The following is a 57,671-nucleotide window of genomic DNA, read 5'->3' as shown; positions in this document are numbered from 1 at the left end:
GTGAAGCCGTTCGGCTCCACCTCAGGGCCGCCAGGCGTCGCGACTGGAGGGCGTAGGCGTCGTGGTCTGGCTCCGGGCAAGCGCGACTCAAATGCAGGACGGTACAGCTCTTGCCGCGAGGCAACTTGATTCAACTTCCACCAGCACGGCTCAGGTCACAGTGAGCGCGAGTCAGACGCTGGCCGGTACGGCTCGGTCGCAGGACACCGCGAGTTGCGCAGACGCCGGCACAGCTGGGGTCGCAGGACACCGCGAGTTGCGCAGACGCCGGCACAGCTGGGGTCGCAGGACACCGCGAGTTGCCCAGACGCCGGCACAGCTGGGGTCGCAGGACACCGCGAGTTGCCCAGACGCCAGCACAGCTGGGGTCGCAGGACACCGCGAGTTGCGCAAACGCTGGCACGGCTCGGGTCGCAGGGCACCGCGAATGTGCAACGTCGGCACGGCTTGGGACGCAGGGGACCACGAGTGTGCACCGCCAACGCCGCTCGGGTCGCAGGGCACCGTAAATGTGCAACGCCGTAACCGCTCGGGTCGCAGGGCACCGCGATGCACCGCCGGCACGGCTCGGATTGCAGGCGTCGCGAGTTGCGCAGACGCCCGCCCGGTACGGGTCGCATAGGGAATGGTGCCTGGCACAGGCCAACACGGTTCTGATGGCACGGGAACACGAGTCGGACATAGCCACGACTCGGATCGGGTGGCAGGGCGAGGCGGGCGGGCTGGCACGGCTCGGGCCTCATCCAGCGCGAGTGGGACACGGCTTGGCACGGCTCATATTGCAAGCAGAACGAGTCGAGAGTGGCAGCGACAACGGGCGCCTGGGGCAGGAGGCAGTTCCGATATGCGCGGTCACGGCTACGAACGGTGCACGCGTTGGCTTGCCGGCAGGCACATAGTTCGGATGACGGATCGGCTGCGAAGGCCTGGCTTTGAACGCGAGTCACCGCGAGCTGCGCGGTGCCGCGTGTAGGGCAGCGGCACCTAGAAGCCGCATGCGTATTCGATCGAGAACCGGTTGGAATGCGGGTAGTTGTTGTACCGACGCGGCGCCATCTTGGAGTTGCCCTAAGGCATACAGCCTCGGACGCTGCACTCGCACGCTTCGGGTCTCTAGGGCTGGGATCGGGAAAACCCGTTTCACGTGAAACAGGATCGGTCGACCCCTACAGTTCGGTCTGCGCGCGCGTGGTGATGCTCGGAGGTGATGGCACCAAAGCGCAGGAAGCGAGGCTATGGATGAACGATCTAATAAAGATGTCGTACAACCTCCTTCGGGCGCCTGGCTGTCAAGTGCAGGGCCGCGGAATCAGCCGACGGCCTAACGGTCGAGTCATCTCAGCGACAGGTGGGCCAGGGGGTGGCGGTGCAGGCCGTATCTTTGGACGACGTGGCGTGTGGCCCATTGGAGCGCGGGCCCTGCACGCCAAGAGCACGACGCAACAAGACCCGACTTAGAGCATGGCAGGGTTGAGCCTTCTCTTGAGGGCCCTACACCTTCCGCCCGTCTTGTTCGGCGCCTGAAGTCGCTCATGGTTGTACAGCTTCTCAGCGGGCCGATCGAGACCATGGCGAAGACCGCAGGCCAACCACCTCGCTCCGTTCACGGTGCTTAGTTCGCGTGCCACGATGAGCAGGCGACCACCCCAACGGATTTGTAACGCCGTTTCACGTGAAACGGCGCAGGGGCCTACTCACAAAATTCTGCGTGGGAACTCAGCACGGCGAGCGATTGCGGGCTTGGCATGGCCTGAAACCCAGGTCGCCACGAAGTCGGCCATCAGCTCGCTCGGGACGCGTAGGTGCCATAGCGGGGCATGGGACAGCGTCGATCGTGGGCAGCGCGAGCGCGTAGCGGGGTTCCGGCCACGACCGGCATGACGCTAAGAGCGCCGTTTCACGTGAAACACTACTGCCGCAGTGACGTTGAAAGCCGTGCCAGCCAAGGAGGGATGGGGCTCGGCCAACACGGAGAATCGGAGAACATGCTGAGCGCTTGCCGATTGCCGGGACAGCGTTGGCCTTGAGGGCGGTCACCGCCGAACGGGCACACTCTTTCCCGTAAGGAGCAGCGATAGACAGCCACGCAACAAACTCCGCTAGTCGCGCTGAAGACAGGTGCGGTACACGAACTTAGTCCTGGCGGCTTCGGGTCCGGAGGCGGCACGCAGGCCCATTCGTCGCGGCTAGCCACGCGGTAGAGCTAAACAGCAACACGGGTCTGGTTAGCCGATATGTCCGGCCAGTCCTGCGGATCGACCGAGCAAGTTTCGGCCGCTAAGGTCCGCCGGTCACAGTGAACAGTTCAGCCAAATGCGCGTCGATCGAGCCGCATGGAGGCGCCCGACGCCGATCCAGGGCGCGTCACAGCGAGATTCGGCCGGCGATCCGGCCGAGCCTACAAAGGATTCCTAGCTCAATGCCGAGACACCGCGAGGCGTCCACGCAATCGTGTCTTCCGGTGGGCTCGTCCAAAGAACACGGATGGGCACTCGCTAAGTCCAAGTCTGGCGCATGACGACGGGTGCATCAGGCGAGCCAGCCGTGAGGGACTCGGAGACCCATCGGCACGCTATCTACCATGCCGACCCAGCATAGTAATATACCTACATTGACACCGAGCTTGGTGCTTCGGCCACAGGCGGAGCCAGTGCAACGATCTTGGTCAATAGCCTCTGAGCAATATTCGCAAAGGGGGCGTCTAAAACGGTGCTTCGGCGAAAAACCTGGCTGGCTCAAATCCCAGGAGAATGGCTCTGACAGAACTGCTTTGGGCACTTATAGAGCAGCATTCAGGTTCGTGAGTGTCGAAATCATCGCCATAAGCGATGGGGCACGCGATCAGTAATCGCGTGCCCCATGATGCTTGCGGATCAGCGACGGCTACTCCTCTCCGCCGGCACCTTCCTCGTCGACGCCGATCATGCCGACTATCCTCTCGAGGTCGTCCACCGTGGCGAACTCGATCGTGATCTTGCCTTTGTTGCGTCCTATGTCGACCTTGACTCGAGTGTCGAAGCGGTCGGACAAACGCTCGGCCAGATCGTTGAGAGCGGGCGCGTGAACCTTCGCTCGTCGGCTGGGGGCAGCCTTCTTGGCGGGCCCGTCCGAGACCTTCAGGGAAACGATCTCTTCGGTGGACCGCACAGACAGACCTTCGGCGACGATCCGCTTAGCCAGTTCCTCCTGGGCCTCGGTGTCATCCAGACCGAGCAGCGCCCGCGCGTGGCCGGCCGACAGGACACCCGCGGCGACGCGGTTCTGGACCTTCGGCGACAGGTTCAGCAGCCGAATAGTGTTGGAGATCTGCGGGCGACTGCGACCGATCCGCTTGGCCAGCTCCTCGTGCGTGGCGCCGAATTCCTCGAGCAGTTGCTGATACGCGGCCGCCTCTTCCAGCGGGTTGAGGTTCGCCCGGTGGATGTTTTCGAGCAGCGCATCCCGCAGCATGGCGTCGTCGCGGGTTTCCCGCACGATCGCGGGGATCGTCTCGCGGCCGATCGCCTGGGCGGCCCGCCACCGGCGCTCACCCATGACGAGCTCGTAGCGACCCTCGCTGATCTCCCGGACCACGATCGGCTGGAGGAAGCCGACCTCCCGGATTGAGGTCTTGAGCTCGTCGAGCGCCTCCTCCTCGAAGACGTGACGAGGCTGCTTGGAGTTCGGCTCGATCGCCGTCACCGAGATCTCGGCGAAACGCGCTCCCGGGACCGGCGCCAGGTCGTCGACCCGTTCGGCAGCCGGCGGCGCCGCGGGAGTCGCGACGTGCGCGGCGGGCTCAGGGGTGGGCTGAGGCTGCGTAGGCGCCGGTGCCTCCGCGGTGGCAGCAGCGGCCGGCGCGGCAGCGGGAGCGGTGGGGATCAGAGCGCCCAGGCCGCGGCCCAGGCCGCCCCGTGGACGGTTCTTCATGCGTTGCCTCCCGTGTTGACGCCACGCATCGCGATCTCCAGGGCGGCCTCGAAGTAGCTGGTCGCGCCCCGTGAACCCGGATCGTAGGTCATCACGGACTGCCCGTAGCTAGGAGCCTCCGACACCCGCACGTTACGGGGGATGACGGCGTTCAGAACCTTGCTGCCGAAATGGTTGCGCACGTCCTGCTCGACCGCGTCGGCCAGGCGCGTACGCCGGTCGTACATGGTCAGAAGGATCGTGGAAACGTCCAGCGTCGGGTTGAGGTGCTGGCGTACCAGGTTGATGTTGTTGATCAGTTGGTTCAGGCCTTCCAGCGCGTAGTACTCGCACTGGATCGGAATGAGGACCTCTTGCGCGGCGCACAACGCGTTGACCGTCAGCAGGCCGAGCGAGGGCGGGCAGTCGATGAACACGTAGTCGAACTGCTCGGGGTGCGCCGCAATGGCCCGCGCGAGCCGCGACTCGCGAGCGACGACCGAGACCAGCTCAATCTCCGCACCGGCCAAGTCGATCGTCGCTGGTACGCACCACAGGTTCGGAATGCCCTCGACCGGCTGGGCGACCTCCGACAGCGGTACGTTGTCGATCAAGCAGTCGTAGACATCCGGCACGCCGGCGTGGTGCGGCACGTTGAGCCCGGTCGACGCGTTGCCCTGTGGGTCGAGGTCAACGACGAGAACCCGGTTGCCATGCAGCGCCAGCGCTACGGCGAGGTTCACCGTCGTGGTGGTCTTACCGACGCCGCCCTTCTGGTTCGCGACGCAGAGCACCCTCGGGTGGTCCGGACGCGGCATCGTGATCTCGCCGCTCGGGTTGAGGATCTGCACAGCTCGCAACGCTTCCATGGCCAGGGGCGGATCGTCTTCATCCCGGCCCGGCGTTTCACGTGAAACGTGTTCGTCCGGCCCCAATGGGGGGTCAACCGGGGACACGGGGGTGTCCGAGACGGGGGATGCGGACACCGGAGCGGCCGACACGGGTGCAGGGATCGAGGCTGCAGCCGGCGGGCCGGAACGTGGGGCGGGAGCCGAACGGCGGGGTTCGTCGACGGCCGGAGGCTGGGCGGGCGAACCGTAGATCTGGCCACCGCCGGAGTAGTTGCTGCTCATGCGAGGCGACGGCACGCCCTGTTCGCCGGTGTTGATTGCGCCACTTTGACCGCCCACGCCCGCCCCTGACGCGCGATCGCTGTCGAGAGGTGACTTGGTTTCACGTGAAACACCGTACTCATGCACCGTTTTATCCCTGTTATTGAGGAACGGGTCGGTCGGCGACACGTGCGTTCCGGTGGCAGAAGACCGGTCCACACTATCGACGCCCGGCCAGCCTACGGCCGCCGGGCGAGCCCCGCCATGGCCGACCGCCTGATGAGGCGAGTGCATCGTAGACACTTCGCCCTCCCCAGACGACTTCAAAGCCGTGGCATCCGACACAGGTCGAGCCTCCGGGCCCGTCGTACCGGAGGAGTCCGACCAGACAACAGCTGCATGCGGCATTTCAGCGGCTTCGGAGACAGTTCCTTTTCCCGTACGCCGAAAGGCGCGCGACAGCCGCATCAGCGCAGCCCGCGCCCCTTCGCGTGGGGCAGCTGCCGGTTCACCCGGAGCGACCCGGCCCGGGTCGCGCGTGGCCCCCTTGTTAGAAGAGGGCCCGGCAGGAACGGATCCGGGGTCTGAAGTCGCGGCGCCGCTTCCCTTACCTGACAGCCCCGGAGCAGCCTCGGAACCCTCGTCGTCTAGAAGCGCCGGGCCCGAGTCCAAGAACGTAGGCACCGGAATTTGTCGCGGGGAAGCTACAGGCGAAAGCTTCCGGTTCTCATCCACCCCGGGCGTTGTGGTCGCACTGCCGCCGGACTCGCCCGACGTCTCCGAGACGAAGGCGGCGGTCGTGTGGCCACGCTTATGCTGCGCACGCTCCTGCACGTCGAATGGCGTGGGGGAGCCCGCCTGCGTCACGCGAGCCGTGCTGTGCGGGTCCATGCGGGGTAGTCGACGCGCGCTGTCGTCAGCGCTCGTTGAAGCCTGACCGTAAGACCCACCAGCCCCAGCCGCACGGGCCAGCGAGCCGACACGGTCGGGGCCGGCGGATTGATCGGGCTGCGGCGTGGCAGAGGGCTGGCTGGGCTGACTGCCACCCGGACTCCGAGAGGAACGCTCACGGTCGCGGCCGGTGGCCGTGCCGGGAGACTGCGGACCACGTCCATTCGCGATGTCGGTCCCGGGCAGCAACCGGCCTTGTACGCCCGGCTGCCGTCCCGAGGGCGACGCGTTGCCCTCAGCCGGAGCCGGACTCCCTGGTGAGCCTGGGGACGGGGTCGTGCCCTGGTCGGGACGTCTCGCTCTTGCGTTCCGTTTACGCGCGCCCCGCCTGGACATCTATCCCCTCCGCGGTCTCCCTCGCCCGGAACCGCGCTTGCCGGACCGCCCGGCCGTGTCGCGCCCCGAGCCGGCCGCCCGGGTGGACGGCTTCGGCCTCGACAGCACGACGACCTCGAGCACTGTCGTGGGTGGGTCGATCAACCCCTCGCCACACAGCCGGACCACCGGTTCGGAGCCGCCCAGGGCAGCTACCGCAGCGCGGTGCTCCGCCGCTTCCTCGGCGGCCGAGGCGCCCTTGAGCGCCAGGAGCCGACCGCCGACCCGGGCCAGCGGCAGGCACCAGCCGGCCAACCGGTCGAGCGGGGCGACCGCACGCGCCGTGACGACATCGGCGCCGGCGGGGGGTCCGTCGACGACGTCCTCGGCGCGGCCCCGGACGACCGTGACGGTCGATTCGAGGCCGAGGGCGGTCACCGCTTCCGACAGGAACGCGGTGCGTCGTGCCAGTGGCTCGACCAGGGTGATGCGTAAATCCGGTCGGGCCACTGCCAGCACGATACCGGGCAAACCGGCACCAGACCCCACGTCAACGACGGAAGCGCCGATAGGGATCATGTTGGACACTACAGCGCAATTGACCAGGTGACGTTCCCAGATTCGAGGAGCCTCCCGGGGCCCGATCAGACCACGCACGACGCCGTCGGTGACGAGCAGCCGCGCGTAGTCCACAGCCAGCCCCAGCCGGTCGCCGAAAACCTGTGCCGCTACCTCCGCGATCTCCGCCGAGGGCTCGGCATCTGCCGGCGTTCGGGCATCGTCGCCGTCGGAAAGTGCAAACTCCGTTGCCGGGGAGCGGGGCGAGGAGTGAGAGGGGGGCGCAAGGGAGGCCGGCGCGGAGGACGAAGAGGTAGGCGCGGAGGAGGAACTCGGCGCGGAGGGGGAGCTGGACGCAGACGAGGAGAGGCCCGGCGAACGATGAGCCGTCGATGGTGAAGATGCCGCCTGAGAAGACGCCGCTCGGCGGGATGAGGAAGCGGGGGGAGCCGTCGGCGACACGGGATCTGCAGCCGCCGAAGAATGCGGCGCTTCGCGTGTCGGAACAGCCGCCGGACCCGGAGGGACCGACGAAGCGGGACCGGCCGAAGACGGAACGGGAGCGGCTGACGGAGCGGAACCGGACGGCGCAGAAGGAGGAGCGGGCGCTTGCGGAGGCGAAACTGCCGAGGCCGCGGAGGAACGATCGCCGCCTGAAGGCTTGCTGCCGGAGCGGGTCTTTCCTGGGAAGGCGATCGGCCGCCGTGCGGGTCGACGGCTCGGGAAAGACTGCGGCCCGGGCGATTCCTCACCCGGGCCGGTGTCTCCCGCGCCGAAGCGTGGGTCTGTCATGTCAGTCCGCCACGCGCACCACGATGCGGCGGTTGGGCTCGACACCCTCGGACTCGCTCTGCACGCCGCTGATCGCGTTGACCACGTCGTGCACGCACTTGCGCTCGAACGCCGACATGGCCTCGAGGCGTACGGGGTCGCCGTGCTCCTTGACCTTCTCGACCGCGTTGCGGGCCACGGCGGCCAGTTCCTTGCGGCGCGAAGCCCTGTACCCACCGATATCGAGCAGCAGGCGCGACGGCGAACCGGTCTGCCGGAAGATCGCCAGGCGGGTCAGTTCCTGCAGCGCCTCCAGCGTGGCGCCGCGCTGGCCGACCAGTGGCTGCAGCCGGCCGCCGACGACCTCCACCATGGGCCGGCCCGCCGACACGAGCTCGTCGATGTCGCCGTCGTAGTCGAGGATGTCGAGCAGGCCCTCGATGTAGTCAGCGGCGATCTCGCTCTGCCGGAACAGGTCGCCGTCGGATGCGACGCTCTCGGACGCCTTCGCCTCTTCGGGCGCGGCCGTTGCCTCGGCGGAGACTGACGATTCGGGCGTGCTGGTGTCGGTCACGGTCTCATCTCCGTACTAATCGGGCCGGACCTGCGCGGTCCGCTGTTTCCCTCGGCGCCGGGAGCGGTGTGCCGGGCCGCGGGGAGGTATAGGCAAGGGGAGCGCTCGGGCGCCGGGAAAGACGCCCGAGCCGCGATCATCCCTTGGGTTTGCTCGCCGGTCGGCCGCCCCGCTTGGGATTCACCGGTTTGGCACCGGGCTTGGGGGCGAGCGCCTTGGTGTCGACCACCGGCTTCTCCGGCTCGGGGGCCGGCTTGTTGCGTCCGAACAGACCACCGCTGCGGCCGGGCTGCACCGGGCTCTGCGGGGCTTTGCCGCCGGCGGCGGGCTTCTTGGCGGGCGGGCCGGAGGGGCGCGCCGTCGAGGACGAGCCGCTCTTGCCGGCCATCGGCGGCGGCGGGAACTTGCGGAGCACCCACTGCTGCTGGGCCAGGGTGAACAGGTTGTTCGTGACCCAGTAGATGATCACGCCGATGGGGAAGAGCGCGCCGGAGATGAGCAGCGAGGCCGGGATGCCGTAGAGCATCAGTCGCTGGATCATCTTCTGCTGCGGGTCCTCGGCCCAGCCGGTCTTGAGGATCATCTGGCGGCTGGTCAGGTAGGTCGTCGCCATCATGATGAGCACCAGGATGCCGGCGATGATCTTTACCGTGGTGCCGTTGGCCTGCAGGGCGTTGAGCTCTTCGGCGGTGGAGCCGAACTTGCCCGCCAGCGGCGCGGTGAACAGCGACGCGTGGGTGGCGCTCTCGAACTGCTCGACGGTCCACCCGTACAGGGTCTTGCCCTGGTTGTCGGGGTTGAGGCGGCGCAGCGTGTGGAAAAGCCCGAGGAAGACGGGGATCTGCAGGAACATCGGAAGGCAGCCCATCAGCGGGTTCGCCTTCTCCGTCCGGTACAGCTCCATCATTTCTTTCTGGAGCGTCTCCCGGTCACCCTTGTGCTTCTCCTGCAGCTCCTTGACCTTGGGCTGCAGCGCCTGCATGGCCCGCTGGCTCTTGATCTGCTTGACGAAGACGGGGAAGAGGATGACCCGGACCGTCACCACGAGGAAGACGATCGCCAGGATCCAGGACCAGTTCGAGCCGATGAACCGGCCGTCGGGCACGCCGATGAAGTCCCAGAGGGCATGCCAGCGCAGGAGGATCCACGAAATGGCGTAGTAGATCCAGTCGAGACTCAATTCAGGCTCCAGTCACATCGGCAGGACGGTGACGGATCGGGTCAGGTACCGGGTCGTACCCGCCAGGGTGGAAGGGGTGGCAGCGCAGGAGCCGCCAGACCGTCAGACCTGTCCCTTTCACCGCGCCGTGTCGCGCCAGTGCCTCCTGGCTGTACGCACTGCACGAGGGATAGAACCGACAGCGAGCCGGCAGCACCGGACTCACATAACGACGGTACGCGACCACTAACGCGGTCAGCACGCGGGCAAGCAGGCTCATCGCGTCCGCCGCGGCTTGCGGGCCGCCGTCACCGCGGCCGACAGGTCGGAGCCGAGAGTGGCGTACGAGGCGTGGGCCGAGGCCGGGAGGGCCCGGACGACCAGCATCGAACCGCCGGGCAACTCGTCGAGCACCGGGCGCACCAGGTGCCGCAGACGACGCTTGACCTTGTTACGGGTCACGGCGTTGCCCACGGCTTTGGATACGACGAAGCCGGCGCGCGCCGCAGAGGCTTGCACCGGCTCCTCGAGAAGCAGATGAACGACAACCGTGCCCCGGCCGACTCGGCGGCCACCGCGAATGGCTGCGGCGAAGTCGGCACCACGCCGCAGTCGCTGAGCCGCGGCCAGCACGACTACCTGGGCATTCCGGCCCGACAGCAGTCGGCTCAGGCCGACAGCTTGTCGCGGCCCTTGGAACGGCGGGACGCCAGAATGGCGCGACCGGCACGGGTGCGCATGCGCAGCCGGAAGCCGTGGGTCTTGGCACGCCGGCGGTTGTTCGGCTGGTAGGTGCGCTTGCTCACGTCAAAACTCCGTCTTCGTACAACATCCAGGGGGCATCAAAGCTGCAAGACGCCACTTTAGCAGAACGCGGCGGAGCAACCGCTCGACCCTACGCAGGGCGGCCACGCCGGTCAACCATATCCTCTTCCGGCACGCCGTTGCGGTGATCACCCGGGTGGCCGGGGCAGTCTTTCTCCACAGGTAGTGAATCTTTTCCCGCGGTCGGGCGCTTGTCGGCCCGGGGCGGAGTTGATGGTGCAGCGAGATCGCTGTTAGCGTGCCGGTTTGCTGGTCATAAGCACTGCACACATACCACGACCAGTCGGCCAAAACCAGACAAGCAGGTGAATCGTTCGCCTCGGTGAACCTCGGGAATCTCGATGGGGTCCGCACCTCGGTGTGGCCGTGACGAGGCCTGGGGCAGGCGGTGTGCCTGTTCGACCGCGCCGATTCAGGCTCCGGAACGTCTGCCGACCATCCGGCCGGGGAGCGTCAGTCAAGCGGTGCACAGGTTGTGGATAACCTGTGGACAGCCGGTGGCGCCGAACGTCTTCAGCACGTTAAATGTGGTGCTGGGTTGGGGGAGCTGTCGAACGCCGGGAGGGCGACGACGGGCAAGGCGATGAGCCGGACAAAGGTCCACCGGGGGTCGGTGGCGATGGGGGTGGCGCGGCGGTGGCCGATCAGGTCGACCTGGGCGGTGTGTGGAAGGCGACGCTGGATGAACTGGCCGACGAGATCGCGTCGCGTCAGCAGCGTGCCTATCTGCAGCTGACAAAGCTCCGCGCCATCGTCGAGGACACCGCGCTGCTGGCCGTGCCCGACGCCTTCACCCGCGACGTCATCGAGTCGCGCCTGCGCCCCGCGATCACCGAGGCGCTGAGCCGCCGGCTGAACCGCCCGATACAGGTCGCGGTGACGGTCAAGCCCCCGGAGGACGGCACCGGTCTGCCCGGCACGGTGTACGGCACGCCCGTCGAGCCTCCGGTCGAGCAGGAGCCCGAGGCGCAGCCCCGGCACTATGCGGAGGCTCCGCGCCAGCCCGAACCGCCGGCGTACGACTCCTTCCCGCCCGGCTCGGCGCAGCGCCCCGCGTACCCGCGCGGAGTGCCCGTGGCCCGGGGCGGCCAGGAGGCACTTTTCGGCGACCCGACGCCCGCACCGCCGGCCCCGATGAGCCGCGGCGGCGTCCCAGTGGCGCATGTCACTGAGAAGGCTGAATCCAACGATGCGCCAGCCCACCGGATGGCGTCGGATCCGTCCCAGTTGCGGGACAACGGACGCCGGCCCGACGAGCACCAGCAGCCTTATGGCGGCGGCAGCGATCCCCGCGACGACACGTTGCAGATGCGCGGTGGCGACAACGGCCCCGGCCGTGACCACCGTGACCTGCGCCCGTCGAGCAATCCACGCGGCACCAACGACGGCAACCGGCTCAACCCGAAGTACATGTTCGAGACGTTCGTCATCGGCTCGTCCAACCGCTTCGCGCACGCGGCTGCCGTCGCCGTCGCCGAGTCGCCCGCCAAGGCGTACAACCCGCTGTTCATCTACGGCAGCTCCGGTCTGGGCAAGACCCACCTGCTGCACGCGATCGGCCACTACGCGACGACCCTCGGTCATGCCCGAAGCGTCCGCTATGTGTCCACCGAGGAATTCACCAACGACTTCATCAACAGCCTGCGCGACGACAAGACGCAGGCTTTCCAGCGGCGTTACCGCGACGTCGACATCCTGCTGATCGACGACATCCAGTTCCTGGAGAACCGCGAGCGGACGCAGGAGGAGTTCTTCCACACCTTCAACACGCTGCACAACGCGAACAAGCAGATCGTGATCAGCTCGGACCGTTCGCCCCGCCAGCTGGCCACGCTGGAAGACCGCATGCGTACCCGCTTCGAGTGGGGTCTGCTGGCCGACATCCAGCCGCCCGACCTCGAGACGCGCATCGCGATCCTGCAGAAGAAGGCCGCCCAGGAACGCATGTATGCGCCCGACGACGTTCTCGAGTTCATCGCGTCGCGCGTCTCCAACTCGATCCGCGAACTGGAGGGCGCCCTCATCCGGGTCACCGCGTTCGCCAGCCTCACCCGGTCCCCGGTCCAGCTCTCCCTGGCCGAGGAAGTGCTGCGTGACTTCATGCCCGACGGCGCCGGCCCCGAGATCACTGCCGACCAGATCATGGTCTCCACTGCCGACTACTTCGGTGTCAGCCTGGAGGACCTGCGCGGTCACTCCCGCTCCCGGGTGCTCGTGAACGCACGCCAGGTCGCCATGTATCTCTGCCGCGAGCTGACGGAACTCTCCCTCCCACGCATCGGTCAGGCCTTCGGCGGCCGCGACCACACCACGGTCATGCACGCCGACCGCAAGATCCGCCAGCACATGGCCGAGCGGCGGTCGCTCTACAACCAGATCGCCGAGCTGACCAACCGCATCAAACAAAACACCTAGAACCTTTTCCAGTACGCGGGTGCGCGGCAGACAACCGCACCACCGCCGTACCCGCCGCTGCGCCCTGGGCCACGGGTCTCCACGGTGGCGGCCTGCGCGACGCGGCCGAGCCGGTCCCTCCAGGGCGGTCCACCGCTCCGGCACCGCCACGAACCGGTGCTTCAGCCATCCGGCGGCCCCGTCCACAGCCGGCGCACGAGGCCGATCGCGTGCGGGCCGCACTGGGGATTGTGGGAGCCGCGCCTGTGCACAACCCGGGACGGGCGGCCCGGATGTCCAGGCCGCGCACGCACGAGGCGGATTTGGGGCCTCAAGGCTGTGCACAACCCTGGAGAGTCGCTCCTGAGCTGCGCACTTCGCTCCTCGTGACCGAAATTGCGCTGAGCGTTGTCCCCAGGCTGACGCGGTTATCCACAGGGTTGTGCGTCGCCCGCAAGGGTTAATTATCCGAATTCCTCAGCATTTGTCCACAGGTTGTGGACAAGGAATGCTGCCTCGCGCGGCAGTTCTCCACAGGCGTGCCCCGTCGATGGCTGCGGAAAGCCGGCTCCACAGCCGCGGACGCCATTCATCCTTAAGCGGAGTTGTCAACGCCGGAACGAAACCGTTTCGTGCCAACGTTATCCACACTAATTCACAGGCGTTCACAGGGGTTTATCCCCAGCAGTGGATAACTGGTCGGCCCGCTGCCCACAGATGTGGACAAGTCCTGGGGAAATCGATGTGGACAGACACGGAGAGTCACTCAGGTTTCCACCGCCTGTGGAAGCGTGTGGATTTCCTGTTGAAGAAACTGGGGACGACGAGCCGACGGCGTACCGACGTTGTCCACAGACCTGGGTACAAAACCCGTGGATATCCGGTGGATAGCCGGTGGACAACGGTGGACAACCGCCCGTCGGCTCTCCGACTGTGGACACAGACCGGGGTTTGTACCCTGGTTGCCCACATGTGAATCACCGGTGGATAACCTCGTGAGCTGCGGAAACGCAAGTTCTCCACACTATGCACAGGCCCGATGAAGACGACTAGTTATCTCTCTAAGACAACAAAAAGCAATCATCAGCGTTGTGGAACTTGTGGATCGCTTGCCTGACGGCTCGCCAGGGGACCGGCTCCTCAAAAGCTCACCGAGGCCCAGAGGTGCTCGATGCAGAAGAAGAGCCAACCGCCGGGCGGTCCGCACGACAGACGTACGGGAACATCGACACGGCAGCCCGCACACCCCGGAGCCACCGGGGCGGGTCGGCAGCGGTCACCATGGTGGACGACACTGATTAGGCCCTGATCGGCTCGACGAATAAGGTTCGTGGGGGTCGACGACGCCCCCGACAGGAAGCGACGCGGAGGACAGCATGAAGTTCCGGGTGGAGCGAGACGCACTCGCCGACGCCGTGGCGTGGACGGCGAAGAGCCTGCCCAGCCGGCCGTCGGTGCCGGTGCTCGCCGGCGTCATGCTGCGCGTCACCGACAGCCGACTCCAGGTCTCCGGCTTCGACTACGAGGTCTCCAGCCAGGTCACCGTGGATGTGCAGGCCGACGCCGACGGTGCGGCGCTCGTCTCCGGGCGGCTGCTCGCCGAGATCACCAAGGCGCTGCCGGCCAAGCCGGTCGACATCGCGGCCGTGGGCGCGCACCTCGAGCTGGTCTGCGGCAGCGCCCGCTTCACCCTGCCGACAATGCCCGTTGAGGACTACCCCAGCCTGCCCGAGATGCCGTCGAGCGCCGGCACGGTCGACGCGGCTGCCTTCGCCGCTGCTGTGGCCCAGGTGGCCATCGCCGCCGGTCGTGACGAGACGCTGCCGATGATGACCGGCGTGCGCATCGAGCTGAACGGGTCGAACATGGCCATGCTGGCTACCGACCGCTACCGCCTGGCCATGCGCGAGATGGAGTGGGACCCGGACGACCCCGAGATCAGCCTCAACGCGCTCGTCCCGGCCAAGACGCTGAACGACACGGCGAAGACCCTGGGCCCGCTCGGTGGCTCGGTGGTGCTGGCGCTCGCGCAGGGCAACGCGGGCGAGGGCATGATCGGTTTCGCCGGTGGCACCCGCCGCACGACGAGCCGCCTGCTCGACGGGGCCAACTACCCGCCGGTCCGCTCGCTCTTCCCGGCCAGCAGCAACGCGCAGGCCCAGATCGGTGTGGCCGCGCTCGTCGAGGTCGTCCGCCGCGTCGCGCTGGTCGCCGAGCGCACCACCCCGGTGCTGCTGAGCTTCAGTGAGGACGGACTGGTCGTGGAGGCCGGTGGGACGGAGGAGGCGCGGGCCAGCGAGGCCATGGAGGCCACGTTCACCGGCGAGCCGCTGACCATCGGCTTCAACCCGCAGTATCTGATCGACGGTCTGCAGAACCTGGGCGCGCCCAACGCGATCTTCTCGTTCGTCGACGCATTCAAGCCCGCTGTGATCTCCCCCGCATCCGAAAACGGCGAAATCGTGCCCGGTTACCGCTATCTGATCATGCCGATCCGGGTAACCCGCTGATACTGGGCACGTAAGCAACGCTCAATTAGGGGGAACACCATGCAGCTCGGCCTCATCGGTCTCGGCCGAATGGGTGGGAACATGCGCGACCGGATCCGCGCAGCCGGACACGAGGTGGTCGGCTACGACCACCACCCGGAGAACAGCGACGTGGCCAACCTGGCCGAACTGGTCTCGAAGCTCACGGCGCCGCGGGCCATCTGGACCATGGTCCCGGCCGGCAAGATCACCGAGGACGCCATCAACGAGCTCGCCGGGCTGCTCGAGCCGGGCGACATCATCATCGACGGCGGCAACTCCAAGTTCACCGACGACGGCCCGCGGGCCGAGCGTCTCAAGCCCAAGGGCATCAAGTACCTCGACGTCGGCGTTTCCGGTGGCATCTGGGGCAAGGAGAACGGGTACGCCCTCATGGTCGGGGGCGACGCCGAGGACGTGGCGCGCGTTCAGCCGATCTTCGACGCGCTCAAGCCGGCCGGCGAGTTCGGCTTCGCGCACGCCGGCACGCACGGCGCCGGTCACTACGCCAAGATGATCCACAACGGCATCGAGTACGGGATGATGCAGGCGTACGGCGAGGGTTACGAGATCCTCATCGCGTCCGAGCTCGTCCACAACGTGCCCGCCGTGATCAAGAGCTGGCGTGAGGGCTCCGTCGTCAAGTCGTGGCTGCTCGACCTGCTCGACCGGGCGCTCGACGAGGACCCGACGCTCTCCGGCCTCAAGGGTTACGTCGACGACACCGGCGAGGGCCGCTGGACGGTCGACGAGGCCATCCGCCTCGCCGTGCCGGCCCACGTCCTGGCGGCGTCGATCTTCAACCGGTTCGAGTCCCGTCAGGACGACTCGCCCGCGATGAAGGCTGTGGCGGCTCTGCGTCAGCAGTTCGGCGGCCACGCCGTCAAGCGCTGAGGCTCACGTGTACGTACGCCGGGTCGAGCTGACCGACTTCCGTTCCTACGAGCGAGTGGCGGTTGATCTCGACCCCGGCGTGTCCGTGCTGGTCGGCCAGAACGGCATGGGCAAGACCAACCTGATCGAAGCACTGGGCTATGTGGCCACTCTGGACAGTCACCGGGTGGCCACCGACGCTCCGCTCGTCCGGGCCGGCGCGAACTCGGCGGTCATCCGGTGCGCGATCGTCCACGAGGGACGTGAGCTGCTGGTCGAGCTGGAGATCGTGCCCGGCAAGGCGAACCGGGCCCGGCTCAACCGCTCGCCGGTGCGGCGTCCGCGTGAGGTGCTGGGCGCGCTGCGCATGGTGCTGTTCGCTCCGGAAGATCTCGAACTGGTCCGCGGCGACCCCTCCGAACGGCGCCGCTACCTCGACGATCTGCTGGTCGCGCGCCAGCCCCGCTTCGCCGGGGTGCGCTCCGACTACGACCGCGTCGTCAAGCAGCGCAACGCCCTGCTGCGTACGGCATATCTGACCCGCAAGGTCGGCGGGAACCGGGGGCAGGATCTCTCCACGCTGGCCGTGTGGGATCAACATCTCGCCCACCACGGCGCCGAGCTGCTGGCCGGCCGGCTGGAGCTGGCCGCGGCGCTCGGGCCGCATCTGACCAAGGCCTACGACGCGGTCGCGGCCGGGCGCTCCTCGGCGACCATCGCGTACGCGTCCCGGCTGGGCGACAGCCTCACCTCCGACCGCCCCGCCCTCGAACAGGCCCTGCTCGACTCGCTGCAGGAACGGCGCCCGGCCGAGATCGAACGCGGCACCACCCTGGTCGGCCCGCACCGCGACGACCTGACCCTCAACCTGGGCGACCTGCCGGCCAAGGGGTACGCCAGCCACGGCGAGTCCTGGTCGTTCGCGCTGGCCCTGCGCCTGGCCGCGTACGACCTGCTGCGCTCGGACGGCATCGAGCCGGTGCTGGTCCTCGACGACGTCTTCGCCGAACTGGACGGCGGCCGCCGCGACCGGCTGGCCGCCCTGGTCCGGGACGCCGCCCAGCTGCTGGTGACCTGCGCTGTGCCCGAGGACGTGCCCGAAGCCCTGCGCGGCGCCCGCCTCGACGTGACGACGGGATCGGTGACCCGTGCCTGAGTCGTGCCCAGCGAAGACGCGCCGACGGGATCGGTGACCCGTGCCTGAGTCGTCCTCCTCGAAGACGCGCCGACGGAAGTGGTGAGCGGTGCCCAACGACAATGATCGCGAGCGCCACGACGACCTGGTCCGCGAGCGCCACCAGGGCCTGGCCCGGGAACGCCACGCCGACCTGTCCCGCGGCCTGCGCGACGACCTCGTGCGCGAGCAGCGCCCGCCCCGGGCCCGCGGTGACCGCCCCGACGCGCCGTCCACAGCGGAACGGTTTTATCCACAGGCCGACCCCGACGGTGTGGCCCGCCAGGAGCTGGGTGCGGCCGACGACGGCTGGTACGCCGCTGAGGGTGCTCGTGATCGCGACGAGAGGCCCGCAGCGGCTCCTCCGGGGGTCGACCATGGTCGGGGAGGGGTCAGGGACCCTTCGGAAGCGCACGAGAGCTCTCAGGGCGCTGCCGGGTTCCAGGGGTCCGAGGGCGCCGGGAGATCATCGGGCCCGGAGGATGCCGCGGGATCACCGGGCACCGAGGGCGCGGCCGGGCCGCAGCTGGCGCGGGCCGTGCTCGACGCCGCGCTGGCCAAGCGCCGGGAGGCTGCACGCAACCCGCGGCGGCGCGGCGGCGGTCCGGGGGAGGGATCGGGCAAGCGGCTACGCGGTTACTCAGGTCCCGGGCCCGACCCGCGCGACCCCGCACTCTTCGGCGACGTGCTGCAGCGCCTGATGAAGGCCCGCGGCTGGGAGCGACCCAAGGCCGAGGCCACGGTCTTCGGCGCGTGGGAAAAAGTCGTCGGTCCGGACATCGCCAAGCACAGCCGCCCGGTCAAGCTCGACGCCGGCGTGCTGACGGTCGAGGCCGAATCCACCGCCTGGGCCACCCAGCTGCGCCTGCTCGCGGCCACCCTGCTGCGCAACATCGCCAAAGAGGTCGGCCACAACGTGGTCACCAAACTCAACATCCACGGCCCGGCCGCCCCGTCGTGGAGCAAGGGCCCTCGGCGCGTGCAGGGACGCGGTCCCCGCGACACCTACGGCTGAGGCCGTCTGTTCGGGGCGCAACCATTCACGCACGTCGCCCGGGTGGGTTTCGTGTTTTGGACGCGTCAGCGGCCAGCGAATCCCGCCCGGGTCCCCGCGGGAGCGACGGCCAGCACCCACCACCCCGCCGGGACATCGAGATCTTGATGCGAAGCGTCAGTAATCCGCGAAAACCGCGTATCCCCGTTCGGCGCAACGGCGGTAGAAACCCGCCAGGATCGCCAGCTCGGAGCGGGCGAAACTCCAGTGCGGGGCGTTGCCGGCGTCGTCCCGCAGGGCGGACAGGCGCTGGTCGAGCCACCGCAGCTGCTGCTCGGCAAGGCGGCCGGCCGCGACCGCGTTCCGCATGACCCGGGCCACCGTGTCAAAGGTGACCAGGTCTCCGTGCGGCTCGTGGCCCTCGACGAAGCGCTCGAGGCCGCCCGCGATCCAGGCGCAGCCGTCGGGGTCGATCACCGGGTCCTCGTCCTCGGCCGCGGCGTCGGTGGCGTAGAGGACGCCGTCGAGACCCAGCAGAAGGTCGACCAATTCCGTGTACGCCGTGGCGCGCACCGTGCCGGTCTTGGCGATGTGCAGCGCCAGGGCGCCGGTGGGCGCGGCGATGTCGGGCGCGTCGGCGATCGCTCCGAAGTCGACGAACTCGGCGGGAGCCACCGGGTCGTAGTACTGATTCGTGCGCGGCCAGTGCACCGCGACGTTGTCCAGCCCCTTGTCGTGCGCCATGTGGGGCCACCCCTCCTCGACCAGCGTCGCGGCTTTCCGGCCACTACCGGCCCGCGCGGGCAGAGGTTACGACACAAACCCCCGCCGTTGGGAGGCAGTGTCGCAGTGCGTGGCGGCGACCCGCGGAAGGCGCGCCCCAACGACGGGCCGCCGGATCACTTGCCGTTGCGCGGGGCCCCCGCTCCGTGTAGGGGGAGACTCGGGGACGGCCCTCGACGCGTCTGCGGCAATCTCAGGCACCCGGAAGGGGTGCCGCACCCCCGCGAACTCGATTCGGCGGAGTAGAATCGATGGAGACCGGGAAAACCTCGGCATGACGATCACGGTTCGGTCCTCTCGGCGAACTTCTGAGGACGAAACGGACTCGCGTCGTCACGCTACGCGGTTTTTCCAGCCGATCACGATCCGCGGGCCTGCCGCGGCGACCGGCGTGCACGGTTCCACCGGTGGTCCGCTCGCTCCTCCCCGCGGGTTGTCGCCTGTGGCTCACCCTGCGTGCCGCCGCCCGCCGCGCGCCCGCTTACCCCGTGCGGGGCTCGTCAGGGCCTCATCACGAGAAAGTGGCCGAGGGTGGCAGAGAACAAGGAATACGGTGCTGATTCGATCACCGTGCTGGAGGGCCTGGAGGCGGTACGCAAGCGTCCGGGCATGTACATCGGCTCCACCGGCGAACGCGGTCTGCACCACCTCGTCTGGGAGGTCGTCGACAACGCGGTCGACGAGGCGCTGGCCGGTTTCTGCGACACGATCGACGTGGTTCTGCTGTCCGACGGTGGTGTCTCGGTCACCGACAACGGCCGTGGCTTCCCGGTCGACCTGCACCCTAAGCTCAAGAAGCCGGGCGTCGAGGTCGCGCTGACCGTGCTGCACGCCGGCGGCAAGTTCGACGGTAAGGCGTACGCGGTCTCCGGTGGTCTGCACGGTGTCGGCGTGTCGGTCGTGAACGCGCTCTCCAGCAAGATGTTCGTGGAGATCAACAAGTCCGGCAACGTCTACCGGCAGCACTACACGGCCTCCAAGCCCGGCCCGCTCGAGAAGGGCGAGGCCACCGACACCACCGGCTCCATGGTGCAGTTCTGGCCCGACCCGACCGTCTTCGAGACGGTCGAGTTCGACTGGCAGACGATCTATCGCCGCCTGCAGGAGATGGCGTTCCTCAACCGGGGCCTGACCATCAACCTGACCGACCAGCGGGCCGAGTCGGCCGGCGACGACGGCGAGGCGCGCCAGGTCACGTTCATGTACGCGGGGGGCATCGCCGACTTCGTGCGGCACCTCAACGCGACGAAGAGCGCCATCCACAAGACCGTGATCGAGTTCCAGGCCGAGGACAACGAGGCCCGCATGGCGGTCGAGATCGCGATGCAGTGGAACGAGTCCTACGGCGAGTCGGTCTACACCTTCGCCAACCGCATCAACACGCACGAGGGTGGCACCCACGAGGAGGGCTTCCGGGCCGCGCTGACCGGTGTCGTCAACCGCTACGGCAAGGACAAGAAGCTGCTCAAGGGCGACCAGAACCTCTCCGGTGAGGACATCCGCGAGGGCTTGGCCGCGATCATCTCCGTCACCCTGGCCAACCCGCAGTTCGAGGGCCAGACCAAGACGAAGCTCGGCAACACGGACATGAAGAGTTTCGTTCAGAAGGTCGCGAACGAGCAGCTGGCCGACTGGTTCGACCGCAACCCGGCCGAGGCCAAGAGCATCATCACGAAGGCCGACCAGGCGGCCCGGGCCCGCATCGCCGCCCAGCAGGCGCGCAAGTTGGCCCGCCGTAAGTCGCTGCTGGAGTCGGGCTCGATGCCGGGCAAGCTGGCCGACTGCCAGTCGACCGACCCGCGCGAGTCGGAGTTGTTCATCGTCGAGGGCGACTCGGCCGGCGGCTCCGCCAAGCAGGGCCGTAACAGCCGCATCCAGGCCATCCTGCCGATTCGCGGCAAGATCCTGAACGTGGAGAAGGCCCGCATCGACCGGGTGCTGAAGAACAACGAGGTCCAGTCGCTGATCACCGCGCTCGGCACCGGCATCCACGAGGACTTCGACGTCGCCAAGCTGCGCTATCACAAGATCGTGCTGATGGCCGACGCCGACGTCGACGGCCAGCACATCCAGACGCTGCTGCTGACCCTGCTGTTCCGCTTCATGCGGCCGCTGGTCGAGATGGGTCACGTCTACCTGGCCGCCCCGCCGCTCTACAAGATCAAGTGGAACAAGCGCGGCGATGACGCGCAGTATGCGTACTCCGACCGTGAGCGTGACGGTCTGATCGCCCTGCGTCAGCAGAAGAAGGCGAACGCCAAGCCCGACGACATCCAGCGGTTCAAGGGTCTGGGCGAGATGAACTTCCACGAGCTGTGGGACACGACGATGGACCCGGCCACCCGGACGCTACGCCAGGTGACGCTCGACGACGCCGCGGTGGCCGACGAGCTCTTCAGCGTGCTGATGGGTGAGGACGTCGAGGCGCGGCGCTCGTTCATCCAGCGCAACGCCAAGGACGTGCGGTTCCTCGACATCTAGATGGCCGCCCGGGGCCGCTGTATCCACAGCGTCCCCGGGCTTTCCACAACGTTATCCACAGCAGGATGCGTAGTTTTCGCCGTACATGTCTGGTTTTACCTTGAGTAAGGGTTAACAGTGACTGACACTCCCGAAGCGCCCGACGGCGACGAGGCCCCGGACACCGGCGGCGTGGCCCAGCGGGTCGAGCCCGTCGGCCTCGAGGTCGAGATGCAGCGTTCCTACCTCGACTACGCGATGAGCGTGATCGTGGGCCGCGCGCTGCCCGACGTCCGCGACGGTCTCAAGCCCGTACACCGCAAGATCCTCTACGCGATGTACGACTCGGGCTTCCGGCCCGACCGCGGCTACGTCAAGTGCGCCCGCGTCGTCGGCGACGTGATGGGCAACTACCACCCGCACGGCGACTCGTCGATCTACGACGCTCTCGTCCGCATGGGTCAGCCCTGGTCGCTGCGCTACCCGCTGATCGACGGCAACGGCAACTTCGGCTCGCCGGGTAACGACCCGCCGGCGGCCATGCGCTACACCGAGTCGAAGCTCTCGCCTCTCGCCATGGAGATGCTGCGGGACATCGACGAGGACACCGTCGACATGCAGGACAACTACGACGGGCGTACGCAGGAACCGACGATCCTGCCCGCGCGCTTCCCCAACCTGCTGGTCAACGGCTCCGAGGGCATCGCGGTCGGCATGGCCACCAAGATCCCGCCGCACAACCTGCGCGAGATCGCGGGCGCCGTGCAGTGGGTGCTCGACCACCCCGAGGCTGAGGAGCCGGAGACGCTCGAGGCGCTGCTCGAGATCGTCAAGGGTCCCGACTTCCCGACCCACGGGCTCATCGTGGGTCAGCAGGCCATTCAGGACGCGTACCGCACGGGCCGCGGCTCGATCCGCATGCGCGCAGTGGTCGAGATGGAGGAGGACCCGCGCGGCCGGCCGCAGCTGGTCGTCACCGAACTGCCGTACCAGGTCAACCCGGACAACCTCGCCGAGCGCGTGGCCGAGCTGGTCAAGGAGGGCAAGCTCACCGGCATCGCCGACATCAAGGACGAGTCGTCCGGGCGTACGGGAATGCGGTTGATCATCGTCCTCAAGCGGGACGCGGTCGCCAAGGTCGTGCTGAACAACCTCTACAAGCACACCCAGCTGCAGGAGACGTTCGGCGCGAACATGCTGGCGCTGGTCGACGGCGTGCCCCGCACGCTCAACCTGGCCCAGTTCATCCGTTACTACGTCGACCACCAGATCGACGTCATCCGCCGGCGTACGGCCTACCGCCTGCGCAAGGCCGAGGAGCGCGCACACATCCTGCGCGGCCTGGTCAAGGCGCTCGACATGCTGGACGAGGTCATCGCCCTGATCCGGCGATCGCCCACCGTCGAGGACTCCCGCCAGGGCCTGATGCAGCTGCTCGACGTGGACGAGGTGCAGGCCACCGCGATCCTCGACATGCAGCTGCGCCGGTTGGCCGCCCTCGAACGCCAGCGCATCATCGACGAGCTGGCCAAGATCGAGGTCGAGATCGCGGACCTCAAGGACATCCTGGCCAAGCCGGAGCGGCAGCGGGCGATCGTCTCCGAGGAACTCGGCGAGATCGTGCAGAAGTACGGCGACGAGCGTCGTACGCAAATCATCCCGTTCGATGGCGAGGTCTCGATGGAGGACCTCATCACGCGCGAGGACGTTGTGGTGACCATCACACGTACGGGATATGCCAAGCGCACGAAGGTCGATCTGTACCGCTCCCAGAAGCGCGGCGGCAAGGGTGTCAGCGGTGCCACGCTGCGGCAGGACGACATCGTGTCGCACTTCTTCGTGATCTCGACCCACGACTGGATCCTGTTCTTCACGAACAAGGGCCGGGTCTACCGGGCCAAGACGTACGAACTGCCTGAGGCGGCCCGCGTGGCCAAGGGACAGCACGTCGCGAACCTGCTCGCGTTCCAGCCCGACGAGCACATCGCCCAGGTCATCCAGATCCCGAACTACCAGGTGGAGCCCTACCTTGTGCTCGCCACCAAGAATGGTCTCGTGAAGAAGACCCGGCTCGAGGAATTTGACTCCAACCGCAGCGGTGGCATCATCGCCATCAACCTGCGGGAGGACGACGAGTTGGTGGGCGCGACCCTGGCGGCGCCGGAGAACGATCTCCTGCTCGTCTCCAAAAATGCACAGGCGATCCGGTTCAACGCCACCGACGAGGCGCTGCGTCCTATGGGTAGGGCCACCTCGGGCGTCATCGGCATGCGCTTCAGCGGCAGCGACGAGCTCCTGGCCATGGAAGTGGTGCGGGAGGGCATGGATGTGTTGGTCGCCACCAACGGTGGGTATGCGAAACGGACACCGATCGAGGAGTATCCCGTGCAGGGCCGGGGCGGCAAGGGCGTCCTCACCGCGAAGATCACGGAACGTCGTGGTGGACTGGTGGGCGCGCTCGTGATCGACCCGGAGGATGAACTATTTGCCATCACCAGCAATGGTGGTGTCATCCGGACTCCCGTGAAGCCTGTACGGCGCACGCGGGATCGGAACACAATGGGGGTCAAGCTGATGGACCTCCCAGAAGGTGTAACCATCGTGGCGCTTGCTCGCAATGCCGACGAGCCTGACGAACAGGACTAGTTGATGCCGGAGACACAGGCGAAGTCGGGGGCCACGGGAGGCTCGGCGACTCCGAACGAGGCGGCCAAGAAAGACGGCGCCGCCCCGAACGGACGCGACGCCGCGGGCCGCGCGGCTGCCCCCGCCGATGCCCCGGCCACGCCGAAGTTCACCCGGGCGCCGGGCATGGCCCCGCCCCCGGGTGAGCCGCCCGCCGACCAGGACGGCGCCGACTCCAAGCGGCCCGGCGGGGCCGTGAAGGGTTCGGCCAGCGTGCCGACCGTCACCAAGGGCAAAGGCGCGGCCCCCGGCAGCAGCTCGGGCCGGGTCAGCGTGCCGCCGGCGGGCAACAAACCCGGCACCGCGACCGGACCGCAGCAGCGGCCCGGCGGTGACAGCGCCAAAGCGGCGGCCCGTCCGGCCGGCGCGGCCCCCGGCCAGGCCACCGGCTCGGCCGCGGTCGGTGCGGCCCGGGTCACCGAGGCGGTGCGGTCGGCACGGTCCACGGTCACCGGGGCGGCCGCGCGCGGCCCCCGGCGGGCCCGGCTCAACCTCAAGCGGATCGATCCCTGGTCCGTGATGAAGTTCTCGTTCGCCGTGTCTGTGGTGCTCTTCATCGTCGTGGTCGTGGCCACCTCGGTGCTCTACCTCGCGCTCGACGCCATGGGTGTCTGGACCGAGGTCAACACCAGCCTCAAGGAACTGGTGACCGCCACCGGAAGCGAGAACTCGGGCTCCAGCGGCGGCTTCCAGATCACCGCGTGGGGCGTGATCGGCACGTCGATGCTGATCGGGGCGGTCAACGTGGTGCTGTTCACCGCGCTGGCGACCCTCGGGGCGTTCATCTACAACGTCTGCGCCGACCTGGTCGGCGGGGTCGAACTGACCCTGGCCGAGCGCGACTGAGCTTCGCGCGCGGGTCGGGAGCCACCCCCGTTTTGGTGGCTCCCGACCCTGTGCGGTAACCTTCGGTGTCGCACTTGAGGGGCTATAGCTCAGTCGGTTAGAGCGCAGAGCTGATAACTCTGAGGTCGCTGGTTCGATTCCAGCTAGCCCCACGAGCAGCGGGGGCCCTTGCCCGCGTCTGAGTTCGCGAGAGCTCAGGCGGGCTTGGGCCGCTCGTCTATGCTGACTCGGGGGGCCGAGCCCCCTGAACCCCACGTTACGGTGCCCACCCTTTGCGTTTGCATACGGGCCGTAGCTCGTGGCCTGGGGCCCCATCGAAGTTGCGCTCTGGGAGAAGATCTGATGCTCAAGAAGCTTCTGGTTGTCGCTGGTGTTGTGGGGGCGGCTGCGCTTATCTTCAAGAAGGTCAAGGCGTCCAGCGATGAGCGGGCGTTGTGGCACGAGGCCACTACTGCTCCTGACCTGCGTTAGATCTCGCTTGGTTTGGGGGCCCTAGCTCAACTGGCAGAGCACCGCCTTTGCAAGGCGGGGGTTAGGGGTTCAAGTCCCCTGGGCTCCACATACTGATCCCTCCGGGTTACCGGGGGGATTTTTTGTGCTCGCTGCTGCTGGTCGTGTTCGGCGGGCCGTCTGTGTGCGGCACCAGAGGAATGGGACCGGGGTCACAGGGGTGGGGGCCGTTTGATGTACTGGCGCCGTGCGTCGGCGGGTGATGTTGAGTCTGGTGGCTGCGGGGCTGGTGGCGGGGTGTGGGTCGCGAAGCGGCACGCCGTCGGGGCCGGCGTCGGCGTCTTCGGTGCCGTCCGGCGGGCCGTCGATGACGCCGTCGGAAGTGGCGGCTGCCCGGGAAGCGGTGGCTGCCGACTATGCGTGGTTCGAGGGTGTGGCGGACCTACGTAAAGGGTTCTGCTTCGTGTGGGTGCGGGACGTACGGCCGGCGCAGGTGCTCAAGCGAATGGGGGCCAAGGAACTCGAGCGCATCGGGTGGCAGCAGATGGTGGGGGCGGGGGACGGGCAGCGCGGGGCTATCGAGAAGTACTACTTCGGGGTTTCGCGGCTCGATGACGACTGGTCGCTGGTGATCGAGGACAACGGCACGCTCGGCCGGGCGGACGACCTGCTGCGGCCGCTGTCGGAGGGGACGACCCTCGTGTGCCTCTATCGGGCGACCGACGGAAGTGGGAGGTTCCTGCTGCTGGAAGACGGGGCCGCCCAGCTCGAGTTCGACCCGGCGGCGCCGGCTCGCCGCGACGGGGCGCGGGCGGAGTCGCTGGCCCCGGAGATCTCAGCAGCGGGAATCGGTGCTGGTGGCGACGCCACGGCGGGGGCGTTCGCGTTGGCTGAGCGGCTTACCGGCGTGGGGCTGAGCCTGGAGTTGTTGCAGGAACGGACGTATCTGTTCAGTGAGGTCCCAACCGGTCAGCGAAAGAGTCAATAGCCGTTCGGTTGTTGCACAGCGAACGTTGTCGGGCCAACATCCACGTGTGACGATGCGCACGGGCGATCTGCTCACCATCGGTGAAGCCGCGATCCTGCTGAGGTTCTCGCGCCGGCGAGTGCTGGACCTCTGCGCGCGCGGGCTGCTCCCGTACGTCAATATCGGCTCGCATCGACGAGTGCGCCGGGCCGACGTGGAGGCGCTGATTCACCCGGTGCTGACCCGGGACGAACTCGAACAATTGTGGCTGCATCAGGCGATCGCCGCGCGGCTCACCGCCCAGCCGGCCGCGGTACTGGCCACCGCTGAGATCAACATTCGCCGGCTGCGGCGCCTGCACCCGGGCGGCAGCGCATGGGAGTGGCTCGACCGGTGGGAGGTGCTGCTGTCCGGGGAACCGTCGGCGGTGCTGGACGCGCTCACCTCACCCGCCCAGTACGCGGTGCGGCTGCGGTCCGCGTCCCCCTTTGCCGGCGTGCTGTCCGAAAGGGAGCGTCAGGCCGTGCTCGACGCGCTGGCCGAAAGTCGTCGCGATCAGGCCCGGCCCATGCAGCTGGCCAACCTGGAGCGGGTCATGCGAGCGGTCTGACCAGGGGATCTGGCTCATACTTCACGGCTCGTGTCTCGTCGATCACAAACTAGAAAAGAGGCTTATCAAATTCGCCATGGCGGGCGGATAGTGAATCGGTTCCACGTTCGGTCGCGCGATGTTGCGCCCGGGAGGTACCGATGGCAACCACGATCCCCCACTTCACTACGACTGCGGGCAAGCTCCAGGGCGTCCTCGAGGCGCTGTTGCAAACCCCTCTTCCCGTACGGGTGCGAGCCTGGGACGGCTCGACGGCCGGCCCCGCCGAGGCGCCCGTCCTCGTGATCCGTCACCGCCGAGCCCTGCGCCGGCTGATGTGGCAGCCCAACGAACTCGGGCTCGCTCGCGCGTACGTGGCCGGCGAGATCGACGTCGAGGGTGATCTCTACGACGCGCTGACCCGGCTGGCCGCGCTCATCTGGCGGTCGCCCGACATCAAGGACGTCCCGATCCGGTCGGTCGCCGGTGATCTCGTACGCCTCGGCGTGCTCGGCACCCAGCCCAAGCCGCCGCCGGAAGAGATGGTCGTCACCGGCGCCCGGCACAGCAAGCGCCGCGACCGGCAGGCAATCAGCCACCACTACGACGTCGGCAACGACTTCTATCGCCTCGTGCTCGGACCGAGCATGGTGTATTCCTGCGCATATTGGACAGACGACTATGACCTGGCCGATGCCCAGCGCGACAAGCTCGACCTGATCTGCCGCAAACTCGGCCTGCGGCCCGGGCAGCGGCTGCTCGACGTCGGGTGCGGCTGGGGCAGTCTCGCGATCCACGCCGCCCGCGAGTACGGCGTTCAGGTCGTCGGCATCACGCTCTCGACCGAGCAGGCCGAATACGCCCGCAAGCAGGTGGCCGAGGCGGGACTCACCGGGCAGGTCGAGATCCGGGTCGAGGACTATCGGGACCTGGAAGACGGGCCGTACGACGCGATCTCCAGCGTGGGCATGGCCGAGCACGTCGGCACGGCTGTCTACGCCGACTACGCGGCCATCCTGTACGCGCAGCTCAAGCCCGGTGGGCGGCTGCTCAACCACCAGATCTCGCGACTGCATCTGCCACCCGAGCAGCCCCACCGGCAGCGCAGCTTCATTGACGCGTACGTCTTCCCGGACGGTGAACTGGCGCCGGTCGGCACTACGGTCACGCTTCTGGAACAGGCCGGATTCGAGGTCCGCGACGTGCACGCGCTGCGCGAACACTACGGCCGTACGCTGCGGGCCTGGGTTGCGAACCTGGAAGCCTCGTGGCCGGAAGCGGTGCGGCTGACCTCGCCCGGACGGGCCCGGGTGTGGCGGCTCTACATGGCGGCGTCGGCGCTGGCCTTCGAGCAGTCGCGGATCGGCGTCAACCAGGTGCTGGCCGTACGGGATCACCGTGACGGAGCAAGTGACATGCCGCACACGCGGAGTGACTACGCGGTCTGATCCGAATCGGTCTGCCGACCCGACGGTCCTCATCGGTCGGTGTCGCATCCGTTACGGGGGAACGAATGTGGACGTTATCCACAGACGTCGAAGTTGTCATGCGTAACGGGTGCGGCGCCGGTTAGCCTGCGTTGCGTGAGCGAACGAAAACGGGCCGCTGCCGTGATCGTCCGGGACGGCCGCGTACTGATGGTGCATGAGCGCAGTCGGCGATCCGGTGGCGGTGAGTGGTGGACCTTGCCGGGCGGCGGTCTCGAACCGGGGGAGACTGCGGAAGAGGCCGTCCGGCGGGAGGTCTTCGAGGAGACTGGCTTGGTGGTCAGCGATGCCCGCCACGTGCTTGAGATGCCGTACCCGTCGGGCATGACGTCGGTGTTCGCAGTAACGGTGGCCGACGGTGAACCACGCATCGGCTCCGATGACGGCTTCGGGCCGGAACTGCTGGGGTTGGACTGGCTGCCGGCGCCCGAACTACCCATGGAAACGTCGGGCGGCGTTCCCGTGCCGCCGATGATCGTGGTCCTGCCGAGCTGAGCGCGCTTCGGCCTGGGCATTGTCATGGCGTCGGCCTTCCCGAACAGCGGTTCCGAAGGTGACCTCGTCAGGGCGTGGCTGAGGTGTTGGGGCGCCGGCCCCTCGGGGTTGGCGGCGTCCGGGCCTTCGCCTGTGCCGATTGCGCCAGTGCCGACTTGGGAGGTGCGCCATCCGGCTTGGCGGCTGGCGTCTCTGGGATGCGTTCGCTCGCCTGCAGGTGTAAGAAGACCCTCTGAACTGGGGAAAGACGGCCGCCTGTGGATAACTCAGGGCCGCCTGTGGATGGCCGACGACGGATGTCAGACGACGTTGGTAGCTTCTGCGGTGTCGGAGACGCCCGCCAGGATGTGGGAGGCAGGGGCGTGCGCCACCGGCCGATCGTGACCGACGGGGAGGGCCGTCGCTGAGCGATCGTGAGCGGTCAGCGGTTCCGGGGCCTGGTGGCTGTGGACGGTGTGGCTGCGGGAGGCCGGGCGGCCGTGCGTGGCCTGGCCGGGGGAGACCGGACGAGTGTGGCTGCCCGGGGTGCGGGCCGAGGTCGCTGAACGCGTGCCGGTGCCGGTGGTGGCTGCGGCGTGCGTGACGGTTTGGGCGTGCGCCGTCGTGCCGGTGGCGGTTGCCGCGTGCGTGGTGGTCATGGCGTGCGTTGCGGGACCGCTAGTGGGCGCCGCGGTGCCGGTGGCGGATGCGGCGTGCGTGGTGGTCATGGCGTGCGTTGCGGGACCGCTAGTGGGCGCCGCGGTGCCGGTGGCGGATGCGGCGTGCGTGGTGGTCATGGCGTGCGTTGCGGGACCGCTAGTGGGCGCCGCGGTGCCGGTGGCGGATGCGGCGTGCGTGGTGGTCATGGCGTGCGTTGCGGGACCGGTGGTGGGTGCCGCGGTGCCGCTGGTCGCTGCCGCGTGCGGAGCCGTGGTGGTCGCGGCGTGCGTGGTGGTCATGTCGTGGGTTGCGGGACCACTGATGGGTGCGGCGGTGCTGGGAGCCGCTCCCGCGTGCGCAGCGGTGGTGGTTGCGTGCGGGGCGCTGGTGGTTGCGGCGTGCGTTGTGGACACGGCGTGCGTTGCCGGACCGCTGGTGGGTGCGGCGGTGCCGGAGGCTGCTGCCGCGTGCGAGGCGGTGGCAGTTGTGGCGTGCGGAGCGGTGGCAGTTGTGGCATGTGGAGCGGTGGGGATCGCGGTATGTGAAGCGGTGGAGGTTGCGGCGTGCGTGGCGGTTAGGGCGTGCGCGGCCGTGATTGTGGTGGTTTTTGCAGTGGTCTTGGTGGCTGTGGACGCTGCGGTGCGGGGCGGCGTGGCCTGCGGGTCGGTGGGGGCGTGCCGTTCGTGGTGGGCTGCGGCGGACAGTTGCGTGGGGAGGACGTGCGCGGCCGTGGGGGCGTGGCCGATGCCTGCGGGGTGAGGCCGGTGCACGACTGTGCCGACGGCTCGGACGGCGTCGGCTGTGCGGGAAGGCGTGTGCGGGCCGCGGTCCGGTTGGCCCGAATCGCTGAAAACGGCGGTGGAGGTGGGGGAGGGCGGGGAGATCACGCCGAGTTCTGCTGCCGTGGGCAGGTGCTCGTCGGCGGCCGTATGAGCACTTGGGGCGTTCGTGCCGGAGGGCACGGTGCCTCCGTCAGCGACGTCGCTGTTCGCGCTGGATGCGTCGGTGCCTGCGGCGGACGGCGCGGCGTTCCCGTCAGCTGACTCCCCGTCAGTAACCGCCGACTCGGCGCCCAAGATCGGGGCTGCGGCCGGGACGACTTCCGCAGTCGGGACGGCAGCCACCACGGCCGGGACAACCTCGGCGGTGGCGGTCGCGCGCGCCGTCGAGGCGGCGCCGGCGCTTGCGCCACCCCTCGCAGTGACATCCGTGGTCGCAACGGCGGGAGACGCGGCCGCGATGAAGCGGCGCCGTTCGGTAACGAAGTAGCCGCAAGCGGCGGCGTAGGACACGGCCAGAACCAACCCCACGGCCCGAGTAGCCGGCGTGTTCAGGACCAGAATGCTGGCCAGCAAAGCAAGCTCGGCCCATACCCCCAGCAGCACGGCGTTGGTGGTGTCGGAACGGGACCAGCCGGCCGACGACACCCGGCGGGCCTGGCGTTTGATTTCGTCGAGCAGTGAGTGCCCCAGCCCGAGCGCGAGCGCACCCAGCAGCAGGGTCGCCGGCAGGGACTGGTGGTCGCCGCCGACTGTGGCGGCCAGGGCCGTACCGCCGGCCAGTAATGCCAGCCCACTGACGGTTCCGACCCGTCCTGCGCGACGCTCCTTCACACCCTTCGACGGTCGGCAGCGATTGCCAGTTTCTGAGGAAGTGGGCGGGCACCGTCACGACTTCTTGCGCCGGGTCGTCCCTGAGCTCATGACGACGACTCTGGTGACCGGGGCGAGTGGCACCCTCGGATCGGTTCTTGTGCCGCGGCTGAGGGTGGGCGGGCATCATGTCCAACCGGTGAGCCGGCGCGCGAGGGCGGGGTGGGTGACGGCTGACCTGCGTACCGGGGAAGGGTTGGCCGGCGCAGTGGGGCGCCGGGACATTTCCGGTACGTAGCGGCTCGTCGCAGCCGTGCGGGGTCAAAGCCCGGCACTTGCTCTACGTGTCGATCATCGGTGTGGACCGGGTTCCGTTGAAGCACTACCGGGCCAAGCTGGCCACCGAGAAGATCGTGGAGGGCTCGGGAATCCCGTACACGATCTTGCGGGTGTCGCAGTTTTATCCCTTCGCGGTGACGCTGCTGGAGAGGTCGTCGCGGCTGGGGCCGGTGGTCGTCGATCCGGCGTTCCTGGCCCAGCCGGTGGACGTGGCGGATGTGGCGGGTCGGATCGCCGGGCTTCTCGATGAGGGGCCGGCGCGCGGGACGCTGGAGTTCGCCGGGCCGCGGATCATGAACTTCGGTGAGGCGGCGGCGACGTGGCTGGCGGCGCGGGGTGACCGGCGGCGGGTGGTGCGGCTGCGGGTGCCCGGCAAGGTGGCGCGGGCGATGCGGGACGGTGAGCTGACCACGACGGCGACTCCGACCGGGACCCGTACGTGGGAGGACTACCTGGCGGCCCGGTATTGAGCAAGGATGGCGAGCGTGATGGGAACCCTGAAGCTCGAGCCCGCCCAGTCCCGCGTCGACCTGCTGGGCACACCGGTCGCCAAGGCCTTGACCGTCTGGCCGGAGGATGCGCCGATCGACGCGGACCAGGTGCTGGTGGCCCCGATCGACGCCGAGCTGGCCGACACCGCAGCGTTCTGCGAGGCGTACGACGTGGCGTTGGACGTCTCGGCGAACTGCGTGATCGTGGCGGGCAAGCGGGACGGCGAGACCCGGTACGCCGCATGCATCGTGCTGGCCACCACGCGGGCCGACGTGAACGGGGTGGTGCGGCGGCGCCTGGATGTTCGCAAGGCCAGCTTCGCGCCGATGGACGATGCGGTGCGGCTGACCGGCATGGAGTACGGCGGCATCACGCCGATCGGGCTGCCCGCCGACTGGCCCATCCTGGTCGACGCCCGAGTGGCCGCGGCGCCGCACGTGATCGTGGGTTCCGGCGTACGGCACAGCAAGATTGCCATTGCCGGGCCTGCACTGGGTGCCCTGCCGGGAGCCGAGGTCGTCGAGGATCTGGCCAAGCCGATCGGCTGAGAGCTACACCGGTCGATCCCGTTCCACGTGAAACATCATCGACCGGCGTCGACCGCCTCGCGGCGAGCGATCTCCGTGAAGGCCTCGATCAGCGTGGCCGGCTCCTGTGCGCCCTGGACGGCGTACTTCCCGTCGATCATCAGGAACGGGACGCTGGTGATGCTGAGCTCGCGGGCCTCGGCCAGGTCGGCGTGTACGGCACCGGTGCCGGCGTCGGATGCGAGATAGGCGGCGGGGTCCGGGGCGGCCTGCCCGGTGATCGAGCGGGCGACCGCGGCCAGGACCGTACGGGAGCCGATGTCGAGGCCGTCAATGAAGTGAGCCCGCTGCAACGCCTCCAGCATGTCGACCTGACGCCCCTGGCCCGCGGCCCACGCAATCAACCGGTGGGCATCGAACGTGTTGGCCGCGATCGCCCGTTCGTAGTCGATGGCCAACCCGTCACCGGCGGCGATCGACGTGACGTGGGCGACCATCTGCTCGGCGCGGGCGCGATCACCGAACGTCGCGGCCAGCGCGTCCCTGATCGGCAGGCCGCTCGGCACCGGCGACGGGTCGAGCTGGAACGCCCGGAACGTCACGGACACCGGCTCGCCGAGGTGAGCGATCGCACGTTCGAGGCGGCGCTTGCCGATGTAGCACCAGGGGCAGACGATATCGGACCAGACTTGAATGTCCACGAGGGCTCCGGCGCCGGTCAGGATGCGGTGGCGAGCTGGCGCTTGAGGCGGCTGAGGATGGCCGTTCCGCCGCGGATGCGCAGGGGACTGATCGCCTGAGCCAGGCCCATCCGGGCGTACAGGTCGTCCGGCACAGCCAGGATCTCGGCAGTCGAGGCGCCCTGCAACCCCTCGGCCAGGATGCCGGCGAAGGCCCGCGTGGTCGGCGCTTCGGGCGGGCAGTCGAAGAACACCTCGACCGTGTCGTCGGGGCGGACGGTCGCCTTGAGGAAGAACTGGGTCTGGCACTCGGGCACCTGTTCCATGCCCTCGTGCCCGGCCAGGTCGGCCGGCAGCGGGGGCATGGCGTCGGCGAACTCGAGCAGCATCTCCAGCACCACGTCGCGGGGCGCCGAGGCGAACTCGTCCACGATCTCGGCGAGTTTCGGGGGCATGTCGGTCACGGATCCGACCCTAACGCGCAGAGAAGCCACAGACCCGACCCCGAGCGGGCCCACTCAAGCCGGCCCGAGCCCCAGCCGCCCCCAAGCGGGCAGGCGCCGCGCTGGACTAAGCCGAGGTGGGCATCAGAGCCACGTCGCTCAGGCTGAGAATGCCGACGACCTTGCGATCCGCGTCGCAGACCAGCAGCCGCCGCACCCCACGTTCGCGCATGGCGTGCACGGCTTCCTCCACCGTGGCCGACTGCTCAACCATGATCAGTTCGTGGGCGGTGATGTCGCCGAGCGAGGTCGTCTTGGGTGGCAGGTTCTCCGCGATCGCCCGCACCACGATGTCGCGGTCGGTGACCACGCCGATCATGGTCGGGCCCCGGGTCACCACCACGTCGCCGATGCTGCGGTCGCGCATGACCTGCGCGGCCTCGTCGAGCATCGTCGCCTCGGGCAGATAGACGACCTGCCGGGTCATCACCTCGGCGACCGACGTGAGCGTTCTGACCATGCGCATACACCTCCCGTTGGTAGTGGAGTTACCCGAGTGAAGTAGCGATTACACGTGGTATGTCCGTCACCGCCACGTCGTTCCGTTCGCCTGTGCGGCGATCACGAAATTCGACGAATCCCTCGCCGAGCCTGCGTCCCACCACGACCGTGCGGGCAACGCCGATCAGCTCGGCGTCGGTGAACTTCACCCCGGCCGACAGGTTGGCCCGATCGTCCACCAGCACCCGCACCCCGTGCCCGACCAGCGTCTCCGCAAGCTCCAGAGAGAATGCGATCTGCCCGTCCTTGCCCGCGGCGACGATGTGCACGTCGGCCGGCGCCACCTCGTCGGGCCACAGCAACCCGCGCTCGTCGTGATGCTGCTCGGCGATCGCAGCCACGGCCCGGGACACCCCGATCCCGTACGACCCCATGGTCGGCCGCACCGGCTTGCCGTCCACCCCGAGCACATCGACCCGGAACGCGTCGGTGTAGCGCCGGCCCAGCTGGAAGATGTGGCCGATCTCGATGCCGCGCCGGATGGTCAACTCTCCCGAGCCGCAGGCGGGGCAGGGATCGCCCGCGCGCACTTCGGCCGCCTCGATCGTGCCGTCGATCGCGAAGTCACGGCCGGCCACCACGTTGATCGCGTGCCGTCCGGGCTCGTTGGCGCCGGTCAGCCAGGCCGTGCCGGGTGCGACCCGCGGGTCGGCCAGGTAGCGCGCCTTGACGGCCTGCGGCCCGATGTAACCCTTGACCAGGTCGGGCCGTGCGGCGAAGTCGTCGAACAGGGTGGCCGTGGCCGGCGCGAGTGCCGCGTCGAGCCGTTTGAGGTCGACCTCGCGGTCGCCGGGCACGCCGATCACCAGCACTTCGTCGTCGGCGCCGGGCCGGTGCACGGTGACCACCACGTTCTTCAGGGTGTCGGCCGCTGTCCAGTCCGTACGGCCGCCGAGCGCCCGGGCGTTGGCCAGGTCGACCAGCGAGGCGATCGTGGGGGTGCCGGGGGTGTCGTGCACCTCCAGCGCCGGGGCGGCCATGGGCAGGGCCTGCGGCGGGACAGTCACGACGGCCTCGGTGTTGGCGGCGTAGGAACACCGCGTGCAGCCGACGAACGTGTCCTCACCCACCTCGGACGTGGCGAGGAACTCCTCGGACGCGGACCCGCCCATAGCGCCCGACATGGCCGAAACGATCGTGTGGGCCAGCCCCAGCCGAGCGAAGACTCGCTGGTAGGCCGCGCGGAGTGCCGCATAGGCGTCCACCAGATCCGACTCCGAGAGGCCGAACGAGTAGGCGTCCTTCATCAGGAACTCGCGCCCCCGCAGCAGCCCGCCCCGGGGCCGGGCCTCGTCGCGATACTTAGTCTGGATTTGGAACAGCAGCAGCGGGAAGTCTCGATACGAGCTGGTCATGTCCTGCACCAGCAGCGTGAACATCTCCTCGTGGGTCGGCGCCAGCAGATAGTCACCACCGCGCCTGTCCTGCAGCGTGAAGATGTCGTCGCCGTACTCCGTCCAGCGCTTGCTCACGTCGTACGGCTCGCGCGGCAGCAACGCCGGGAACGACACCTCCTGGCCGCCCACGGCCGTCATCTCGTCGCGCAGCACCGCCGAGACGCGGTCGAGCACGAGCTTGCCGAGCGGGAGCCAGGTGTAGCCACCCGGCGCGGCGCGACGGATGAAACCGGCGCGCAGCAGCAGCCGATGACTCGGCACCTCCGCGTCCGCCGGCTCCTCGCGCAGGGTTTTGAGGAGCAAGGTGGACATTCGCAACAGCATGCCGAGCAGCGTAGGGAAGTCGACCCACCGTCGGCATTCCCTTTACGGGGTGTCGCCATCGTCACGCTACCCAGCCTCTTGATCGAGTGGAAACGTGTTCCCCACGAGAAAAATTGAGGGCACGTTAAGGGGGCGGCGATGGCTTATCGAAGCTTCGTTGCTATGGGGGACAGCTTCACCGAGGGCTTGAACGACGCGTACCCGGACGGCAGCTTCCGGGGCTGGGCCGACCTGGTGGCCGCGCGGCTCGCCGTCGACTCGGGGCCCGACTTCGGCTACGCCAATCTCGCGATCCGCGGCAAGGTCATGCACGAGATCGTCGACGAACAGCTCGAACCCACTTTGGCCATGCGACCCGACCTGGTGAGCATCGCGGCCGGTGGTAACGACGCCTTGCGGCTGCGGGTCGATCCGCACGCCCTGGTGCATCAGCTCGACGGCGTGGTGCGGAGGCTGCGCGAGTCGGGTGCCGAGGTGATCCTGTTCCGGTTCGCCGACGTCACCGTCAACCTGCCGGCCATCCTGGGCCGCCGGGCGGCCGTGCTCAACGACGGCGCGAGCCGGCTGGCCGAGCGCTACGGCGCGCACCTGGTCGACCTGTTCGCCGACACCGCTTTCCACCATCCGCACATGTGGGCGCCCGACCGGCTGCACCTGTCCCCGGCCGGTCATCGCCGTACGGCGGGGCACGTGCTCCGCGCGCTCGGCGTCGGCGTGCACGAGGACTGGATGCTGGTGCCGCCCACCCCCGAGCCCACGCCGTGGCTGCTCGCCCGCGGCGCCGACCTGCGCTGGGCCCGTGAGCACCTCGCGCCGTGGGTGAGCCGGCACCTGCGTGGCCACTCGTCCGGCGAGTCGATCACAGCCAAGCGTCCGGAACTGGCTCCCTTCAGCGCAACCCAGTAGGGATAGCGTGGCAATCATGTCTGTTGCGAACGATCCATCGCCTGCGCTCCAGGCGTACGCGCATCCCGACAAGCTCGTCACCACCGAGTGGCTGGCGGCCAACCTCGGCACGCCCGGCCTCGTGGTCGTCGAGTCGGACGAGGACGTGCTGCTCTACGACACCGGGCACATCCCGGGCGCGGTCAAGGTCGACTGGCACCTCGAGCTCAACGACCAGGTCACCCGCGACTATCTCGATCCGGCCGCCTTCGCCGCGCTCTGCGAGGCCAAGGGCATCGGCCGCGACGACACGGTCGTCTTCTACGGCGACAACTTCAACTGGTGGGCCGCGTACGCGCTCTGGGTCTTCAGCCTCTTCGGCCACCGCGACGTGCGCCTGCTCGACGGCGGACGGCAGAAATGGGCGGCCGAGGGTCGCGAGCTGACCCGTGACCGCACTGAGCGACCCACCGCCGACTACCCGGTTCCCGTACGCAACGACGCCGAGATCAGGGCCTTCCGTGATCAGGTGATGGGGCACATCAGCAGCGGGCGTCCGCTGGTGGACGTGCGCTCGCCGCAGGAGTACACGGGTGAGCTGACTCACATGGCGGCGTACCCGCAGGAGGGCGCGCTGCGCGGCGGCCACATCCCGGGTGCGGTGAGCAAGCCGTGGAAGTCGGCGGCGAACGAGGACGGCACGTTCAAGCCGGCCGACGAGCTCGCCAAGATCTACCGGGACGAGCTGGGCCTGGAGTCGGGCGACGACATCATCGCCTACTGCCGGATCGGCGAGCGGTCCAGCCACACCTGGTTCGCCCTGCGCTACCTGCTCGGCTATCCGCAGGTGCGCAACTACGACGGCTCGTGGACCGAGTGGGGCAACCTGGTGCGCGCCCCCATCGTCACGGGCTCGGAGCCGGGCGGCCTGAGCTAGACGGCCGGAACGGGGCGGTGGCCCACCGCCCCGTTTTTGTCGCCCGTTCGCGGTACCTTCTCCGCCGTGAGCAACACGTTCCAGGTCGATCTTCGTGGCATCGTCGATCTCCTCAGCCATCACCTGTATGCGAGCCCGCGTGTCTACGTCCGCGAGCTGCTGCAAAACGCGGTCGATGCGATCACCGCGGCCGGCTCGCCCGGCCTGGTGTCGATCACCACGGGCGCCGACGCGCTGCGGGTGAGCGACAACGGCATCGGCCTCACCGAGGCGCAGGTCCACGAGCTGCTGGCCACGATCGGCCGCAGTTCCAAGCGCGACGAGCTCGGCTTCGCCCGCCACGAGTTCCTCGGCCAATTCGGCATCGGTCTGCTCTCGTGCTTCCTGGTGGCCGACGAGATCCGCGTGCACACCAGGCGCGCCGGGGCCGAGCCCGTGCTCTGGACCGGCTATTCCGACGGGCGTTACGACGTCCGTCCGGGCGGCGACCGCGAACCGGGCACGACTGTCACGCTGGTGCCCCGCCGCGGCTCCGAGCACCTGCTGTCCGCCGCCACGGTGCGTGAGCTGGCCGGACTTTACGGTTCGTTGCTTCCCGTACGGGTGGAGGTCGACACCGTGGAGGTGACGACCGGCGAGCTTCCGTGGCCCGGTGGTGACCTCAACGCGTACGCGCAAGAGGTCTTCGGTTTCCGCCCCCTCGACGTGGTGCCGCTCGACGTGCCCGAGGCCGGCCTCACCGGGGTGGCGTTCGTGCTGCCCACCCCGGTGAACCCGGCCGCCCGGGGCGGTCACCGCGTCTATCTGAAGCGGATGCTGCTGGCCGAGAGCGTCGAGGGTCTGCTGCCCGAGTGGGCGTTCTTCGCCCGCTGCGTGGTCGACAGCACCGAGCTGCGGCCGACCGCCAGCCGCGAGGCGCTCTACGACGACGGCCTGCTCGCCGACACCCGCGAGGCGATCGCCGACCAGCTGCGGGGCTGGCTGGTCCGGCTGGCCTCGACCGATCCGCGCCGGCTGGGGGAGTTCCTCTCGATCCACCACCTCGGCGTCATGGCGCTGGCCTTGCACGACGACGAGATGCTGCGCCTGGTCGAGCAGTGGGTGCCGGTCGAGACGAACATGGGCTTCGTCACGCTGGCCGAGTTCCGCGAGCGCCACGGCGTGCTGCGTTACGCCGCCGGGCACGACGAGTTCCGGCAGCTCGCGTCGGTCGCCGCCGCGCAGGACCTCGGGGTGATCAACGGCGGCATCGTGTACCACGCCGACATCATCGAGCGGCTGGCCACTGTGGATCCCGAGGTGCGCGTCGAGCGCCTCGAGCCGTCCGACGTCGCGGCCCGGTTCACAGCCCTCGACGCCGAGACCGAGCTGCGCCTGCGCCCGTTCCTGACCGCCGCCCAGCGCCGCCTCGACCGGCTCGGCTGCGAGGTGGTGGTGCGTGGCTTCGACCCGGCCGGCGTGCCCGCCCTCTATCTGGTCAGCCGGGCCGCCGCGTTCAACGAGCAGTTCAGTCAGAGCCGCGACACCGCCGACGACCTGTGGGGCGGCGTGCTCGACGCGCTCTCGCGGGTCACGACCGTCGACCGCCCGCAGCTCGTTCTCAATCACCGCAACGCTCTTGTACGCCGGATCACCGCGATCGGCGACGCGGAGCTCGCGGGCCTCGCCGTCGAGTCGCTCTACGGCCAGGCCCTGATGCTCGGGCAGCACCCGATCCGCCCCGCCGACGCCGCGTTGCTGACCAGCTCGTTCCTGGGCCTGCTGGACAGGGCCGTCCCGGGGGAGGACAAATGAGGACCGCCGAAGAGCTCTGGGAGCTGTATCACCAGGCGTACGCGCTGCCCTACGGCGCGGCGCAGATCGCCCTGGTCGAAGAGATCGTGCGGCACGTCGACACGGTGAACGACCCCCGGCTCGCCTTCGCGGCGCGGCTGCTCGCCACCACGGCGTACACCTACGGCGGCGAGCCGGCCAAGGCGTTCGTCAGCTTCTCGTGGACGGTGGCCGACTTCGACCGCAACCCCGGCGCCCACCACGGGCCGGGCAAGCATCAACTGCTCTGGCAGTTCAAGACCATGGTCAGCTCGATGACCAAGTTCCCGCAGATCCCGCTCGAGCGCACCTACGCGGTGCTCGACGACATGGAGCGGCGCTACCGCGAGGACGGTCACGGCCAGCAGGCGGTTTACAAGCTCCGCTATCTGGTGGCCGACCACGTCGGTGCGCCCGAGGCCGCCGACTGGTTCGCCCGCTGGCAGGCCGCACCCCGCGACGACCTTTCCGACTGCATCGGCTGCGACCCGTCCGCGGTGGCCGGCTATTACAACGAGCACGAGCGGTACGACGACGTCATCGCGACCGCCGAGCCGGTGCTCTCCGGCGCGCTCGACTGCACCGAGCAGCCCCAAGGCATCCTGCGCCAGCTGATGGTGGCCTACGTGCGCACGGGCCGCCTCGACGAGGCCGCCGACGCGCACCGCCGGTCCTATCGCCTCGAACGCGGCAACCTGGCCGACCTGCGCAGCCTGGGCACCCACCTGGCGTTCTGCGCGCGCACCGGCAACGAGCACCGCGGCCTGGAGATTCTGCAGCGGCACATCGACTGGCTCGACAAGGCGCCGTCGCCCTCGGCCGACATGCACTTCTCGGCCGACGCCGCGATGCTGCTGCGCCGGCTGACCGACCTCGGCCACGGCGACACGATCATCCATCGGCGCGACCACGACGACCTGTCGGCTTCGGCGCTGGGTGTCGAGCTGGCGGCCCGCGCCACCGAGCTGGCCAAGCAGTTCGACGAGCGTAACGGCAACGACCACCAGAGCCGGTGGATCGCCGCCGACCTGGCCGCCGAGCCGTACGGGGTGGTGCTGCCCCTCTCACCGACAGCCCGTCGCGCGGGTCCGGCCACTCCGGCTGTCGCGTCTGACTCCGCGCACGCTGTCGTCTTCACCGACCAGCCGGACAAACCGAATGTGCCGGTCGACGCGAGCGCGGCCGAGCTGCTCGATCTGGCCCGGCAGCATTGGCGCGACGATCAGGACGCCGCCCTGACCGCGACGCTGGAGGCGCTCGACGCGCGCTTCCCGCACCTCGACGACCCGCTGCTCCGGGCGCGTCGCGAGGTGATGCTCGGCAACCGGATGCGTTCGGCCGGCGCCGGCGAGCACTGGTCACGGGCGGTCGACCTGTTCGCCGAGGTCGGCGGCGCAAGCAGCAGTGCTGGTGCGGGGAGCAGCGCGGGCGGCGGCGCGGACGCGGGGAGCGTCGCGGGTGCGGCCGACGCGGTTGCCGACGGCGGCTCAGTTCCGGGAAGCGGCGCGGGTGGCGCGAGCGCGAGAAGCGGGACGGGTGCCGGCGAGGCTGATGCGGCTCGGGAAGCCAGTGCGCTGCGGGCCCGGATCGCGCTCGATCGCGGATACGCCGGTGAGCCGGTCGACGAGGCGCCGGTCCGGGCCGACGTCGACTATCAGCAGCAGCACGGTGGCGCCTTCGAGCAGGCCGACGCTTGGGCCCGGCTGTCCATATTGCACCTGATGAACGGCCGTCTCGACGAGGCGAACGAGGCCAGCGACCGTGGCGACGAGCTGGCCGCCCGGACGGGTGAGCCGCGCATGGTGGCGATGCACGCGATGCTGCGCGCCCGCAACCGGATGGCCGGCCACCGGCACGACGAGGCACTGGCCGCGGCGCGTGAGGCGTGGGAGTTCTATCGCGTCCACGGGCCCGCCCGGCGCATCGCCGAGGCCGGCACGATCCTCGGGCACGCCCTAGGCGACCCGGCCGAGCAGGTCGAGGTGTTCAGCGGCGTCATCGCCACCGGCGAGCAGGCCAAGGCGCTGCCCGCCCGCCTGGGCCGGGGCACCGCCCTGATGCAGCTGGGCCGGCCCGACGAGGCGATCACCGACCTGGTCGAGGCGGTCGCCCTCTGCGCCGAAGCCGGGTTCGACGCCGCCGGTGCGCACGCCCGCTACGACCTGGCCAACGCCTACCGCCTGGCCGGCCGCCCGGTCGAAGCGGCCGAGGTGGCCGAGGAGGCGCTGGCCGGCTTCGAAACGCTCGAGGACGACGATGCGGCCGACAACGCGCGCTATCTGCTGGCCGGGCTGTATCGCCAGATCGGCGACCCCGACGGCGCCCTCACCCTTTACCGCACGCTGATCGAGCGGCTGGACGGCAACCCGGCGGGCCGGGGCCAGATCGCCGAGGACGCCGCCGGCCTGCTCTACGACATGGATCGCGACGCCGAGGCGGCCGACACTTTCCTGGCCGCGGCCTCGGCCCTGCGGGAGTCGGGTGACCTGATCGGCGAGCTGCGGGCGTTGCGCCGGGGGGTCGGCGCCTTGAGCTACGCCGACCAGCCCGACCGCGGCCTGGAGGTGATCGAACAGATCGACCGGAAGTTCGACGAGTTGCCGCCGGAGCTGGCCGCCGAGCCGAACGCGGTCTTCCAGCACGCGCTGACCGCGTACGAGGCCGGTAACCTGTTGATGTCCCGCGGGCGTTACGAGGAGGCGCTGCCGCATCTGAGTGACGCTCCCGAGCGGCTGACCTCGATCGGCGCGACCGATCAGGCCGACCGTCTGGAGGGCATGCGGGGCGAGGCGCTGCTGCGTTCGGGCCGGGCGGCCGAGGCCGAGGCGCTGCTGCGGGCACTGCTGGCGCGCATGCCCGCCGACTCGTCAAGCCGCGATGTGGCCCAGCGGGTGCACGACGAGGCGGTGGCCGCGGTGGAGGGCCGTTCCACATCCTGAACGCCCGTTAAGGCCGGGGGTTGACAGCGCGTTAAAGTGACCACGTGACAACGGTTGATCAGCAACAGCGTCAGGGCCCGCCCGCGCCCCGGCGGCGGTCGCGCCGCGACGAGATCCTCGAGATCGCGGTCGGACTTTTCGCGGCCCGTGGCTATCACGGTGTCTCGATGGACGACATCGGCTCGGCGGCCGGGGTGACCGGCCCGGCGCTCTATCACCACTTCGCCGGCAAGGAGGCGATGCTGGTCGCCGCGCTGATCCCGGTCAGCGAGAGCCTGCTGCACGGCGGCAAGGCCCGCGTCGGCCAGCACCCCGAGGACGCGAGCGCCGCGCTGGCCGACCTGATCGACTTCCACGTCGAGTTCGCGCTGAACAACCCGGCCGTCATCGCGCTGCACCTGCACGAGCTGGACCGTCTGCCCGAGGAGCCGCGCCGCCAGATCCGCCGCCTCCAGCGCCTCTACGTCGAGGAGTGGGTGGGGGTGCTGGCCACGCTGCGTCCCGAGCTCGACGCCCCCGAGGCCCGGGTGCTCGCCCACTCGGCGTTCGGTCTGATGAACTCGACCCCCTTCCTCGGCGGCGAGGTGGACCGTCGCCGCCGGGCGGCCCTGCTGCGCGAGGCCACGATGCACGCCCTGATCGGGCGGTAGGAAATGCGGGTCGCGAGCCGAGAGCGTTCGGACAAAGGCCTCATAAGGGCCTGCTGAAAGCGGAAGACAACGGCCTCACAAGGGCCTGAACAAAGAGAAGAGAAGGTCAACGATGATCGACTCGCTGCTCATCGCCAACCGGGGCGAGATCGCCCGCCGGATCATCCGCACCGCCCGCAGGCTCGGCGTCCGCACGATCGCGGTGCATTCCGACGCCGACGAGGACATGCCGTTCGTCCGCGAGGCCGACGAGGCGGTCTGTGTCGGCCCGGCCGACCCGGCCCGGAGCTATCGCAACGCCGACGCGATCCTGGCCGCCGCGAAATCCACCGGCGCCCAGGCCATCCACCCGGGTTACGGCTTCCTCAGTGAGAACGCCGGCTTCGCCCGTCTGGTCGAACAGAACGGCCTGATCTGGGTCGGCCCGGGCGCTGACGCGATCGAGGCCATGGGCGACAAGATCAACGCGCGCAACCTGATGGCCGCGGCCGGCGTCCCGGTCGCTCCGGGCACGCAGGAGCCGGTTGCCACCGAGAGCGAGGCGATCGAGGCCGCGTCCGCGATCGGCTACCCGGTGATGGTCAAGGCGGCCGCGGGCGGCGGCGGCATGGGTATGGCGGTCGCGAACGACGAGGACGCCCTGCGCCGCGAGCTCGGCAAGGTGCGTACGTTCGCCGAGCGCATGTTCGGTAGCGGCGACGTGCTGATCGAGCGCTATTTCCCCCGGGTACGCCACGTCGAGGTGCAGATCCTGGGTCTGCCCGACGGCCGCGTGATCGCCCTTTCCGAGCGCGAGTGCTCGGTGCAGCGCCGCAACCAGAAGCTGGTGGAGGAGGCCCCGAGCCCGGCCGTCGACCCCGAGCTGCGCGAACGCTTCCTGGCGGCCGCGGTCAAGGCGGGTGAAGCGGTCGGCTATCGCAACGCCGGCACGGTGGAGTGCCTGCTCGACCCGGTCACCGGCGAGTTCTTCTTCCTCGAGATGAACACCCGGCTGCAGGTCGAGCACCCGATCACCGAGCTGATCCACGGCATCGACCTGGTCGAGCAGCAGCTGCTCATCGCGGCGGGCGAAGAGGTCACCGTGAGCAGCGCGACCCGGGGCCACGCGATCGAGCTGCGGGTCAACGCCGAGGATCCGAGGCGCTTCCTGCCCGGCCCGGGCAAGGTCACCACGTGGGTCGAGCCGACCGGCGACGACATCCGGGTCGATGCGGGCTATGCCGAGGGCACCACGGTCGGCATGTCGTACGACTCCCTGATGGCCAAGCTGATCGTCTTCGGCGCCGACCGCGACGAGGCGATCGCCCGAGCCCGTACGGCGGTGGCCGGTTTTCAGATCGCCGGTCCCAAGAACAATCTGCCCTTCTTCGCCGAGCTGCTCGAGAACGAGGAGTTCCTCTCGGGCGACTACGACACCGGCATCGTCTCCCGGATGAGGTGACGGACGTGATGGTGAGCATCCGCGAGGTCGCCCCCCGCGACGGCCTGCAGAACGAGGATCCGATTCCGGCCGAGGCCAAGGTCCGGCTGATCGACGCGCTGAGCGAGACCGGTGTCCGGCGGATCGAGGCGGTCTCCTTCGTCCATCCCAAGGCGATCCCGCAGATGGCCGACGCCGACGAGGTGTGGGCCCGGGTCAACCGTCACCCCGAGATCCGTTATTCGGCGCTGATCCCCAACACCCGGGGCGCGCAGCGGGCCCTGGCCGCGGGTTTCCGCGAGATCGAGGTCGTGGTGTCCGCTTCGGACACTCACAACCGGCGCAACTTGAATCGCTCGACCGACGAGTCGCTCGACGACATCGCCTCGCTCATTCCGCTGATCCACGAGGCCGGCGCCACCGTCGAGGTGATTGTGGCGACCAGCTTCGGATGCCCGTTCGAGGGCGACATCGACCCCGATCGGGTGGCCGGCATCGTGGCGCGGGTGCGGGCCGACGGTGCCGACCGCATCGCTTTCGGCGACACCACCGGCATGGCGACCCCGCGCCGGGTGCGTGACCTTCTTTCCGCCGTACGCCCTGACCTGCTGCACTTCCACAACACGCGCGGCACGGGCCTGGCCAACATCGTGACCGCGCTCGACCTGGGGATCACCGAGTTCGACGCGAGCGTCGGCGGGATCGGCGGCTGCCCGTACGCTCCGGGCGCCTCCGGGAACGTGGCGACGGAGGAGGTCGTCCACATGCTGCACGACATGGGCATCGACACCGGAATCGACCTGGATCGCCTGATCAGCACCGCCGAGACGGCCGAGAAGCTGCTCGGTCGCACACTCCCGTCGGGTGTTCTTCGAGCCGGACCGCGGACCAGATTGGTGTGATTCTCCGCCCCTGACCGGCGATCATTTTTCCTATTTGTTCGCGTGACCCGCCCTCCGTCGTTTCGTTACCAATATCGAGTGGCCGATACCGCCGGTTCGCAGAAACACCACCGGCGAAGAAGCGGCCATCGGTTCAGCCGAAACGACGAGGGGCGGATCCATGACGGGACTGGGGGCCGGGCGCGCAGCGCGCGTGGCGTTCCTGTCGCCGTCGGTTCCGCTCGCCGGCGAACCCACGCCCTTGCCGCCTCACATCCAGGGGGCGGAGCGGCGGTCGGGGAACCGTGCGCGACACACCGGAGTCCGGTGGGGTCTGCGTGTGCTCGTCGTCGGCGGCCTGGCCGGTGCGGCCTGGCTGCTCACCGGCGCTGCGGCCCAGGCCGCGGACCGTGCCGACGGGCCGGACGGCTCGTTGCTCGGCTCCGTGACGGGCTTCGACGTCGCCTCGCCGGTCACCGATCTCCTGCAGGCGGCCGTCCAGCCGCTGGAGAACACTCGACCGGCACACCACGATCACCAGTTCGTGGCCGACATCCTCGACGTACCCCGGCCGGTTCTGACCCGGCTGGATCGGACGCGCGACGACGAGGTCCACGACGTCCCCCCGGCCACTGTGGACGTCTTCGCCGACGTCGACGCGGTGCTGGGAGAGGTCGCCGCCCCAATTCGCCTCACCGGCGAAGCGGCGCCCGACCGGCAGGACTCCGAGCGGCCGAGCTCCGACGAGCTCCCGGCCGACGAGGAGCCGCCGTACGAGGTGGAAGAACCGGCCGCTTCCCCGCCGCACGAGGAGACTCGCCCGCGGCCGGAGCAGCCGGAACAGCAAGCGATCGACCAGGCCCGGCCCGCGCCGGCCGCCGGTCACCACACCGTGGCCGCGGTCAGGCGCGGCAAGGCCTCCTCCGCACCGTCCGCCCACCGGCACCACCGCACCGCTCACGCGGTGATCGCGGCGCCGGAGACGGCGCAGGAGGACAGCACCCCCGGGAGAAACGGACCCGCGGCACCTCTGCGGCTGCACCTCGGGGACGTCAGCGGCACTCCGACCAGCGGGTCGGGGACTCCGACGGACGGTGGCTCCGCCGCCTTCCTGCCGGCCGCGATCGCCAGCAGCGCCATGGTGAGCCATGCGGCTGCGATCGCGTCCGATGTCGAGGCCCGGCGGCACGACGCCGAGGAACCGACCGTCTCACCTGACTGAGTGATGGCGTACGGCGATCCGCCCGATCGCCGGTCACCGGCACGGCACCGGCTTCGGTGTCCGCGTTCCGGCCCGATTCCCCAACCGCTTGCGAACAAGCGGCGAATCAACCACGCCTGAATCACATGCACCGCACCGAAGCGCCATGGGCGCACGTCGACAAGCGGGGTCAGGGCAGAAAGAAACCGAGCCAGGGCACCGCTGCGCCCGAATGCAGTTCCGGAACACCCACACAACTCAATAAGCAACACCACTGCCGAAACATTATTGAAAGGCATTTCTTTTCTCATGAAGACTTGGGTTCGTAAGACTCTGAGTGTCGGTGTCCTGGCCGCCGGCGCCCTGCTGTTCGCCCCGGCTGCCGCGCAGGCCGACAGCAAGCAGATCACCGGAGCCAACAACGGCATCCTGAACGGCACCCAGATCGCCGTGCCGGTCAACGTCCCGATCAACGTCGTCGGCAACTCGCTGGCGATCCTCGGCGCGGCCGACGCCCAGGGCGTCGGGTTCAACCGCACCGAGAGCGGCCGCCGCGGCAACGCCCAGGTGACCGGGGTCAACAACGGCATCGCCAACGGCACCCAGGCGTACCTGCCGGTCAGCGTCCCGGTCAACGTGGTCGGCAACTCGGCCGCGGTGCTCGGTCACGCCGGCGCGGCCGGCGTCGGCGTCAACGGCCGTAAGGCCGAGAGCAAGCGCACCACCGAGAACGGCTGGGGCGACACCCAGTACACCGGGTTCAACAACGGCATCGCGAACGGCACGCAGATCTACGCGCCGATCGACGTTCCGATCAACGTCTGCGGCAACTCGCTGGCCATCCTGGGCGGCGCGTACTCGCAGGCCATCTGCTCGAACGACACCCGCGGCGACCGGCACTTCCACCGCGGCGGCAAGTGGGGCAAGAAGGAGAGCGCCCAGGGTCACCGTGGTGGCCGTGGCGGCGCCCTCCAGGCGACCGGGGTCAACAACGGGATCCTGAACGGCACCCAGCTGTACGCGCCGATCAGCCTGCCGATCAACCTGTCGGGCAACTCGGCCGCCCTCCTGGGCAGCGCGAGCAGCCGCGCCATCTCCCGCAACGAGTCGGGCCACGACGACGACTTCGTGCAGGCCACCGGGGCCAACAACGGGATCCTGAACGGCACCCAGCTCGCGGCGCCGATCAACGTGCCGGTCAACGTCTGCGGCAACGCGCTCGGCATCCTCGGTGCGGCGCAGTCGGCCGCCGCCTGCGCGAACGGCGACGACGACTTCGGCCGCGGCGGCTGGGACCGTGACCGTGACTGGGACCGCCCGGGCCACGGCCACGGCCACGGTGACGACGACGACTTCGACGGCGACCACGGCGACGTCGACGACGACGACTACAAGGGCGACGGTGGCGAGAAGCCGGCGAGCAACGACGGCTACGGCGACGTGCAGGACGACGACGCGGGCGAGGAGCCGGCGACCGACGACAACGACGGCTACACCAAGCCGGCCGCGACCGGTTCGGACAGCGCGTCGAAGGGTGGCCGCGGTGGCGCCACCGAGGCCGCCCCGATCTCGGGCCTGACCGAGACCGTCGGTGGTATCGGCAGCCTGGGCCTGCTCAACACCCTGCGCTGAAGCGCGCTTACCCACGGGGGTTAGCGGAAGACCGGGTCGCACCGGTCCCGGGTGCGACCCGTGCGGTGCCACGAGGCGCCGAGTAACACCCGGTGCCCCTCCACGGCATCGGCAGAAATGAAAACGGACGGGAGTCTCCGCAGCCGGCGGAGGCTCCCGTCCGGCGTTGCCGCGCCCGAGCGGATCCGCTACCCTAACGCTCGTTAAGTCTTAACGACCGTTCAGGAGGGTCGCGGTGGGCGACGAGCTCGCACAGGCACGCAAGCGGGTGCTGGCCGGTGGCGCCGAGCGCTACCACGCGGCCAACGCCGCGAAAGGCAAGCTCTTCGCCCGCGAACGGATCGCGCTGCTGGTCGACGAGGGTTCCTTCGTCGAGGACGGGCTCTATGCCAACAGCTTGGCCGACGGGTTGCCGGCCGATGGCGTGATCACCGGGATCGCGCGGGTCGACGGCCGCGAGGTCTGCCTCATGGCGAACGACTCGACGGTCAAGGCGGGCTCCTGGGGCGCCCGTACGGTCGAAAAGATCATCCGCATCATCGAGCGGGCCGTGCAGTACGGCGTACCGATGATCTATTTGGTCGACTCGGCCGGCGCGCGCATCACCGACCAGGTCGAGCTGTTCCCGGGCCGCCGCGGCGCCGGCAAGATTTTTCACACCCAGGTCAAGGCGTCGGGCGCGATTCCGCAGGCGTGCGCGCTGTTCGGCCCGTCGGCGGCCGGCGGGGCGTACATTCCGGCCTTCTGCGACATCGTCGCCATGGTCGACGGCAACGCGAGCATGTATCTGGGCTCCGACCGCATGGTCGAGATGGTCACCGGTGAGAAGACGACGCTCGAGGCGATGGGCGGCGCCCGGGTGCACTGCGCGGAGTCCGGCGTCGGCCACTTCCTGTGCAAGACGGAGCAGGACGCGCTCGACACCGTACGGGCGTATCTGTCCTATCTGCCGTCGAACTGGGAGCAGACCCCGCCCGCGGCCGAGGCGAAGTCGTCGACCGGGGCCGATCTGGGCGCGCTGGTCCCGGCCAGCGAGCGCCAGGCCTTCGACATGCGGCGTTACGTCAAGGGCCTGGTCGACGAGGGCTCGTTCTTCGAGATCCAGGCCCTGTGGGCGAAGGAGCTCACGGTCGGTTTCGCCCGCCTCAACGGCGAGGTGCTGGGCGTCGTGGGCAACAATTCGATGTTCAAGGGCGGCGTGCTCTTCCCCGACTCGGCCGACAAGGCGTCCCGCTTCGTGCAGCTTTGCGACGCCTTCAACGTCCCGCTGCTGTTCCTCTGCGACGTGCCCGGGTTCATGGTCGGCTCGGCGGTCGAGAAACAGGGCATCATCCGGCACGGCGCCAAGATGATCACCGCGATCTCGGAGGCCACGGTGCCCAAGATCTGCGTGGTGGTCCGCAAGGCGTATGGCGCCGGTCTGTACGCCATGGCCGGCCCCAGCTTCGAGCCCGAGGCCACGATCGCGCTGCCCACCGCGAAGATCGCGGTGATGGGGGCCGAGGCCGCGGTGAACGCCGTCTACGCCAACAAGATCGCCGCCATCGCGGACGACGAGGAGCGGGCCGCGTTCGTGGCCGCGCGCCGCGCCGAGTACGAGCAGGACATCGACATCATGCGACTGGCCAGCGAACTGGTCGTCGACACCGTCGTCGAGCCGGGCGACCTGCGCGACGAACTCATCCGCCGCTACCGGGCCGCCCGCGGCAAGGAGCGCTTCTTCGCCCGGCGCCGCCACGGCGTCACGCCCGTCTGACAGGAGCACACCATGGTCGACTTCCGGCTCGACGAGGAGCAGGAGGCGCTGCGCGTCACCGTTGAGGAGTTCGCCCGCGAGCAGGTCGCGCCGGTGATCGCCGAGCACTATGAGCACAAGACCTTCCCGTACGACGTGATTCGTCAGATGGGCAAGATGGGTCTTTTCGGCCTGCCGTTCCCCGAGGAGTTCGGCGGGATGGGCGGCGACTACTTCGCGCTCTGCATCGCGCTGGAGGAATTGGCCAGAGTGGACAGCTCGGTGGCGGTGACGCTCGAGGCCGCGGTCTCGCTGGGCGCCATGCCGATCCACCGGTTCGGCACGCAGGAGCAGAAGGAGCAGTGGCTGCCCCGGCTCTGCTCGGGTGAGGCGCTGGCCGCCTTCGGCCTGACCGAGCCCGGCACAGGGTCGGACGCGGGCGGCACCAAGACCCGCGCGGTCTACGACGAGGCCACCGACGAGTGGGTGATCAACGGCAGCAAGGCCTTCATCACGAACTCCGGCACGGACATCACCTGCCTGGTCACGGTCATGGCGGTCACCGGCACCAACCCCGACGGCTCCAAGGAGCTGTCCACGATCATCGTGCCCTCGGGCACGCCGGGCTTCACCGTCGCCCCGGGCTACTCCAAGGTCGGCTGGTGCGCCTCGGACACCCACGAGCTTTCCTTCGACGACGTACGGGTCCCGGCGGCCAACCTGCTCGGTGAGCGCGGCCGCGGTTTCGCCCAGTTCCTGCGCATCCTCGACGAGGGCCGGATCGCGATCGCCGCCCTCTCGGTCGGTCTGGCCCAGGGCTGCGTCGACGAGTCCGTGCGCTACGCCGGCCAGCGCGAGGCCTTCGGCCAGCCGATCGGCAACTACCAGGCGGTCCAGTTCATGATCGCCGACATGGAGATGCGGGCCCACATCGCCCGGGTCGGCTACTACGACGCGGCCGCCCGCATGCTGGCCGGGCAGGACTTCAAGCGGTACGCGGCGATCGCCAAGCTGAACGCCAGCAACGCGGCGATGGAGAACAGCCGCTGGGCCACGCAGGTGCACGGCGGGTACGGCTTCATGAACGAGTCGGCGGTCGGCCGCTTCTACCGCGACGCCAAGATTCTGGAAGTCGGCGAGGGCACGTCCGAGGTCCAGCGCATGTTGATCGCCCGCGGGCTGGGTCTTTAGTGGCATTTGACCGTCGGCTTTGGGTCCGCAATCCGACAAGATCCGATCTCTGCTCGCCGCATACCTGAACCCACCCTAAGTTCGGTGGCGTGGTCGCGAACAACGGCGGAGAAAGCGCTCCGGAGCAGGGCGGATTCGACGCTGTGCTGCGCCGCGAGCGGTTGCGGGCCCGCCTGACGCAGGACGAGCTGGCCGCCCGGGCCGCCGTCGGCGTGCGAACGGTCCGCGACCTGGAAAGGGGCCGTGCGTCCCGGCCGCAGCGCACCACCGTCGAGTTGCTGGCGGCCGCCCTCGGTCTGGGTGGCGCCGACCGGGAGGCCTTCCTGGCCGCGGCCCGCGGTCAGTCCACCGAGGACCCGCTGCCGCCGACCGGTTTCCTGCGCGTGCTGCCGACCACCGAGCTGATCGGCCGCGACGACGACCTCGAGGAGATGACGGCCCAGCTCGCGGCCCCGGACGGCCCGCGCGGCATCACCCTGGTCGGCCTGGCTGGGGTCGGCAAGACCAGCCTTGCTTTCGTGGCCGCCCACCGGGCGGCCACTGCTTATCCGGGCGGGGTGGCCGGCATCGTGGTGACCGACGGCTGCACGGTCGGCGAGATGCTGGGCAGCATCGCGGCCGAGTTCGGTGTCGGCCGGGCCGACGACCTGCCCGCCGTCTTCGCCGGCCGGGCCGCGCTCGTCCTCGTCGACGCCGTCGAGCGCTCGCCCGACGCCACCGCCGAAATGCTCAGCCAGCTGCTCGAACGCTTGCCCACCGTGCGTTTCCTGGCCACCGGCAGACACCCGATCGGTCTGCCCGCCGAACGGGTGTGGCCGCTCGCGCCGCTCCTCGCACCCCCGCCCGAGACCGACGGCCCCCTGGCCGACGTGGCGGCGGCCTACCCCGCGGTGGCCCTCTTCCTGGAACGGCTGGGCCAGGTGCGCCGGGACGAGCCCGAGCCCGGCGAGGTCGCGCCGCTGGCCGCGCTGGTGCGGCGGCTCGGCGGTCTGCCGCTCGCGATCGAGTTGGCGGCGGCGCGCGGCCGGGTGCTGACGATCCCCGAGATCCTCGACCGGTACGGCGATCGCGTGCTCGACCTGGACCGGCCGGGGTCGAGTGAGCCGCTGGTCAGCCTGCGCGACGCCGTGGCGGCCAGCTACCGCCTGCTCAACTCCGAGGAGCAACGGGAGCTGCGCCGGCTCGCGATGTTCCGCTACCGCTGGTCGATCGGCCTCGCCGAGCAGCTCATCGACAACCCGCGGGCCGACGTCGTGCACCTGCTCGACCGCCTGCTCGAACTCGGTCTGCTCAGCGTGCGCGGCCGCCGCACCTTCCGGTTCCGGCTGCTCGACGTCGTGCGCGACTACGCCGCCGAGCGCGCGGCGGCCGAGGGTGAGCTCGACGAGGGCCGCCGCCGGCACGCGCAGGTGATGGCCGGCCTGGCCCACGAGATCTGGCCCGACCTGACCGGCGCCCGGCTGCCCGAGGCGGCGGCCCGGCTCGACGACGTGGCCGGTGACTTCGGCACCGCTCTGGCCTACGCGGCGGGGGAGGACCCGCACACCGCACTGCGGCTCGCGGCGGCGCTCCCGCGCTGGTGGCGGTTCCGCGGGCGGGATGTGACCGGCCGCCAGTGGCTGCGCCGGCTGCTCGACGACCCGCGCACGGCCGACGCCGACCCGGCCGTCCGGGCCTGGGCCCGCATCGGCATGGCGCAGCTCGCCCGCGAGCACGGCGGCAGCGCCGACGAGATCGAATCGGCGGCCGCGGCGCTGGCCGAGTTCGAGCGTCTCGACGAGGTCGCGGGCCAGCTCACCGCGCACGCCCAGCTGGCCGGCCTGTGGATGAACGCCGGCGACTTCGACCGGGCCCGCGGGCACGGCGAGGCCGCCCTGGTGCTGGCCCGCCGCGGGGGCCGGGCCCGCGACCTGGCTGTGGCCGAGAACAACCTGGTCTGGCACGAGATCCGGCAGGGCAACCTGGCCGCCGCCCGGGACCGGCTGGCCATCGTCGAGGAGCAGGCCCGGCGCAGTGGCGAGAAGCGGCTGCGCGTGCTGGCCCAGGCCAATCTGGCCGAGGTGCAGCGGCTGGACGGGCGCACCGGCGAGGCGGCCCGGCTCGGCCGGCGGGCGATGACCGAGCTGATCAAACTGGGCGACCCCGGGCACCAGCGCCGGCTGCTGGCGACGATCGGGCTGGCGCTGGCCGAGGCCGGGCGCACCGACGAGGCGGCCGCGGTGCTCGAACAGCTCGCTCCCGAGGAGGACGACGACACGCAGGACGGCCCGGCCGCGGTGGTCGAGGCGGCGGTCGCGTTGAGCCGGGGCGAGCCCAAACGGGCGGCCGAGTGCTTCGCCCGCGCCGCCGACGCGTACGACGGGGCTCATGATCCCCGTGATGTCGTGGAGGCTTTGGTCGGGCTGATCGCCAGCACTCCGGACGAGGACGAGCGGGAGTCGGCCGTACGGCGGCTGCGGGAGTTGTGCCGATCGGGCGGGATCACGCTGTTGCCGCGCGAGCGCGATCGGCTCGGACCGCGGTTGTTGACACAAGTCCTTGAGAGCTAGGGGACTGGCCGGGCGTGGCCGGTCGGCGTAGCGTGCCCCCCACGCGCCAACCGTAGCCACGCCCGCCAGTTAAGCGGCGAGAACGAAGCTCCCCCGTCAAGCCCCGCCGTCACCTCGGTCGCGCCGCATCCCCCTGCGCGGATCACAGTAGCCACTCGCGGCAGCGGAACTCGGGAGATTTGTCCGTTTGGACCGCCGCGCCGCCCGATTCTGCCGGTAGTTCTGCCGGTTTACCCCAAGCCTTCCGGCGCGGTGCTCACGGACGGCTTTGTGGCAACTTCGCCGGGTTGCCCCGGCTCAGGCGGCAGGGCGTTCCTCGGCCGTGCCCGCGGTCGCGCACGGGTTCACCGCGTCGCGGATCTTGCGGAGTGAGCCCAGCATGCCGTCGAGCTCGGCCGGGCTCAGCTGGCCGATGAACCACTGCTGCAGCAACGCCAGGTGACCGGGCAACACCTCGTCGAGCCGGTCGACGCCGGCCTCGGTGATCACGGCGAACGAGCTGCGACGGTCGCTCGGACAGGCCTCGCGGCGAACCAGCCCGTCGCGATCCATGCGATCGACCACCCGCGTCACCCCGCTGGTGGACAGTGAAGTCTGACCGGCGAGGTCGGTCATGCGGAGCCGGCGGCCCGGGGAGCGGGCGAGGCGCATCAGCACCTCGAACTCGACGGCGGAGAGGCGATGCTCCTCGAACTGCGCGGCAAAACGATTGGTCAGCCCCGTGAACGCCTCGGCGAAGAGCCCGAAGGCGGTGAAACGGGGGTCATCCAGATCCGTACTCACGGGTACATGGTACACCGGGCTCTTGACACGGGGAATATTGCTTGGCATATAGTTGCTCCGTCACACAAACACCGACCGCCCAGTGCCTTGAAAGAAGGAACAAGTCATGACCGAGTCCGTCGCCAGCACCCGTACGTTCGAGGGTCTTCAGATCCCCGCCGCCGGCACGTACGACCTGGACGCCGCGCACAAGCGGGTCGGCTTTGTGGCGCGTCACCTGATGGTCAGCAAGGTTCGCGGGCAGTTCGCGGACGCTTCGGCCGTCATCACCATCGGCGAGGACCCGCTGCAGTCCTCGGTCACCGCCTCGATCAACACGGCCAGCATCGAGACCGGCCAGACCGACCGCGACAACCACCTGCGCAGCGGCGACTTCTTCGAGTCCGAGAAGTACCCGACGATGGACTTCCGTAGCACCGGTATCAAGAGCCACGCGGGCGCCGAGTTCGTGCTCGACGGCGAGCTCACCATCAAGGGTGTGACCAAGCCGGTCGAGCTGACCGTGGAGTTCGAGGGCGCCGGCCAGAGCCCGTACGGGTTCGCGGTCTTCGGTTTCAGTGCGACCGCCGAGATCGACCGTGAGGACTGGGGTCTGACCTGGAACATGGCCCTCGAGAGCGGCGGCGTCATGGTGAGCAAGAAGATCAAGATCGAGATCGAGGGCGAGGCCATCCGCCGCGCCTGATCCGGCCCGATCAACCAGAGATCCACAGTCGAGCCGCCGTCCGGATTACCGGGCGGCGGCTCGTCGTTGTCTGGCGGACCTCCGTACGGGATGGCAAGGTAGACCGAGCGCACGCATTCGCTCACAGAGTGGTGATCGACGTCTGTTCGTCCTGGCCGCCCCGGGAGGGTAAGTGGGCAAGGATCTCGCGACCGTCGTCTTCGCCCCGGACGACCGGACCACCTATCGGCAGAAGGTGCGCCGATGCCTCGATGTCTTCGCGCAGATGCTCGATCAGCACGCCTTCTCCGACCGTGACGACATGACCGGGCTGGAGATCGAGCTCAACCTCATCGACGAGGCGGCCCGGCCGGCCATGCGCAACGCCGAGGTGCTCGACCGGATCGGCGACCCGCTGTTCCAGACCGAACTGGGCCAGTTCAACATCGAGCTCAACGCGGCGCCACGGTCGATCGCCGGCTGGGGCCTGGCCGACTACGAGGACGACCTGCTGGCCGGCCTCAGCCGCGCGGCCGGCAGGAGCGACTGCGGACTCGTGATGATCGGCATGCTCCCCACCCTCACCCCCGACCACCTGGTGCTCGAAAACCTCAGCGCCAACGAGCGTTACCGCCTGCTCAACGACGAGATGGCCGGAGCCCGGGGCGAACAGTTCGACCTCGACATCCGCGGCGTCGAGCGGCTGCGCAGCGCCAGCGACTCGATCGCGCCCGAGGCCGCGTGCACGAGCGTGCAGTTTCACCTGCAGGTGCCGCCCGACCGGTTCCACCACTACTGGAACGCGTCCCAGGCTGTCGCCGGTGTGCAGGTGGCGATCGGCGCCAACTCGCCGTTCCTGCACGGCCGGCGGCTGTGGGCCGAGACCCGGATCGCGCTGTTCCAGCAGGCCACCGACACCCGGCCGGAGGAGCTCAAAGCCCAAGGCGTACGACCGCGGGTCTGGTTCGGGGAACGCTGGATCACCTCGGTGTTCGACCTGTTCGAGGAGAACGTACGGTTCTTCGCGCCGCTGCTGCCGTTCCTGGAGGACGAGGACCCGATCGAGGTGCTGCGCGCGGGCGGCGTGCCCCGGCTGGGTGAGCTGCGGCTGCACAACGGAACGGTGTATCGCTGGAACCGGCCGGTCTACGACGTCATGGACGGGCGGCCGCACCTGCGCGTGGAAAATCGTGTGCTCCCGTCCGGGCCGACCGTGATCGACCTGCTGGCCAACGCGGCGTTCTACTTCGGTCTGGTGCGCCGGCTGGCCGAGGAGGAACGGCCGATCTGGTCCCGGCTGCCGTTCGCGACCGCCCGCGAGAACTTCTACGCCGGCGCGGTCGCGGGCATCGAGGCGACGGTCGTCTGGCCCGGCCTGGGCGAGATCAGGGTGGCCGAGCTGGTGCGATCGGTGCTGCTGCCCCAGGCGCACGCGGGGCTGGACCGTTACGGCGTCGCGCCGGCCGTACGCGACCGGTTGCTTGCCGTCATCGACGAGCGGTGCCGGCTCGGCCGCAACGGGGCGTCCTGGCAGACCGAGGCCGTACGCGAGGCCGAGTGCCGCGGGCTCTCCCGAAACGACGCCCTGCACGCCATGCTGCTCCGCTACTGGGAACTGCACCGCACGAACGACCCGGTACACACCTGGCCGACGTTCTGACCAGCGCCTTCAGTCCTTGGCAGGCGGCCGCGGGTTGACCGGCGGCGGGGTCTTCGGAGCCGAGTTGGCGGGTTGCGGATTGATTTGCGCCACGGCCGGGGCCGTCGGTGGTGGGGTCACTGTGGACTTGGTCGGCTTGGGCTCCGCAGCGGCGGCCTTCTTGGGACGCGGGCGCGGGGCCGGACGGGCGGCTGCAGCGATCTCGGAGTCGATCGGCGCAGGCTGCCCGTTGGCCTTTTTGTCCGCATTGCTCCGCGCCGAGGTGTCGTGGCCGGACGATGCGGCGGGTTCGGGTGCCGCCTTCGGGGCGGAGGTTGCCTGCGCGAGCACAGCTGCGGGCTGCGCGGATGTCTTTCGCCGTCCGAAAAGGCCGGAACGTTGCTTCTTGGCCGGCTCGGCGGCGGCCTCGGAGTCAGCCGACGGCTGGGGGATCAGAGCGGTCGGACTGTCCGACTCGCCGGTCGGCGCAGCCGCAGTCGGGCGCGGGGTGGCGGGGGAACCGCCCGATGGGGCAGCCGCCGGGGCCGGGCGCGGGGTCCGGCTCCGGGTTTCAGGGGCGGCGGTGTCGGTAACCCGGCCCGGGGTGGCAGCAGCGGGCGCGCCGACGGCCTCGGGTGGTGGCTCCAGGGCGGGTGGCTCCGGGACGCGGGCCGTGCCGGTCGCCGCGCCGGCCCGGTCGGACCGCTGCTGCTGGACCGTACGGGTGCCGGCGACCGCGAGCGCCGAACCGGCCAGTCCGGCCAGCACGGCGTACGGCGCGATCAGATAGGCCGACTCGATCGGGCCGAGGGCGCCGGTGAGCCGGGGTGCCAGCGCCAAGAAGGCGAACGCGACCAGCAGCGGACCGGCCAGGCCCGAGG

General features: G+C 69.3%; 45 protein-coding genes and 2 tRNA genes (1 of these 47 only partly in view). 31 read left to right on the top strand and 16 right to left on the bottom strand.

Annotated elements, in window-relative coordinates:
* Positions 1-2,883 precede the first annotated feature (2,883 nt).
* The 8 genes from BKA14_RS31205 to rpmH all read right to left on the bottom strand — a co-directional run bounded on the left by BKA14_RS31205 (position 2,884) and on the right by rpmH (position 10,134).
* Positions 2,884-3,909: a ParB/RepB/Spo0J family partition protein gene (locus BKA14_RS31205; protein ID WP_184954354.1), complete on the bottom strand. Its 1,026-nt coding sequence runs from the start codon at positions 3,907-3,909 to the stop codon at positions 2,884-2,886.
* Positions 3,906-5,189 carry a ParA family protein gene (locus BKA14_RS45250; RefSeq protein ID WP_275412391.1) on the bottom strand — a complete coding sequence of 428 codons (1,284 nt, stop codon included), beginning with the start codon at positions 5,187-5,189 and terminating at the stop codon, positions 3,906-3,908. The genes BKA14_RS31205 and BKA14_RS45250 overlap by 4 nt, the downstream gene beginning before the upstream one ends.
* A 1,098-nt stretch (positions 5,190-6,287) precedes the next feature.
* Positions 6,288-7,007 carry a 16S rRNA (guanine(527)-N(7))-methyltransferase RsmG gene (gene rsmG, locus BKA14_RS44440; protein WP_239093134.1) on the bottom strand — a complete coding sequence of 240 codons (720 nt, stop codon included), beginning with the start codon at positions 7,005-7,007 and terminating at the stop codon, positions 6,288-6,290.
* A 610-nt stretch (positions 7,008-7,617) separates the two neighbouring features.
* Entirely contained in the window at positions 7,618-8,169 is a 552-nt protein-coding gene (locus BKA14_RS31190; protein ID WP_184954352.1) for a Jag family protein, read from the bottom strand.
* Positions 8,170-8,305: 136 nt separating this feature from the next.
* Positions 8,306-9,349 carry a membrane protein insertase YidC gene (gene yidC, locus BKA14_RS31185; RefSeq protein ID WP_184954351.1) on the bottom strand — a complete coding sequence of 348 codons (1,044 nt, stop codon included), beginning with the start codon at positions 9,347-9,349 and terminating at the stop codon, positions 8,306-8,308.
* A gap of 1 nt (position 9,350) precedes the next feature.
* Entirely contained in the window at positions 9,351-9,608 is a 258-nt protein-coding gene (yidD, locus tag BKA14_RS31180) for a membrane protein insertion efficiency factor YidD (RefSeq protein WP_184954350.1), read from the bottom strand.
* Positions 9,605-9,961, bottom strand: coding sequence for a ribonuclease P protein component (gene rnpA, locus BKA14_RS31175; RefSeq protein ID WP_184954349.1), 357 nt, complete (start codon positions 9,959-9,961; stop codon positions 9,605-9,607). Before rnpA ends, yidD begins: the two co-directional genes overlap by 4 nt.
* A 35-nt stretch (positions 9,962-9,996) precedes the next feature.
* Positions 9,997-10,134: a 50S ribosomal protein L34 gene (rpmH, locus tag BKA14_RS31170; RefSeq protein ID WP_133873797.1), complete on the bottom strand. Its 138-nt coding sequence runs from the start codon at positions 10,132-10,134 to the stop codon at positions 9,997-9,999.
* Between the two features lie 655 nt (positions 10,135-10,789).
* Between rpmH and dnaA the strand changes: the two genes are divergently transcribed.
* From dnaA to BKA14_RS31145, 5 genes are all read left to right on the top strand, one after another.
* Entirely contained in the window at positions 10,790-12,568 is a 1,779-nt protein-coding gene (gene dnaA / locus BKA14_RS31165) for a chromosomal replication initiator protein DnaA (protein WP_239093130.1), read from the top strand.
* Between the two features lie 1,355 nt (positions 12,569-13,923).
* Positions 13,924-15,057: a DNA polymerase III subunit beta gene (gene dnaN, locus BKA14_RS31160; RefSeq protein WP_184954347.1), complete on the top strand. Its 1,134-nt coding sequence runs from the start codon at positions 13,924-13,926 to the stop codon at positions 15,055-15,057.
* Positions 15,058-15,081: 24 nt separating this feature from the next.
* Positions 15,082-15,969 carry a phosphogluconate dehydrogenase (NAD(+)-dependent, decarboxylating) gene (gene gnd, locus BKA14_RS31155; protein ID WP_308441596.1) on the top strand — a complete coding sequence of 296 codons (888 nt, stop codon included), beginning with the start codon at positions 15,082-15,084 and terminating at the stop codon, positions 15,967-15,969.
* 7 nt (positions 15,970-15,976) lie between these two features.
* Positions 15,977-17,104 (top strand): DNA replication/repair protein RecF, encoded by a 1,128-nt coding sequence (gene recF, locus BKA14_RS31150; protein WP_184954345.1) that lies wholly within the window; start codon positions 15,977-15,979, stop codon positions 17,102-17,104.
* A gap of 544 nt (positions 17,105-17,648) precedes the next feature.
* Positions 17,649-18,137 (top strand): DciA family protein, encoded by a 489-nt coding sequence (locus tag BKA14_RS31145; protein ID WP_184957063.1) that lies wholly within the window; start codon positions 17,649-17,651, stop codon positions 18,135-18,137.
* 156 nt (positions 18,138-18,293) lie between these two features.
* On the opposite strand, the gene BKA14_RS31140 is transcribed toward BKA14_RS31145, so the two are convergent.
* The gene (locus tag BKA14_RS31140; RefSeq protein ID WP_184954344.1) at positions 18,294-18,860 is read right to left on the bottom strand and encodes a hypothetical protein; all 567 of its coding nucleotides are present in this window, start codon (positions 18,858-18,860) and stop codon (positions 18,294-18,296) included.
* 570 nt (positions 18,861-19,430) lie between these two features.
* Here BKA14_RS31140 and gyrB point away from each other — a divergent pair.
* The 10 genes from gyrB (at position 19,431) to BKA14_RS31095 (ending at position 28,878) form a co-directional block, all read left to right on the top strand.
* Complete coding sequence (gene gyrB / locus BKA14_RS31135) at positions 19,431-21,380, top strand: DNA topoisomerase (ATP-hydrolyzing) subunit B (protein ID WP_184954343.1); 1,950 nt, start codon at positions 19,431-19,433, stop codon at positions 21,378-21,380.
* Between the two features lie 117 nt (positions 21,381-21,497).
* Positions 21,498-24,005: a DNA gyrase subunit A gene (gene gyrA, locus BKA14_RS31130; protein WP_184954342.1), complete on the top strand. Its 2,508-nt coding sequence runs from the start codon at positions 21,498-21,500 to the stop codon at positions 24,003-24,005.
* A gap of 3 nt (positions 24,006-24,008) precedes the next feature.
* A complete protein-coding gene (locus tag BKA14_RS31125; protein WP_184954341.1) occupies positions 24,009-24,890 on the top strand; it encodes a DUF3566 domain-containing protein in 882 nt (293 codons plus the stop codon).
* A 78-nt stretch (positions 24,891-24,968) separates the two neighbouring features.
* Positions 24,969-25,042, top strand: a tRNA-Ile gene (locus BKA14_RS31120).
* 190 nt (positions 25,043-25,232) lie between these two features.
* Positions 25,233-25,361, top strand: a complete 129-nt coding sequence (locus BKA14_RS43350) for a DLW-39 family protein (RefSeq protein WP_221477358.1) — start codon at positions 25,233-25,235, stop codon at positions 25,359-25,361.
* A 15-nt stretch (positions 25,362-25,376) separates the two neighbouring features.
* Positions 25,377-25,449, top strand: a tRNA-Ala gene (locus tag BKA14_RS31115).
* 138 nt (positions 25,450-25,587) lie between these two features.
* Positions 25,588-26,328, top strand: a complete 741-nt coding sequence (locus tag BKA14_RS31110) for a DUF6461 domain-containing protein (protein WP_184954340.1) — start codon at positions 25,588-25,590, stop codon at positions 26,326-26,328.
* Between the two features lie 52 nt (positions 26,329-26,380).
* Positions 26,381-26,917: a helix-turn-helix domain-containing protein gene (locus tag BKA14_RS31105; protein WP_184957062.1), complete on the top strand. Its 537-nt coding sequence runs from the start codon at positions 26,381-26,383 to the stop codon at positions 26,915-26,917.
* A 140-nt stretch (positions 26,918-27,057) separates the two neighbouring features.
* Positions 27,058-28,344: a class I SAM-dependent methyltransferase gene (locus tag BKA14_RS31100; RefSeq protein WP_184954339.1), complete on the top strand. Its 1,287-nt coding sequence runs from the start codon at positions 27,058-27,060 to the stop codon at positions 28,342-28,344.
* Between the two features lie 135 nt (positions 28,345-28,479).
* Positions 28,480-28,878, top strand: coding sequence for an NUDIX domain-containing protein (locus tag BKA14_RS31095; protein WP_184954338.1), 399 nt, complete (start codon positions 28,480-28,482; stop codon positions 28,876-28,878).
* A gap of 299 nt (positions 28,879-29,177) precedes the next feature.
* On the opposite strand, the gene BKA14_RS31090 is transcribed toward BKA14_RS31095, so the two are convergent.
* Complete coding sequence (locus BKA14_RS31090; RefSeq protein ID WP_184954337.1) at positions 29,178-31,130, bottom strand: hypothetical protein; 1,953 nt, start codon at positions 31,128-31,130, stop codon at positions 29,178-29,180.
* Between the two features lie 314 nt (positions 31,131-31,444).
* Here BKA14_RS31090 and BKA14_RS31085 point away from each other — a divergent pair, with 314 nt between their 5' ends.
* Positions 31,445-31,918: an SDR family oxidoreductase gene (locus tag BKA14_RS31085; RefSeq protein WP_239093127.1), complete on the top strand. Its 474-nt coding sequence runs from the start codon at positions 31,445-31,447 to the stop codon at positions 31,916-31,918.
* A gap of 18 nt (positions 31,919-31,936) precedes the next feature.
* Positions 31,937-32,488: a YbaK/EbsC family protein gene (locus BKA14_RS31080; protein WP_184957061.1), complete on the top strand. Its 552-nt coding sequence runs from the start codon at positions 31,937-31,939 to the stop codon at positions 32,486-32,488.
* A 35-nt stretch (positions 32,489-32,523) separates the two neighbouring features.
* On the opposite strand, the gene BKA14_RS31075 is transcribed toward BKA14_RS31080, so the two are convergent.
* From BKA14_RS31075 to BKA14_RS31060, 4 genes are all read right to left on the bottom strand, one after another.
* Positions 32,524-33,168 carry a DsbA family oxidoreductase gene (locus BKA14_RS31075; RefSeq protein ID WP_184954336.1) on the bottom strand — a complete coding sequence of 215 codons (645 nt, stop codon included), beginning with the start codon at positions 33,166-33,168 and terminating at the stop codon, positions 32,524-32,526.
* A 17-nt stretch (positions 33,169-33,185) separates the two neighbouring features.
* Positions 33,186-33,611 carry a SufE family protein gene (locus BKA14_RS31070; protein WP_184954335.1) on the bottom strand — a complete coding sequence of 142 codons (426 nt, stop codon included), beginning with the start codon at positions 33,609-33,611 and terminating at the stop codon, positions 33,186-33,188.
* Between the two features lie 106 nt (positions 33,612-33,717).
* Positions 33,718-34,110 (bottom strand): CBS domain-containing protein, encoded by a 393-nt coding sequence (locus BKA14_RS31065; protein ID WP_184954334.1) that lies wholly within the window; start codon positions 34,108-34,110, stop codon positions 33,718-33,720.
* Between the two features lie 28 nt (positions 34,111-34,138).
* Complete coding sequence (locus BKA14_RS31060) at positions 34,139-35,872, bottom strand: proline--tRNA ligase (protein WP_184954333.1); 1,734 nt, start codon at positions 35,870-35,872, stop codon at positions 34,139-34,141.
* 138 nt (positions 35,873-36,010) lie between these two features.
* On the opposite strand from BKA14_RS31060, the gene BKA14_RS31055 reads away from it, so the two are divergent.
* The 12 genes from BKA14_RS31055 to BKA14_RS31000 all read left to right on the top strand — a co-directional run bounded on the left by BKA14_RS31055 (position 36,011) and on the right by BKA14_RS31000 (position 53,704).
* A complete protein-coding gene (locus tag BKA14_RS31055) occupies positions 36,011-36,778 on the top strand; it encodes an SGNH/GDSL hydrolase family protein (RefSeq protein WP_184954332.1) in 768 nt (255 codons plus the stop codon).
* Positions 36,779-36,794: 16 nt separating this feature from the next.
* Entirely contained in the window at positions 36,795-37,694 is a 900-nt protein-coding gene (locus BKA14_RS31050; protein ID WP_184954331.1) for a sulfurtransferase, read from the top strand.
* A 66-nt stretch (positions 37,695-37,760) separates the two neighbouring features.
* Positions 37,761-39,488 carry an HSP90 family protein gene (locus BKA14_RS31045; protein ID WP_184954330.1) on the top strand — a complete coding sequence of 576 codons (1,728 nt, stop codon included), beginning with the start codon at positions 37,761-37,763 and terminating at the stop codon, positions 39,486-39,488.
* The gene (locus tag BKA14_RS31040) at positions 39,485-42,445 is read left to right on the top strand and encodes a tetratricopeptide repeat protein (protein ID WP_203722498.1); all 2,961 of its coding nucleotides are present in this window, start codon (positions 39,485-39,487) and stop codon (positions 42,443-42,445) included. Before BKA14_RS31045 ends, BKA14_RS31040 begins: the two co-directional genes overlap by 4 nt.
* 44 nt (positions 42,446-42,489) lie before the next feature.
* Positions 42,490-43,095: a TetR/AcrR family transcriptional regulator gene (locus BKA14_RS31035; protein ID WP_184954329.1), complete on the top strand. Its 606-nt coding sequence runs from the start codon at positions 42,490-42,492 to the stop codon at positions 43,093-43,095.
* Between the two features lie 112 nt (positions 43,096-43,207).
* A complete protein-coding gene (locus BKA14_RS31030; RefSeq protein WP_184954328.1) occupies positions 43,208-44,536 on the top strand; it encodes an acetyl-CoA carboxylase biotin carboxylase subunit in 1,329 nt (442 codons plus the stop codon).
* An 8-nt stretch (positions 44,537-44,544) separates the two neighbouring features.
* The gene (locus BKA14_RS31025) at positions 44,545-45,417 is read left to right on the top strand and encodes a hydroxymethylglutaryl-CoA lyase (RefSeq protein ID WP_184957060.1); all 873 of its coding nucleotides are present in this window, start codon (positions 44,545-44,547) and stop codon (positions 45,415-45,417) included.
* Between the two features lie 319 nt (positions 45,418-45,736).
* A complete protein-coding gene (locus BKA14_RS31020; RefSeq protein ID WP_184954327.1) occupies positions 45,737-46,618 on the top strand; it encodes a chromosomal replication initiator protein DnaA in 882 nt (293 codons plus the stop codon).
* 288 nt (positions 46,619-46,906) lie between these two features.
* Positions 46,907-48,229: a chaplin family protein gene (locus BKA14_RS31015; RefSeq protein ID WP_184954326.1), complete on the top strand. Its 1,323-nt coding sequence runs from the start codon at positions 46,907-46,909 to the stop codon at positions 48,227-48,229.
* Between the two features lie 235 nt (positions 48,230-48,464).
* On the top strand, positions 48,465-49,985 hold the full coding sequence (locus tag BKA14_RS31010) for an acyl-CoA carboxylase subunit beta (protein WP_184954325.1): 1,521 nt from the start codon (positions 48,465-48,467) through the stop codon (positions 49,983-49,985).
* A gap of 12 nt (positions 49,986-49,997) precedes the next feature.
* On the top strand, positions 49,998-51,155 hold the full coding sequence (locus tag BKA14_RS31005) for an acyl-CoA dehydrogenase family protein (protein ID WP_184954324.1): 1,158 nt from the start codon (positions 49,998-50,000) through the stop codon (positions 51,153-51,155).
* Between the two features lie 89 nt (positions 51,156-51,244).
* Positions 51,245-53,704, top strand: coding sequence for an ATP-binding protein (locus BKA14_RS31000; protein ID WP_239093126.1), 2,460 nt, complete (start codon positions 51,245-51,247; stop codon positions 53,702-53,704).
* Between the two features lie 297 nt (positions 53,705-54,001).
* Here the strand turns inward: BKA14_RS31000 and BKA14_RS30995 are convergent, their stop codons facing one another.
* A complete protein-coding gene (locus BKA14_RS30995; RefSeq protein ID WP_239093124.1) occupies positions 54,002-54,487 on the bottom strand; it encodes a MarR family winged helix-turn-helix transcriptional regulator in 486 nt (161 codons plus the stop codon).
* Positions 54,488-54,593: 106 nt separating this feature from the next.
* Here BKA14_RS30995 and BKA14_RS30990 point away from each other — a divergent pair, with 106 nt between their 5' ends.
* Positions 54,594-55,172: a YceI family protein gene (locus BKA14_RS30990; RefSeq protein ID WP_184954322.1), complete on the top strand. Its 579-nt coding sequence runs from the start codon at positions 54,594-54,596 to the stop codon at positions 55,170-55,172.
* Between the two features lie 172 nt (positions 55,173-55,344).
* Positions 55,345-56,811: a glutamate-cysteine ligase family protein gene (locus BKA14_RS30985; protein ID WP_184954321.1), complete on the top strand. Its 1,467-nt coding sequence runs from the start codon at positions 55,345-55,347 to the stop codon at positions 56,809-56,811.
* Positions 56,812-56,820: 9 nt separating this feature from the next.
* Here the strand turns inward: BKA14_RS30985 and BKA14_RS30980 are convergent, their stop codons facing one another.
* Positions 56,821-57,671, bottom strand: partial view of a Hansenula MRAKII killer toxin-resistant protein 1 gene (locus tag BKA14_RS30980; protein WP_184954320.1) — the 3' portion only. Its footprint extends 691 nt past the window's final position; only the last 851 of its 1,542 coding nucleotides appear in the window; its start codon lies beyond the right edge, outside the window; the stop codon is at positions 56,821-56,823.

The organism is Paractinoplanes abujensis, from assembly GCF_014204895.1.
GTDB lineage: Bacteria > Actinomycetota > Actinomycetes > Mycobacteriales > Micromonosporaceae > Actinoplanes > Actinoplanes abujensis.
The sequence above is the reverse complement of the archived record's forward strand: the minus strand, read 5'-3'. Positions and strand labels throughout refer to the sequence as shown.

Excerpts from the sequence above, each read along its gene's own strand:
- BKA14_RS31205 (WP_184954354.1), bottom strand. The coding sequence starts at position 3,909 with ATGAAGAACCGTCCACGGGGCGGCCTGGGCCGCGGCCTGGGCGCTCTG.
- yidD (WP_184954350.1), bottom strand. The coding sequence starts at position 9,608 with ATGAGCCTGCTTGCCCGCGTGCTGACCGCGTTAGTGGTCGCGTACCGT.
- dnaN (WP_184954347.1), top strand. The coding sequence starts at position 13,924 with ATGAAGTTCCGGGTGGAGCGAGACGCACTCGCCGACGCCGTGGCGTGG.
- BKA14_RS31140 (WP_184954344.1), bottom strand. The coding sequence starts at position 18,860 with ATGGCGCACGACAAGGGGCTGGACAACGTCGCGGTGCACTGGCCGCGC.
- BKA14_RS31125 (WP_184954341.1), top strand. The coding sequence starts at position 24,009 with ATGCCGGAGACACAGGCGAAGTCGGGGGCCACGGGAGGCTCGGCGACT.
- BKA14_RS43350 (WP_221477358.1), top strand. The coding sequence starts at position 25,233 with ATGCTCAAGAAGCTTCTGGTTGTCGCTGGTGTTGTGGGGGCGGCTGCG.
- BKA14_RS31105 (WP_184957062.1), top strand. The coding sequence starts at position 26,381 with ATGCGCACGGGCGATCTGCTCACCATCGGTGAAGCCGCGATCCTGCTG.
- BKA14_RS31100 (WP_184954339.1), top strand. The coding sequence starts at position 27,058 with ATGGCAACCACGATCCCCCACTTCACTACGACTGCGGGCAAGCTCCAG.
- BKA14_RS31080 (WP_184957061.1), top strand. The coding sequence starts at position 31,937 with ATGGGAACCCTGAAGCTCGAGCCCGCCCAGTCCCGCGTCGACCTGCTG.
- BKA14_RS31065 (WP_184954334.1), bottom strand. The coding sequence starts at position 34,110 with ATGGTCAGAACGCTCACGTCGGTCGCCGAGGTGATGACCCGGCAGGTC.
- BKA14_RS31060 (WP_184954333.1), bottom strand. The coding sequence starts at position 35,872 with ATGCTGTTGCGAATGTCCACCTTGCTCCTCAAAACCCTGCGCGAGGAG.
- BKA14_RS31055 (WP_184954332.1), top strand. The coding sequence starts at position 36,011 with ATGGCTTATCGAAGCTTCGTTGCTATGGGGGACAGCTTCACCGAGGGC.
- BKA14_RS31050 (WP_184954331.1), top strand. The coding sequence starts at position 36,795 with ATGTCTGTTGCGAACGATCCATCGCCTGCGCTCCAGGCGTACGCGCAT.
- BKA14_RS31040 (WP_203722498.1), top strand. The coding sequence starts at position 39,485 with ATGAGGACCGCCGAAGAGCTCTGGGAGCTGTATCACCAGGCGTACGCG.
- BKA14_RS31030 (WP_184954328.1), top strand. The coding sequence starts at position 43,208 with ATGATCGACTCGCTGCTCATCGCCAACCGGGGCGAGATCGCCCGCCGG.
- BKA14_RS31025 (WP_184957060.1), top strand. The coding sequence starts at position 44,545 with ATGGTGAGCATCCGCGAGGTCGCCCCCCGCGACGGCCTGCAGAACGAG.
- BKA14_RS31015 (WP_184954326.1), top strand. The coding sequence starts at position 46,907 with ATGAAGACTTGGGTTCGTAAGACTCTGAGTGTCGGTGTCCTGGCCGCC.
- BKA14_RS31005 (WP_184954324.1), top strand. The coding sequence starts at position 49,998 with ATGGTCGACTTCCGGCTCGACGAGGAGCAGGAGGCGCTGCGCGTCACC.
- BKA14_RS30990 (WP_184954322.1), top strand. The coding sequence starts at position 54,594 with ATGACCGAGTCCGTCGCCAGCACCCGTACGTTCGAGGGTCTTCAGATC.